This window comes from Streptomyces sp. NPDC031554 (assembly GCF_055580685.1).
The window spans coordinates 227,600-275,011 of the sequence record NZ_JBVIKX010000012.1; the positions used below are offsets into that span (position 1 = coordinate 227,600).

The following is a 47,412-nucleotide window of genomic DNA, read 5'->3' on the forward strand; positions in this document are numbered from 1 at the left end:
CCGGGCCCCCGTCGCCTTCCTGTTCCCCGGGCAGGGCGCCCAGTACCCCGGGATGGCGAAGGACCTGTACGACCACGAACCGGTGTTCGCCGCCGAGTTCGACGCGTGCGCCGGCCTGTTCGCCCCGCACCTCGGCGAGGACCTGCGCGCGCTGGTCCTCGCCCCGTCCGCCGACGACCCGGAGGCCGCGCGGCGGCTGGAGCGGACCGCGCTCACCCAGCCCGCCCTGTTCGCGGTGGAGTACGCCCTGGCCCGGCTGTGGACGTCCTGGGGCGTCAGGCCGCGGGCGATGGCCGGGCACAGCGTCGGCGAGTACGTCGCGGCCTGCCTGGCCGGGGTGTTCAGCCCGGCCGACGCGGCACGGCTGGTGACGTTCCGCGGCCGGCTGGTGCAGGACCTGGAGCCCGGCGCCATGCTCACCGTGTTCCTGCCCGAGGACGCGACCCGCGCCCTGCTGGACGACCGGCTGAGCGTGGCCGCCGTCAACTCGACGGAGCTGACGGTGGTCTCCGGTCCGACGCCGGCCGTCGACGCGCTGGAGGACGAGCTGAGGGCGCGGGGTGTCCCCTGCCGTCGGCTGCGCACCTCGCACGCCTTCCACTCGCCCTCCATGGACGGCGCCGTCGCCCCGCTGGCCGAGGAGGCGCGCACGGTCCGGCTGAGCCCCCCGGCCGTCCCCTTCCTCTCCAACGTGACCGGCACCTGGATCACCGACGAGCAGGCCACCGACCCGGAGTACTGGGGCCGCCACCTGCGCGCACCGGTGCGGTTCGCCGACACCCTGGCCGAACTGCTGGCCGACCCGGCCCTGGTGCTGATCGAGGCGGGTCCGGGGCGTACGCTCGGCGACCTCGCCCGCGGACACCGGGACTGGAGCGCCGACCGCACGCTGGTCACGTCGCTGCGCCACCCCGCGGACCGGCAGGACGACCGGGTGCACCTGCTGCGCGGGCTGGGCACCGCCTGGTGCGCGGGCGTGGAGGTCGACTGGGCCGCGGTCCGGGGTGCCGGGGCCGTCACGGACGACGCCGCGGACCCGCCGCGGCCGGCGGTGCGGCTGCCCGGGTATGCCTTCCAGCGGGAGCGCTACTGGGTGGAACCCGGTCCCGGCGTCCCCGGGCGGGGAGCCGGCCCGCAGGCCGGGCGGGCCCCGGTGCGCGGCGCCGCGGTCGACGACTGGCTCCTCGCCCCGGGCTGGCGGCGGCTGGCGCCGACGCCCGGTGTCCCCGCCGCCACGGCCCCCGGGACGCTGTGGGTGCTGCTGGGCGAGGAGACCGGACTGGGGCGGGCCCTCGCCGGGCTGCTGGAGCGGCGGGGGGCGTCGGTGGTCACCGTCCGTTCCGGCGGCGCCGGGTTCGCCGCCGCGGGCGAGGACCGCTTCACGCTCGACCCGGCACGCCGCGAGGACTGCGCCGCGCTGCTCAAGGCCCTGGACGCCCGCGCGCCGGAGGCGCTCCGCCTCGTCCACCTGTTCGGCCTCGCTCCGGAGAGCTCCCCCGTCCTGGACGCCGACCGGCTCCGCGCCGGCCGCGCGGCCGGCTTCGACTCGCTGCTGGCCCTCGCCCAGGGCCTCGACGAGGTGCGGCCGGCCGCACCGGTCACGGTGGACGTGGTCTGCCACGGCGTCCGGAGCGTCACCGGCGACGAGGAGCTGCGGCCGGAGCTGGCCACCCTGACCGGCGTGACCACGGTGATCCCGCAGGAGCTGCCCGGGGTCGCGGTCCGCACCCTCGACGTCTCCGGCACCGACCTCGCCGCGCCCCGGGACACCTCGGTGGCAGCGGTGTGCGACATGCTGACGCGCCCCGTCCGGGAACGCGACCTCGCTCTGCGCGGACGGCACTGGTGGGTACGGGACTTCACCCCCCTGACGCCGGCCGGTGCCGGTACGGGCGGTGGTGCGGACGGCGGTACGGGCGGCGGTGCGGTGCGGCTGCGGGACGGTGGCGGTTACCTGATCACCGGTGGTCTCGGCGGGATCGGGCTGGCCCTCGCCGAACATCTCGCGCGGTGCGTCGACGCACCGGTGCTCGGTCTGCTGGGCCGTTCGCCGCTGCCCGCCGAGGCGGAGTGGGACGGCTGGCTGGCCGCGCACGGCCCGGACGACCCGACGAGCGTCCGTGTCCGGCGGCTGCGCGGGCTGCGGGAGCTGGGCGCCCGCGTCCTGCCGCTCACCGCCGACGTGACCGACGCGGAGCAGACCGCCGAGGCGGTGCGGACGCTGCGGGAGGCGGCCGGCGCCCTGCACGGTGTGGTGCACGCCGCGGGCGTCCCGTCCACCGGGACGATGGCCCGCAAGTCCGCCGAGGACGCCGACCGGGTGCTGGCCGCCAAGACGCTGGGCACCCTGGTGCTCGACCGGGTGTGCGGCGACGAGCCGGACTTCCTGCTGCTGTGCTCGTCGGTCACGGGGGTGCTGGGCGGTCCGGGCCAGAGCGACTACTGCGCCGCCAACGCCTTCCTCGACGCCTACGCCGAGTGGCGCAACCGGCGCGGTGGCACCACGGCCGTCACCTCCGTCGCCTGGGACACCTGGAACGGGGTGGGCATGGCGGCCGGCCTGGCCGAGCGGCTCGGCGGCGGTGATCCCGCGGGCGGCACACCGACCGGGCACCCGCAGCTGCGCCTGCTGGAGAGCACCGGCCGGTCGGCCCACTACACCGCGACCTACAGCACGGCGGACACCTGGGTGGTCGACGACCACCGTCTGATGGGGCACGGCCTGGTGCCCGGCACCGCCTTCGTCGACCTGCTGCAGGCCGCGCTGGCGGAGCGGGCCGGGGAGCGCGTGACCGAGGTGCGGGACCTGCTCTTCATGCACCCGGTGATCGTTCCGGACGGGCAGTCCCGCACCGTGCACCTGATCGTCGAGGAGGACGCCGCGGACGGGCTCCCGGACGACGAAGGCGGTGCCGGGCTGCGGTTCGCCGTGCGCAGCCGGCACGGCGGCTCCTGGCGCGACCACGCCATCGGCCGGGTGACGTTCGCCGAACGCGGCCCCGAGACCGTACGCGACCTGGAGGAACTCCGTGTCCGCTGCGAGGCCGACGAGGTCCTGGACACCCCCGAGGCGCTGCGCGAGCGGATGCGGCTGGACGTCTACGAGCGGGGGAACGGGCCGCTGGAGTTCCGGTTCGGACCCCGCTGGCGCATGATGCGCACCCTGCACGTCGGACGTCGCCGGCTGCTGGCCACGCTCCGTCTCGACGACGCGTTCCTGGGCGACGTCGAGGAGTACCCGCTGCACCCGGCGCTCCTCGACATGGCCGGCGGCGCGTTCCGCGTCCACGCCACCGACCTGTACTACCTGCCGCTCACCTACCGCGCCGTCCGGGTGTACGACCGGCTGCCCGGCACGGTGGTGTGCAGCGTCGAGACCCACGACCCGGGCGACGGCGAGACCCTGTCCTGCGACATCGAGATGCTCGGCACCGACGGCCGGCTGCTGGTCGCCGTCACCGGTTTCGGCGTCAAGCGGATCAAGGACATGGACGCGCTGCTGGAGCAGGTGGCCCGGGACGCGCGGGAACCCGCGGCCGACCGGCCCCGGCAGGCCCGGTCGGCGCTGCTGGACTCGCTCGGTGACGGCATCGGCGAGGAGGAGGGCGTCGAGGTGTTCGCCCGCCTGCTCGACGCCCCGGTCCTCCCGGACCACGTGGTCGTCTCGGCGAGGGACTTCACCGCCCGGCGCGAGCTGTTCGCCGCGCTCACGCCCGAGCTGCTCGCCCGGGAGCTGGGGCAGCTCACCGCCCCGGCCGCGGCCCATCCGCGTCCCGCCCTGGACACGCCGTACGAGGCGCCGTCCACCGAGGACGAGCGGGCGGTGGCGCTGATCTGGCGGGAGATCCTCGGTCTGGAGGAGGTCGGGGTCCAGGACGACTTCTTCGCCCTGGGCGGGCACTCCCTGGCCGCCGTGCAGATCGGCACCCGGCTGCGGAGCCGGTTCGGGGTGGAGGTGGACCTCCGGGAGTTCTTCGCCTCGCCCACCGTCGTCCACACCGTCGCGTTGCTGGAGACGGCCCGGGAGCGGCAGGACGCGCCCCCGGACACGATCCGCCGGCTGGACCGCGCGGACACCGCCGACGACACGCCGGACGGCCTCGACGCGCCGGACGGTCTCGACGGTCTCGACGGTCTCGACGACCTGTCCGACCTCTCCGACCTGTCCGACGAAGAGGTGGAGGCCCGGCTGCGGGAACTGCTGGCCGAGGAGCAACGGGAACACGACGAGCAGGAGGGGGTCTGAGCATGAGCACCACCGTCCCGGAGGACCTCTCCCCCGAGGAGAGGCGCGCGCTGCTCGCCGAACGTCTGCGGGCCCGCAGGAAGCGGCAGGACCAGCAGCTCCGGCGGGCGAAGCCGAAGCGGCAGCGGTTCGCCGCGTCGTTCCCGCAGCGCCGCATGTGGTTCCTGGACCAGCTGACGCCCGGCACCCCGGCCAACAACGTGCCGGCCGCGGTGCGGCTGATCGGCCCGCTCGACATCGACCTGTGGCGGCGGGCCACCGACGAGGTCGCCCGCCGGCACGAGACCCTGCGCACGGTCTTCGAGGAGGCCGACGGGGAACCGGTCCAGGTCGTCACGGACGACCTGCGTCCGCGGATCACCGTGGTGGACTGCGCCCGTCTGCGGGGCGCGCCCGACGAGCGGGAACGGATCCGGGAGCTGGCGCAGGCGGAGTTCCGCCGCCCCTTCGACCTGAGCACCGGCCCCCTGACGCGGATGACGTTCCTGCGCCTGGCCCCGGACGAGCACGTCCTCGTCTACACCATCCACCACATCGCCGGTGACCTGTGGTCCACCTCGATCTTCTTCGGCGAACTGATCGGACTCTACGTCTCCTACGTCTCGGGCACCCCGGCCGACCTGCCCGAACTGCCCGTCCAGTACGCGGACTACGCGGCCTGGCAGCGGGAGCGGCTCGCCGCCGCGGCCTTCGACACCGACCTGGAGTACTGGAAGCAGGCCCTGGCCGGTGCCCCGGCCGCGCTGGAACTGCCCACCGACCGGCCGCGCCCCGCGGTGCAGTCCGAACGCGGCGCGTCCCGTCCGTTCCGACTGTCCGCCGAGGCGATGGACCGGGTGCGGGAGTTCGGCCGGGCCGAGGGCGCCACCCCCTTCATGACCGTACTGGCCGCCTTCCAGGTGCTGTTGCACCGCTGCAGCCGGGAGGAGGACCTCGTGGTCGGCGTGCCGGTCGCCAACCGGGGCCGCGCCGAGGTCGAGCCGCTGATCGGCTACTTCGTCAACATGCTGGCGCTGCGCACCGATCTGTCCGGCGCCCCCTCCTTCCGGCAGGTGCTCCAGCGGGTGCGCCGGGTGTGCCTGGACGGCTTCGCCCACCAGGAGCTGCCGTTCGAGCGCCTGGTGGAGGAGCTGAAGCCGCCGCGCGACCTGTCGCGCAGCCCGGTCTTCCAGGTCTCCTTCGTCTTCCAGAACGTCGAGATGCCCCGTACGGAAGCGGCCGGGCTGCGCGTGGAGTTCATGGAGGTGGAGACCTCCACCGCCCGCTTCGACCTGGAACTGCAGGTCTTCGAAAGGCCGGAGGGCCTCAGCGGCTGGTTCGAGTACAACACCGACCTGTTCGACGGGGCCACCGTCGAGAACATGGCACGTCATCTGGAGGTCCTCTTCGACCAGTTGCTCGCCCACCCGGACCGTCCCGTCGGCGAGGTGGCGATGCTGACCGACGCGGAGCTGCGGGAGCAGACGGACCGGCACCGCACCGGCCGCCGCGACTGGCCCGAACCCCTGGCCGCACACCGGCGGTTCGAGCGGCAGGCGGCGCGCACGCCCGGCGCCGAGGCGGTCCGCTGCGACGCGGAGGCGGTCGGCTACGGCGAGCTGGACCGGCGGGCCGGCCTGCTCGCCCGCCGGCTGGTGCGCCGGGGCGTCGGACGGGACGTGCTGGTGGGCATCTGCATGGAACGCTCCGTGGACATGGTGGTCGCGCTGCTGGCGGTGCTGAAGGCCGGCGGCGCGTACGTGCCGATCGATCCGGGGTTCCCCGCGGAACGCGTCGCGTTCATGATCGAGGACTCGGCCCTTCCCGTCCTGCTCACCCGCCGCCCGGAGGCCGGGAGACTGCCGCCGGTCGACGCCGCGGTGCTGTGCCTGGACGAGCCGGACGACGAGCCGGGGGCGGAGCCGGACGACGGGCCGGGGGCGGAGCCCGCCGGGCCGCCCGCGACCGGTCCCGACCTCGACGACCTGGCGTACGTGATCTACACCTCGGGCTCCACGGGCCGCCCCAAGGGGGTGCGGATCCCGCACCGGGCCCTGGGCAACTTCCTGCGGTCGATGGGGGAACGCCCGGGGTTCACGGCGGACGACACGCTGCTCGCGGTCACCACGTTCTCCTTCGACATCGCCATGCTGGAGCTGCTCCTGCCCTTGGTCGAGGGCGGCCGTACGGTGCTGGCGGACCGTGCCACCGCCTCCGACGGCGCCCGGCTGGCGGAGCTGATCGGCTCCTGCGGGGCGAACGTCGTCCAGGCCACCCCGTCCACCTGGCGGATGCTGCTGGACGCCGGCTGGCCGGGCGTGCCGGGGCTGCGGGTCCTGGCCGGCGGCGAGGCGCTGCCCGCCGACCTGGCCGAGCGGCTGCCGGCCCTCGGCATGGAGCTGTGGAACATGTACGGCCCCACCGAGACCACCATCTGGTCGGCGGTCGCCGAGGTGACACCGGGCAGCCCGGTCACCCTCGGCGAGCCGATCGCCAACACCGAGCTGTACGTCCTCGACGAGGCGCGGCGGCCGGTGCCCGCGGGGGTGCCGGGTGAGCTGTACATCGGCGGTGACGGGCTCGCCCGGGGTTACCTCGGCCGGCCCGAACTGACCCGGGAGCGGTTCGTGCCGCATCCGTTCGGCGACGGCGCCGGCGACCTGCTGTACCGCACCGGGGACCTGGTCCGCCGCCGTCACGACGGCGGACTGCAGTTCCTCGGCCGTATCGACCACCAGGTGAAGCTGCGGGGCTTCCGGATCGAGCTGGGCGAGATCGAGGCGACGCTGCTGCGGCACCCGTCGGTGCGCGAGGCGGTGGTGCGCGTCCGTGAGGACGTGCCCGGCGACCAGCGGCTGGTCGCCTACCTGGTGGCCGATCCCGCGGCCGGCGCCCCGGACCCGCGGGAGCTGCGGTCCGTCCTCGCCGAGCGGCTGCCCGGGTACATGGTCCCGGCGGCCTTCGTCGTCCTGGACGCGATGCCGCTGACCCCCAATGCCAAGATCGACCGCTCCGCGCTGCCCGCGCCCGACGGCGGCGGGCCGGGCGGGGCGGACCGGGTCGCACCGCGTGACGCCACGGAGAGGGCGCTCTGCGCCCTGTTCGCCGAGCTGACCGGCCACGACGAGGTGGGCGTCGAGGACGACTTCTTCGACCTGGGCGGCCACTCGCTGCTCGCGACCCGGCTCGTCTCGCGGATCCGGGCGGCCTTCGGCGCCGAGCTGGGGGTGCGCACCCTGTTCGAGGACCCGACCGTCGCGGGTCTGGCCCGTCACCTGTCCGGGAACCGGGACCCCTCCGACGCCCGGCCGGCCCTGACGCCCGTCGAGCGCCCCGAGGTGCTGCCGCTGTCCCACGCGCAGCGCAGACTGTGGTTCCTGCACCGCCTGGAGTGTCCGTCCGCGACCTACAACATCCCGGTCGCGCTGCGGCTGACGGGCCCCCTGGACGTCGCCGCCCTGCGGAGCGCGCTGGGTGACCTGGTGGCGCGGCACGAGGCGCTGCGCACCGTGTTCCCGGACACCGACGGCGTGCCGCGCCAGCTCGTCCTGCCCGCCGGGCAGGCCCGCCCGGCGCTGGAGGTCGCCGGGGCCGGGCCGGACTCCCTCGACGAGGCGCTGGCCGCCGCCGCCCGGCACCCGTTCGACCTGACCCGGGAGGTGCCGCTGCGCGCGCGGCTGTTCTCCGTCGGCCCCGAGGAACACGTCCTCTCGCTGACGGTGCATCACATCGCGGCCGACGGCTGGTCCATGGCGCCGCTCACCCGCGATCTGGCCGCCGCCTACACCGCCCGCCGCGACGGCCGGGAACCCGGCTGGACACCGCTGCCGGTGCAGTACGCCGACCACACGCTGTGGCAGGACCGGCTGCTGGGCGACAGGGACGACCCGGACAGCCTGTGGAACCGGCAGCTCGCCCACTGGCGGGAGGTCCTGGCCGGCCTGCCGGAACGGATCGCCCTGCCCACCGACCGGCCGCACCCCGCGGAGCCGACGTACCGGGGCGAGGTCGTCACCTTCCGCTGGGACGCCGGACTGCGCGAGGCCGTCGCGGGCCTCGCCCGGGCCTGCGGTGCCAGCGACTTCATGGTGGTGCAGGCCGCGCTGGCCGCCCTGTACCACCGGCTGGGCGCGGGCGACGACATCCCCCTGGGCACGGCCGTCGCGGGACGCACCGACACCGCCGCCGAGGACCTGGTCGGGCTGTTCACCAACTCGCTGCCGCTCAGGGTGGACGTCTCCGGCAGGCCCACCTTCCGGGAGCTGCTGGCCCGGGTGCGGGAGCGCAGCCTGGACGCCCACGCCCACCAGGACCTTCCCTTCGACGCCCTGGTGGACGCGCTGTCGCCGAGCCGCTCCGCCACGCATCCCCCGCTGTTCCAGACCATGGTGGCCTGGCAGAACACCCCGGACGCGGTGCTGGACCTGCCGGGGCTGGAGGTGCGGCCCGTCCCCGTCTTCACCGGCACCGCCCGGATGGACCTGTCCTTCCTGCTGGAGGACCGCCGCACCCCCGGCTCGGCCCCGGACGTGATCGACGGCTGCCTGGAGTACAACGCCGACGTCCACGACCGGCGAAGCGCCGAGAACCTGCTGCGCCGCCTGCGCACCCTGCTCACCGCGGTGACCGCGGACCCCGACCGGCGGATCGGCGACATCGACCTGCTCACCCCCGTGGAGCGTCACCGGGAGCTGGTCGAGCACAACGACACCGCCCGGCCGACGCCGCCGGGCGGTCTGCCGGAGCTGTTCGAGGCCCAGGCCGCGCGGACCCCGGACGCCGTCGCGGTGGCCGGCAGCGAGGGGCGGCTGACCTACGCCGAACTGGACGCCGCGGCCGGCCGGCTGGCCCGGCGGCTGGTGGAGCTGGGCGTGGGACCGGAGACCGGGGTCGCGCTGCGGATGGAGCGTTCGGCCGCCCTGGTGGTGGCGATCGTGGCGGTGGTCAAGGCGGGCGGGGCGTACGTCCCCCTGGACCCCCGCTACCCGCTGGACCGGCAGCGCCTGATCCTCGCGGAGACCGGCGCGCCGGTGCTGCTCACCGACGGCTCGGACGGCGAGCTGCCGGCCGGTGACGGCGTCCGGGTGCTGACCGTGAACCATCTCGACCACACCGGCGGGGACGGCGACGGGACCGTCGCGCGGGCGGCGGCCGACCCGGACCACCTGGCGTACGTGATGTACACCTCGGGCTCCACCGGTGCCCCGAAGGGCATCGAGGTCACCCAGCGCAACGTGATCGGCCTGGCCACCGACCGGCTGTGGGCGAACGGGCGCCACACCCGGGTGCTGATGCACTCGCCCACCGCCTTCGACGCCTCCACCTACGAGCTGTGGGTGCCGCTGCTGTCCGGCGGCCGGGTCGTGGTCGGACCGGCCGGCCCGCTCGACCTCGAGCTGCTGGTCGAAACCGTCGTCGAGCAGGGAGTGACCTCGGCGTTCTTCACCAGCACCCTGTTCAACCTGCTGGTGGAGCGCCACCCGCAGGCGCTGGCGGGCATGCGCGAGGTGCTCACCGGCGGTGAGGCGGCCTCGCCCCGCGCCGTCGCCAGGGCCCTGGAACTGTGCCCCGACACCGAGTTCCGCAACGGCTACGGCCCCACCGAGACCACCACGTTCGCGCTCACCCACGCCTTCCGGCTGTCGGAGGACGGGTCGGTGCCCATCGGCCGGCCGATGGACAACACCCGCGCCTACGTCCTGGACGAGAACCTGCGTCCGGTCCCGCCGGGAGTGCCGGGCGAGCTGTACCTGGCGGGCGAGGGACTGGCCCGCGGCTACCTGGGCCACCCGGCCCTGACCGCCCAGCGGTTCGTGGCCGATCCCTTCGGGCCCCCCGGGGAGCGGATGTACCGCACGGGCGACCTGGTCCGCCGGCTGCCCGAAGGCTGGATCGACTACCTGGGCCGTACCGACACCCAGGTCAAGATCCGCGGCTTCCGGATCGAGCCCGGTGAGGTCGAGTCGGCCCTGACCGCCCTGCCCGGGATCAGCGCCGCCGCCGTGACGGTGCACCGGCGCCCGGCCGGGGGCAGGGAGCTGGTCGGCTACGTGGTGCCCGCCCGGGGCGCGGCCCCCGATCCGGTCGCGGTCCGGGACCGGCTGGCCCGGCGGCTGCCGGCGTACATGGTCCCGGCGGCGGTGATGGTGCTGGACGCCCTTCCCATGACCGCCAACGAGAAGGTGGACCGCGAGGCCCTGCCCGAGCCGCGGTTCCCCGCCCGCACGGCCCCCTCCCGGCCCCCGGCCACGCCGGCGGAGCGGGCGCTGTGCGAGGCGTACGCCGCGGTGCTCGGTCTGCCCGAGGCCGGTGTGGACAGCGGCTTCTTCGACCTGGGCGGCGACAGCATCCAGGCGACCCAGCTGGTGGCACGGGCCCGGCACGCCGGACTGGTGATCACCGTCCGGGACGTCTTCGCCCACCAGACGGTGGAACAGCTGGCGGCGCAGGCCGACCGCGCCGGGGACGGCCGCGCGGTGACGGCCGTGCACGACACCGGCACCGGCGAGGTGCTGCCGACGCCGGTCGTGGAGCGGCAGCGCCTGCTGGGCGGCCCCGTGGACGCCTTCAGCATGGCCGCGGCCGTGACTCTGCCCGCCGACGTCCGGCCGGGGCCGCTGACCGCGGCGCTGCAGGCGGTGCTCGACCACCATGACATGCTGCGTTCGCGGCTGGTGGTGCGCGCCGACGGCACCTGGCGCCTGGAGGTCCGCGAGGCGGGCACCGTGCGGGCCCGGGAGTGCCTGCGCAGGGTCACCACCGCCGGCCTGACCGAGGCCGCTCGGGCGGAGCGGGAGGCGGCGGAGGCGGCGGCGGCACGGAAGCGGCTCGCGCCCGCGGACGGGGTGATGGTGCAGGCCCTGTGGTTCGACGACGGCGCGCGGCGGCCGGGCCGGCTGCTGCTGGTCGCCCACCACCTGGTGGTCGACGGCGTGTCCTGGCGGATCCTGCTCTCCGACCTGGAGGCGGCCTGGGCGGCGGCCGACGCCGGCCGGCCGGCCGCGCTGCCGGCCGGCGGCACCTCGATGCGGCGCTGGGCGCGGCTGCTGGCCGGCCGTGCCGCCTCCGGCACCCTGACCGCCGAACTCCCGCACTGGCAGGAGGTGCTCAGGGACGCCGTGCCCCTGGTGGACGGCGCACCGGACCCGGCACGGGACCTGGTGGCCCGGGCCGGCGAGCTGACCCGTATGCTGCCCGCCGAGGACACCCGGCCGCTGCTGGAGCGGACTCCGGCCGCGCTGGACGCCCGTGTCCAGGACGTCCTGCTGACCGCGCTCGGCACGGCGCTCACCGGGTGGCGCGGCCGCCGCACCGGGCGCGCGCCCGGTGCGGTCGTGGTGGACGTGGAGAGCCACGGACGCCACGAGGGCCTGGGCGCCGGGGTGGAGCTGTCCCGTACGGTCGGCTGGTTCACCAGCATCAGCCCGGTCCGGCTCGAACCGGCCGGCCCCGACCCGGCGGCGGACGTACGGCGTACCGGCCGGCGGCTGCGGGAGGCCCCGTACCACGGTCTGGGCTACGGCATGCTGCGCCACCTCGTCCCGGACGCCGCCCGTGCCCTGGCCGGACTGCCCGCGCCGCAGGCCGTGTTCAACTATCTGGGCCGGGTGCCCACCGCGGCGCCGGACACCGCCTGGGCGCCGCTGCCCGCGTCGGAGGTGCCCGACGTCGGCGGCGGTGACCCCGGTGCTCCCCTGCCGTACCCCCTGGAGATCAACGCCGTCGCCCAGGACGGCCCGGACGGTCCGGAGCTGGTGACGCGGTGGACCTGGGCGCCCGGCCTGCTGGACGGGGAAGCGGTCCGGGAGCTGGCCGAGGAGTGGCACACGGCGCTGCGGGACCTCACCGGGCACGCCCGGCGGACCGGGCCCCCCGCCGGACGGGAGGAGCCGGCCGGGAGGCGGGCGTCCGTCGAGGCGTCCGTCCACGGGCGCATCCCCACCGGAGCCGACCACGGCCGGGGCGTCCCGCTGTCCTTCGGGCAGCTGGAGTTCCTGCTCCAGCCGGTCGGTCCCGACCACCCGCACCACAACGCGGTGGCGGCCTGGCAGCTCACCGGCCCCCTGGACGAACCGGCGCTGCGCGCCTGCCTGGACGATCTGCTGCGGCGCCACGACGTCCTGCGCACCCGCTACGTCGACCGGGGCTCCCGCTCGCTGCAGTTCCTCCAGCCGGTGACCGCCTGGCCGGTGGAGGCGCACGACCTGCGCCACCTCGGTCCGGACGCCCGGGCGGAGCGGCTGCGCGAGCTGGTCGACGCCGAGATGAACCGCTCGTTCCGCATCGAGGACGGGCACCTCGTGCGCGCGCTGCTGTTCCGCCTGGCGGACGACGTCCACGTCCTGGCCCTCGACCTGCACCACATCGTCGTCGACCACTGGGGCTTCCAGGTCCTGGTGGAGGAGCTGAACGCGCTCTACCGGGCCCGGGTGCGCGGCGTGGCCCCCGACCTGCCCGAGGTCGAGGTCCAGCACCTGGACTACGCGGCCTGGGAGCGGGCGCTGCTCGCCGACGGCGCCTTCGACGAACACGTCGCCTACTGGCGCGACGAGCTGCGCGGCGCTCCCCGGAGACTGGACTTCCGGGCCCCCGCGCACCAGCGGGTCACCGCGCCCGAGGGCTTCACCAGCAGTTTCGTGCTGGACGCGGTGACCACCAAGGCGCTCAGGGAGACGGCCCGGCAGGAGGGCGTGACCACCTTCATGGTGCTGCTGGCGGCCTACCAGCTGCTGCTGTCCGCGTACTCGGGCAGTGACGACATCGTGCTGACCCACCCGCTGTCCGGCCGGGAGCGGCCCGAGACCCAGCGCATGGTCGGCCCGTTCGTCGCCATCCTCGCCGCCCGGTCGCGGATGAGGGACAACCCCGTCTTCCGCGACCTCCTCCACCGGGTCTACGAGGCGGAACTGGAGGCGTACGCCCACCAGAACGTCCCGCTGCGCGCCCTGATCGCCGACGGCGAGGTCGGCGACGGTCCGATGCCGATGCGCATCCTGTTCAACATGCTCGGCGTCAGGGGGGACCCCCTGGACCTGGAGGGGCTGACGGTCGAGCCGGCCAGAACGGGGGTGGGCGACGACGGCGTGCTGTCCGAGCTGATCACCGTGATGCGGCCGCACAACCTGGACCTGTACCTGATGATGCGCGAGGACGGGGACGAGATGCGGGGCATGTGGCTGTTCCGGCCCGAGTACGTGCGCCCCGAGGTGATGGGGGTGCTGGCCCACCAGTGGCCGGCCGCCGTCGACCTGGTCCTGCGCCGTCCGGACCTTCCGGTGGCCGAGCTGCGCGCCCTGCTTCTGGACATGGTCCTGCCCGCCGGCCCCGGCGAAGGGGACGGCCGCGCCGGGAAGGACGGGAATCCGTGAGCGGACCGTGGACGATCAGCCGCAGGCCCGGCCCGTACGCCCGCTGCCAGCTGTTCTGCTTCCCCTACGCGGGCGGCAGCGCCGCCGCCTACCAGGGGTGGCACGACCTCGCCCCGCGCGGTCTGCACGTGTGCGCCGTGGAGCTGCCGGGGCGCGGCATCCGGGTCCGGGAGCCCGCCCTCCAGGACTTCGGCGCCCTGCTGGACGGGCTGGCGGACCGGATCGAGCCGGCGCTGGAGGTGCCGTACGCGTTCTTCGGCCACAGCATGGGCGGCCTGATCGCCTACGAGCTGACCCGGCTGCTGCACCGGCGCGGCGCCCCCCTGCCCCGGCACCTGTTCGTCTCCGCGTCCGCCGCCCCCGGCACGGTCCACCGGCGCAGGTCGCTGCGGCACGCGAGCGACGAGGAGGTGCGGGCGGAACTGGCCGACCTGGGCGGCACTCCGCGCCGGCTGCTGGAGGAACGGGAGCTGATGGCCCTGGTGCTGCCGACGCTGCGCGCCGACTACGCGGTGCTGGAGGGATACCGGCACCGGCCCTCCGGCCCGCTCCGCACCCCGCTCACCGCCTTCGCCGGCCGCTCCGACACCGTCGTGCCGCCCGACGAGGTCCGCGAGTGGCGGCGGTTCACCGCCGGGCCGTTCCGGCACCGGCTGGTCGACGGCGGCCACTTCTACCTCGGTGACGCGGCCGGGGAGCTGCTCGCCGCCGTGGCGGAAGCGGTCGGTGCCGCCGACCCCCTCGACCCCGAGAGGTCCCCATCCCGAGCGACGGAGGTTCCATGAGCATCAGCACCGGCCCGGTGGCCCTGGTCACCGGCGGCACCCGCGGTATCGGCCGGGCGGTCTGCCTGCGGCTCGCGCGGGACGGCTACGACGTCGCCCTGTGCTACGCCTCGGACAGCGCGGCGGCGCGGACCCTGGAGAAGGAGGTCGGGGAACTGGGCCGGAAGGTGTACGCCCGGCGTGCCGACGTCAGCGACCCGGCAGCGGTCCGCACCCTGGTCGCCGGGGTGCGGGACGCCCTCGGGCCGGTCACCGCGCTGGTCACCTCCGCCGGCGTCCTGCACGACGCCCCGCTCGCCCTGATGGAGAACGACCAGTGGCAGGACGTCCTCCGGGTGCACCTGGACGGCGTCTACCACGTCTGCCACGCGGTCGTCGAGGAGATGACGCGGCAGCGGTACGGCGCGGTGGTCAACCTGTCGTCGGTGGCCGGCCTGCTGGGCAACGCCGGGCAGACCAACTACGCGGCCGCCAAGGCGGGCGTCATCGGCTTCACCAAGTCGTTGGCGCAGGAGGTCGGCCGGTACGGCATCCGCGCGAACGCGGTGGCCCCCGGCTACATCGCCACCGATCCGGTCCGGCGGCTTCCCGAGGACGTGCGGGAACGCGCCGTGGAGCGGGTGGCGCTGCGCCGTCTGGGCGAGCCGGAGGAAGTGGCGGACCTGGTCTCCTTCCTGCTCTCCGACCGCGCGGCCTACATCACCGGGAGCGTGTTCCGCATCGACGGCGGCTTCCACTGACCGCGCCGGCCTCCGGCCGCGCGTCCCGTCCCGCACACGTCGGGAGGCACCGCCTGGCCTGAACCGTCACCTCCCCCGAGGGAGTTCGGCAATACTCCGGGTATCCCCCGGCACAGCACATGCTCGAGAAGGAGACAGACCATGCCCGCTGCCGCAGCGTCCCGCCCGCAGCAGTTACCACCGCCCGCCCACCGGGCGGTCGTCACCATGTACGCGGGACTGGCGCTCACGCTGCTCGCCATCGTGATCGTCCCGCTCGTCGTGGCGCTCGGGACCGACCAGTACGCGGACCACATCCGGCACGCCTACCCCGACTACTCCACCGACGAGGTGAACCACTACCAGCTGATCATCCTGATCTACCTCGCCGTCAACGGCGTGATCGGCGCCCTGGCCTGGTTGTGGGTCATCCGGCAGACCAGGCTGCACAAACCCACGGTGCACCTCGCCGCGGCCGCTCTCTTCGCGGGGGGCCTGACGCTCGCCCTGATCAACATGTTCACCGAGGACAGCACCGGATACACGGCCCTCAGCACCCCTCTGGGCCTGGTCGGTTTCCTGCCCAGCGTCGCGGGACTCGCCGTCGTCGCCCTGCTGTGGCGGGCCCGTGCCGCCGGGTGGCCCGGCCGGTCGTAACCCCGCGCGCCGTGCCCCCGGCCGCCGCCCCGCCCGTGTGCACCCCCGACCGCGCGCCGGCGGGGCGGCTCCCGCGTGACCGCGGCTCCCTCAGCCGCCCCGGGCGGCGTCGAAGCCGGCGAGCAGCGCCTCGAGGGCGAAGTCGAAGCGCGACGCCGTACCGCGGCGCTCGTCGGCGCGGGCGGCGCGGGTGAGCAGGGGGTACTCGCCGGGGTCGAGGTCCGACAGCTTCGCCGTGCCGTCGGTGCCTCCGGGGACGCCGCTCTCCCCCGCCCGGGTCTGGATGGCGACGTGCCCGAGGACGAACCCGGTGAGGGAGTACACCACGTCGAGCGCCTGCCGCGGCCCGAACCCCGCCGCGTGCAGCGAGCCGAGGACGGTCTCCATGCTCCGCAGGTTCCGCGGCGTCATGGCGGGCCGGGACATGAGCAGGGGCACCAGGTGCGGATGCGCCCCGAACGCCTTCAGCAGCGACCGCGCGTAGTCGCGCAGCCCCTCGCGCCAGGTGGAGCCGTCGAGGTCCGGCAGCGGCGCCTCGTCGGCGACCTGCTCGACCACTCCGTCCAACAGCGCGCTCTTGCCGGGGATGTGGTGGTACAGGGCCATGGCCTCCACGCCGAGTTCGGCACCGAGCCGGCGCATCGACAGCGCCGCGAGGCCCTCCCGGTCCGCCAGGCGCACGGCGGCCCGGAGGATGTCCTGCCGCGAGATTCCCGCGTGCTGCCCGCGGCTCCGGCCGACTGTCATGGCTCCCCCTACCGGCTTGACGAGTTTTACGGCGTAAACATACCGTTGACCATCCGAGATTTACGGCGTAAAACTAAGGAGAGGTCGGCCCATGACCGTCCTGATCGTCGCCGAGTCCTGCTTCGGCAACACCCGCACCATCGCCCAGAGCATCGCGTCCGGCCTCGCCGAGCCCCTCGGGCCCGCCGCCGTCACCCTGGTCACCTCGCACGAGGCGCCCCGCGAGATCGGCGCGGACGTCACTCTGCTGCTGGTCGGCGCCCCCACCCACAACTACTCGCTGCCGAAACAGGGAACCCGTGCGCAGGCCGCCGCCAAGGGGGCGACCGAACAGGACGGCACCGGGGTCCGGGAGTGGATCGCCTCGGTCGCGCCGCGGCCCGGATTGCGCGTGGTGACGTTCGACACCTCCCTGGAGACGCGCTTCAGCCTGGGCTGCGCGTCCAAGACCGCGCACAAGGCACTGAAGAAGCGGGGCTTCCGGCTGGCCGAACGCGGCGAGAGCTTCCGCGTGACCGGTACGGCGGGCCCCCTGGTCGACGGCGAGGAGGCCCGCGCCCGCTCCTGGGGGAGCGGACTGGGGGCGTCGCTGCGCCCCTGAGGGGCCGGCGCCGGACGGGCCGACCGGCTCCGGGCGCCCCCCGGGCACCCCTCGCCCGCCTCGCCCTCCCCGTCGCCGGGGCGGGCGAGGCGGGACGTCGTTGGTTTTGAGCCACAAAAGACCGCCGCCCACCGAGCGATCTTCGAGTGAAAGGGCAGGTCAGAGGCCTGAGACTTAAATACATGGTATTTCAAACTCGGAATGCGCGTTACTTGAATCGTTGCACAAGTTGTTGCAAGCCCTCAGGGAGACTTGTAATCTCGGGCCCGCGCTTTCCGGAGACAGCGGCCTTCCCGCACCTCGGCTACCTCGGCGTCGGATCGCGCTCGGGATGACACTGAGCAGACGAAGACGGGGAACGTCCAATGAGTGCTGCCCACTTCGAGCCACCTCCGCCTGTGCCCGACCGGCGTGAACCGGGCGTCCCGCCCCGGAAGCGGGACCGGCGGCCGGCCCTCACCGAGGTCACCACCGTGCCGGTCGCACTGCTGCTGCCCGGGGACTCGCCCCGCCTGTCGGGCGAGTCCCTGGAGCACGCGCAGGTGCTCGCGGCCTCGGACCAGGAACTGCCGCCCATCATCGTGCACCGCCGGACCATGCGCGTCGTCGACGGGATGCACCGGCTCCGGGTGGCCGTCCTCCGCGGGCAGTCGGAGATCCGGGTCCGCTTCTTCGAGGGAGCCGCGGCCGACGCCTTCGTGCTGGCGGTGAAGTCGAACGTCGGCCACGGGCTGCCGCTGACACTGGCCGAACGGGTGAGCGCCGCCGAGCGCATCATCGCCTCCCACGCCCAGTGGTCCGACCGGGTCATCGCCTCGGTGACCGGGCTGTCGGCCACGACCGTGGGCGGACTGCGGCGCCGCGGGAGCGAGGCGGGCGCGGCTCCCCTCTCCCGCCTCGGCCGGGACGGCAGGGTTCGTCCGCTCAGCACGACGGAGGGACGCCGGACCGCGGGCAGGCTGATCGCCGCGTCGCCCGACGCGCCGTTGCGGGAGATAGCGAGGCAGGCGAACCTCTCGCTGGGAACCGTGCGCGACGTGCGCAACAGGGTCCTGGGGGGCGAGGACCCGGTACCCGCTCCCCGCCGGAGAGCGCCGGGGCAGCGGACGAGGCCGCCGGCGCGGAGTTCGGCGGCCCGCCCTCCCGGGGCGGCCGACGACGCGGAGGGGTCCTCCGCCCCGGGCCCGGACACGCCACCGGGCCCGCCGGTCGCGAAGGCCCAGGACGACGCGGCTCGGCCGGACCTGCCCACCCTGTTCAAGAACCTGTGCGGGGACCCGTCCCTGCGCTACACGGAGACGGGACGGCTGCTGCTGCGGATGCTGGAGACGCAGATCGCCGGTGTGCGGCGCTGGGGCGAGATCGCGGAGTCCGTCCCCACCCACCGCGCGGCGATGGTGTCCGCCGCGGCCGCGGAGTGCGCCAGCGCCTGGCAGCGGCTCGCGCAGGAGGTCTCGCAGCGATCGTCCGTCTGAACGGCGCGCCCCTCCCGCGGTACGCCTCGCGGGAGCCCGGCCGGCCGGAGGGGTGATGCGGCGCTGCTCGTCGAAGTCGGGGCCGCGGCCGGCGAACACGCGTCGGTGACGCCGTCCGGCCGCGTCTCGCCGTCCTCCCTCGAAACGCGGGCGGACGGCGACTTCGGCCGAACCGTCGGCTCGGCCCCCTCAGCCACTAGGCAGTTTCGTTTTGATCTGGCCGGATCAGGGAGCGGGGTCCGGTGCCGTGCCTCGCGAGGCGGAGGAGGGAGTCAGGGCGGAGCCCTGGCGACCGACGACGCGGCGGGGTGCGGGGCCCGCGAGCCCGGCCTGATCCGAACGAGAGGCCCTGGACGTGCTGTCCCGGGCCGCACGAGCCGGCTGACGGCACCGAGGACGAGGCCGTGCTCGTCAGCCGGCCCGGAGGCCGACCGCCAGCGTCAGTTCGAGGACCCGGTGCGGCGATGCGAGATCCGGAAACAGCTCCCGCAGCTGCGACATCCGGTAGCGGACGGTCTGGGGATGGACGAACAACGCCGCCGCCGCCTCCTCCCGCCTGCCCTGGTGCAGCAGCCACGCCCGCAACGTCTCCTCCAGCCGCCGCGCGGTCGCGGCGGGCAAGGCCCGCAGCGGTGCGAGGGCGCGGGCACGCAGGTCCGCGAACGCCTCCACGTCGGCGCTCAGCACCAGCTCGGGCAGGTGGTCCTCGGTGTCGCGGACATCACAGGAGAGGGAGCGCGCGCGGATCGCTCGTGCGTACGAGGCGGACGCACGGGTCCACGGCCGGGCCGGGCCGACCACCGCGGTGCGGTCGGTCAGCCGCCGCAAGAGGTGTGACCGGTCCGCGTCGGGGACGAGCAGCACACCGGTGGCGTCCGGCAGATCGTCGAGGACGAGGGTGCTCGGGTCGAGCGCGCGGTAGGCGGGCCGGGCCTGGGCGGCGGGCAGCAGGACCGCGGTCAGCGAGACCGGAGGCTGCCACCCGGCCCGTTGGGCGGAGGCCAGCAGCACGTCCGGGCTCGCGCCGGCGAGGAGGTCGCGGGCCAGGTGCTCCAGGTGGCGCTCGTGGGCCCTGCCCCGGGCGGCCAGTTCGTCGGCGTGGCCCGCGGCGCTCGCGGCGGAGAGCTCGTCGATGTAGGCGAAGGTCAGCTCGGCGAACTTGGCGACCTCGGCGGCGGGCAGACCCGCGGGGACGGCACCCGCCGCCAGGCATCGCCAGGCCACGCGGGCGCCGACGCGGTAGGCGCTGAGCAGGGCGTCCATCGAACGGCCGTCACGGACCTCGCCGCGGCCCAGCTCGTAGGCCGCGTCACCGCCGCCGCCGCCTGTGGCGTTCCCGCTCGCGAGGTCCAGGTAGTGCCCCAGGGCGGTGCGGACGGCTCGGCGGATGGTGGCGCCCATGTGGCCCGAAAGGGCGTTGGCGTAGGGAGGGACCTCGTCGATGATCGCCTGGACGACCTCGTCGGCGGTGGCCTTCAGCGCGGCCCGGAGCGCGGTGACCGTCGTCTCGTCCAGGGCCAGTTCGCTGGCCCTCCGGATAACATGGCTCACTTTTCATTCCCTGCGAACAATTCGGCCGACCAGATTTACGTCCTGCGGTCAGGACTTTACGCCTTGGGGCGCAGCAAGCTGGAGCCATGACGAGTACAGCCCTCCGCAGCAGGGCGTGGAAACTGCTGGAGATGGTCACGACGCCGTTGCTGCCGTCGGACTACCTCGACCTGGTCAGCCCGCTGCGTGCGGGCGCCGACCTGCGGGGGCGCATCGAGGCCGTGCACCCCGAGACGAGTGACGCCGCGACCGTCGTGATCAGGCCGGGACGGGGCTGGCGCGGCCACACGGCCGGTCAGTACGTGCGGATCGGGGTCGACGTCGACGGGGTGCGCCTGTGGCGTGCCTACTCCCTCACCTCGCCGACGGACCGCCAGGACGGCCGCGTCACGATCACCGTGAAGGCGATCCCGGACGGCAAGGTCAGCAACCACCTGGTCCGCAGGGCGAGACCGGGCACGCTGATCCAGCTCGACCAGCCGACCGGTGACTTCGTGCTGCCGCGGACCAAGCCCGCCAAGGTGCTCTACCTGACGGCCGGCAGCGGCATCACGCCCGTGATGGGCATGCTGCGCGACACCGAGTTCGACGACGTCGTCATGGTCCACTGCGCGCCACGGCCGCAGGACGTGATCTTCCGCGGCGAACTGCACGACCTGGTCGCGGACGAGAAGCTGCGGCTCACCGAGGTGCACACCGACACGGACGGCACGCTCGACATCGCCCGTCTCGGCGAACTCGTGCCCGACTGGGCCGAGCGCGAGACCTGGGCCTGCGGGCCCGCGGGCCTGCTCGACGCCGCCGAGGAGCACTGGGGCGAGCACGGTGTACGCGAGCGCCTGCACACCGAGCGCTTCCGCCCCAGCATCGTCGTCGCCGGCGACGGCGGCGGCGAGGTCACGTTCAGCACCACCGGCAGGACCGTCGACGCGGACGGCGCCACGCCGTTGCTGGACGTCGGCGAGGAGGCCGGCGTGCTCATGCCCTCCGGGTGCCGCATGGGCATCTGCTTCGGCTGCGTCACGCCGCTCAAGGCGGGCGCCGTCCGCGACCTGCGCACCGGCGAGATCACCGAGGCCGAGCCGGGCGTCCTCATCCAGACCTGCGTGTCCGCCGCGGCGGGCCCCTGCGACATCGAACGGTAGGAGCACCTTGACCGCCATCGACCCCACCGCCCACCTGACCGCGGAGCAGATCGAGGAGCTCGGTCGCGAGCTGGACGCGATCCGCGACGAGGTGATCGCCGACCGCGGCGAGAAGGACGCCGCCTATATCCGTAAGGTCATCTCGGCGCAGCGCAAGCTCGAGCTGGTCAGCAGGGGTGTGCTGCTCTTCTCCATCTTCCCGCCGGCGTGGGTGATCGGTACCGCCGGTCTGTCCGTGGCGAAGATCATGGACAACATGGAGATCGGCCACAACGTCCTGCACGGCCAGTGGGACTGGATGCGGGACCCGAAGATCCACTCCACCACCTGGGAGTGGGATCACGTCTCGCCGTCCGATCAGTGGAAGCACTCGCACAACGAGCTGCACCACACGTACACCAACGTGATCGGCAAGGACAACGACCTCGGCTACGGCATCATGCGCGTCGACGAGGACCAGAAGTGGCACCCGTTCCACCTCGGCCAGCCGCTGTGGAACTTCATCAACGCCTGCTTCTTCGAGTACGGCATCGCGGCGTACGACCTGGAGCTCGGCAAGAACCTGCACAAGCGCCGCCGCAAGAACCCGGAGTTCCGCGCGCGGGCCAGGGCCGTGGGCCGCAAGATCCGCAAGCAGGTGCTCAAGGACTACGTGATCCACCCCCTGCTGTCGGGCCCGTCGTTCCTCCCCACGCTCGCCGCCACCTTCACCGCGAACCTGGTCCGCAACATCTGGTCCCACTCGGTGATCATGTGCGGGCACTTCCCCGAGGGCGTGCAGGTCTTCGAGCGCCGGTCGATCAAGGGCGAGACGCGCGGCCAGTGGTACCTGCGCCAGATGATGGGCTCGGCGAACATCAGCGGCAGCAGGGCCATGCACTTCATGACCGGCAACCTGTCGCACCAGATCGAGCACCACCTGTTCCCGGACCTGCCGAGCAACCGGTACGCCGAGGTCGCGGTGAAGGTGCGCGCGCTGTTCGAGAAGTACGAGCTGGAGTACGTCACCGGGCCGCTGCCCAAGCAGGTGTTCTCCGCGTGGCACAAGGTCTTCCGGCTCTCGCTGCCGAACAGGAAGCCGAAGGTCGAGGCACCGGACCGCGAGCAGGAACTCGTCGCGGCCTGATTCCCGGTACGGGTTCGGATCCGGGGCAGCCCGGTGTCCGGCTGCGCCGCCCGGACGTGCGCCGGGGGCTCAGCAGGCGGCCCCCGGTACGGAAGCCGGCGCTCCCGCCGGAAGGTGACCGGACGGCCGTGGGGACGACGGGCCGCCGCGCCCGTGGTGGCCCCGGCGGAGCCCGGTGGGCTCCGCCGGGGCGGGCCGGATCGCTGCGGCCTTGTGTGCGTGTCGGGTGGATCAGCGGGTGTAGGTGGTCCGGTGCTCCCTCAGGGAGCCGCAGTTGGAGCCGGTCACCTGGACGTGGACGTTGGCGATGCTGCCGCCCCAGTCGACGCAGTGCCCCTTGCCGATGACGTAGGAGGGTCCGGCGTACGAGGTGTAGCGCCCGTAGTCGTCGTCGCCCTCGTTGGTGTCGGGGACGTAGATCCAGGAGGACATGTCCAGGGTGGTGCCGGGATTGGTGCGGATGGTGACGACGCAGTTGTTGCCGTTGGTCGCGTTGTAGGCGAGGTACACGGTGCCCAGCGAGCCGACGGCGGCGGAGTTCACCGTCTTGTAGCCGCTTCCGCAGACCTTCTGCGGTGTGGTGTTGGGTGTGGCTGACGCGGGCGCCGCCAGGGCGGTGGTGGCCCCGACCGACAGAGCGGCCAGTGCGGCTGCGCCCAGCATGGACCGAGTGAAGCGCATATTTCCCCCTTGTGTTCTTAGGAGTTGTTTGCTCCTGCCATGTGTGACGTGCGACACCTTCGGATGGTTGTGCCGGGGTTACTGGCATTTTCAGCCATGACCGACGTGGCGTTCGGCCGATTCGAGACGCAACCGACCCCGTTCGAGCACCGGTTGCCAGGTAGGGGTGGTAGGGGCTCCCGGCCGGTGCGTCAGCGGTCGAGCCGGGACCGGTGGGCTCCGCCGGCCGGGCCGGCCGGCCGATGCCGGCTCACTGTGCGGCTTCGACCGCGGGCAGCGCCGGGCCGTCGCGTCGTCCTGCCGTGAACCCGAACCCCCGAACCGGTCGAGCGTCACGGATGAGTTGAGCGGGGCGAGGCCCCGCTGCCGCCTTCATGACGGGCCGTGAGGTCGTCGTACGGAGGTGAGCCCCGTGAACACGGTCACCCACGGGTGCTCCCCCGATCCGTCACGGTCCGACGGGCTGACGTCCGGTGTCGCCGGGAGCGCCTGGGATCGAGGCACTCCGAACGGGCGGCGCGGAAGATCCGCCGGCAGGGGCAGGGACACGAGTACGCGGCCGCCCGGCTCCCCGCGCCCGGAGGTGCGGGACCGCGTCCCGGCGGCGACCCGACCCTCGGGCTGCGCGAGGCCCCGACCGCGGTCGGGGCCCGCGAGGTGCGCCACCGCGGCGCACCTCGTTCCTGCGGACGGCTCAGGTGACACCGCGCCGGGCCGCCGGGAGGCGCGCCGCTCTATTCCTTGCCGAAGGCGATCAGGGTGCCTTCGGCTCCGGGCACGAAGAGCCGGGCCTTGGAGGTGGCGATGCCGGGGACGACGAAACCGCGCCAGTCGTCCTCGGCGACGATGTTCGACATGGGCGGCGGCGCGGGGTGACGCCGGTACGACCAAGCGACCTGGCCGGTCTCCTGGTCGAGCGCGACCAGGCGTCCGTCGGCGTCCTCCACGTACACGTAGCCGTTGGCCACCAGGCGCACGGTGGCCGCGTTCACGGAACTGGTGTAGGTCCAGGCGGCCTCGTACGTGCTGGTGCTGAGCGCCCTGACCTCGCCGTGATGGGCGAGGTACACGCGGCCCGGGCCGAAGACCGGGGTGGCGTCCGCGGGCAGCTTTCGCACGGCCGCCCCGGTCTTGCGGTCGTAGGCGGTGACCGTCTCGTCGTCGCTGTCGCTGCTGCGCGTCCAGGCCGCGCCGGCGCCCAGCACGACGGGGTTGCCGTAGGCGCCCGAGACGTCGGGAACCTCGAAGCGGTGCAGTTCGGTGCCGGTCTTGAGGTCGAGGTGGTGCCAGGCGATGCCGTCGAAGCCGATCCACACGCCGGAGTCGTCGACGACGGTCGGGGCCCAGGAGTACTCCGACAGGGGGGCCGTCCACACCTGGGCGCCGGTGTCGGCGCGCAGCGCCAGCGCCGTGCCGCGGCCGTCCTGCAGGTAGAGCAGGCCGTCGTACCAGACGGGCGGGTACTGCATGGACGCCGAGTCGAGGGTCGTCGACCACTTCTGCCGTCCGGTGGCCGGGTCCCACGCGGCGATCGTGCCGCGCGACGTCTGCGTGTAGAGCAGGCCGCCCCCGTACGACACCCCGGCCTGAGGCTCGTTCTGCTCCAGGGAGACGGCCGGCCACAGGTCCTCGCCGGTGGCGGCCCGGATCCCGACGAGCATCATGCGCGGGCCGCCCTCGGTGCCGTCGTCCGCGTTGACGACGGCGTACACCTCGTCGCCGACCGCGACGGGCGCGGAGACGACGGTCCCGAAGTCCCGGGACCACAGCTTCTTGTACGGCGGGGCCGCCGTGGCCCCCGCGACGAGGCCGTCGGCCCGGCTGTCGGCGCGGTAGCCGAGCGTCGCGTCCGTCAGCTCGGCCGCGGTGGCGGTCCGCCCCGGCACCGGGTCCGCCGCACGCGGCGAGCCGGTGAACGTCAGCAGTGTGACGGCGGCGACGCAGACGACGCCAAGTCTCTTACCCGAACGGCGTGTTGTTGCCTTCAACGAGACACCCCCTGGTCGGAAGTCACCCGGTCGGGATGACCACGACCCACTACCCCCGTGGAAACGTCACATGCGTTCGGGACCCACCGGCGTTCCGGCCCTCCCGTCGCCTCCGGGCCGGACCCCACGACGAGGGGGAACACCCCCACGGAGCGGGACCCGCCCGCTCATGGCCTCCACCGGCCGGCCGGTGCGCGGACTCGTGCTCGTCCGCGTCCCGCGCGTTCCCCGGCCCCGCGTGCCTCCGACCGGGCCGCCCGGAAGGTCCGGCACCGGGAGCGGCGCAGCACACTAGATCCCCTGCCCGCCCCGGCCGAGGACGTGCTCCCGGCCGGGGACCGCGACTTCGTGTCCGAGCAGGTGCGGCGGCCCCGCGGTGATTCCCGCCTGTTCCACGGCCCGCCAGTAGGCGAGGGCCGTGGGGCCGTCGACCAGGCCCCGCACCAGAGGTACGTCGGCGCCCCGGGCGTGCAGCAGTGACTCCGTCCGGCAGGAGGCCAGCGTGCCGGGGAGTCCGTGCCGCGCCACCGCGTCGGAGGTCGCGACGAGGTCCGGCAGTCCGTCCGCCAGGGTGCGCCGGGTGGCGCCGACCGTGAGCAGGCCCCCGCCCAGGATCAGGACGTCCGCGTGGTCGCGCATGCGGGCGAGGGCTCGGGCGGTGTCGAAGCAGTGCGGGAAGCTGTCGTCCACGACGACGGTGCCGGGACGCAGCCGGTCGATGTCGACGAGGGCGCTGTGCCCGCTGACGGCCGCGACGATCAGGTCCGTCTCGTACACCGCGTCGGGCAGGCCGGGGTCCGAGACGTGGACGGTGACGTCCCCGGCCAGGCCGCGCCCGCGCAGCGTCCGCGCGAGATCGCGCAGCCGCGGACCGCTGCCCGGCACGTCGCACAGCACGAGTCGGGCGGGCGGCCGCTCGGCCAGCGTGAGCAGCAGCTGCAGCGAGGAGACGCCGATGGAGCCGAGCCCGACCACGGCCAGGTCCGTGCCGGCCAGGTCGCGGCCGGTGGCCGACAGCGCGGAGTGCACCGTGCGCACCACGGAGACGACCGTGGCCGCGTGCCCGGTGGTGATCGACGCGGGGGCGCGGGAGGCGCGCAGCACGTCGAAGCCGTAGCCGGTGAGTGAGGGGATCATGCCGGCCAGGGAGACGCAGCGGGCGCCCTGTGCCGACGCCGTCTCCACGGCGCGGACGGTGTGCCCGGCCAGGGAGCCGTCCCCGGCGAGTTCGTCGGCGAACAGGGGCAGGGCGACGAACCCGGACCGGCCCAGCGGGGTGACGGTCGTCTCCAGCAAGCGGGGGGCGCCGTCCGGGAACAGCAGGCGGCGGACGTCCTCGCGGGTCGTGCCGGTCTCCGGCAGGCCCGCGAGCCGGGCCAGATGGGCGGGCGCGGGCAGGTAGCCGACGAGGGCGGCGTCCAGGTCCTGCCCGCCGGGTGGCGTGGACCGCCGTACGGGCCGCGCCGCCCGGGAGACGAGCCGGTCCCGCAGCCCTTCGGTGAACGCGGCGAGCGCGGCGTCGTCGAAGGCCGCCGCCGCGCCGCGCACGGTGACCCGCAGCCGGTCGCCGTCCGGCCGCACGGCGAGGAAGACGTCCGTACCGGCGGCGGGCGGCGTGAAGTCGCTGTCCTCCTCCTCGTCCCACCGCACGGCCAGGGTGTCACCGCTGCGCGGGCCCAGCGTGCCGAAGTCGAGGAAGGTGAAGAAGAACTGGGACGTCGACGGCAGTCCGCCGGCGTCCCGCGGGACGATGTCCTCGTGGACGCGGGCGGCGACCGTCTCGTCGGCGACGTCGCGCACCCGCTGCGGGAAGTCGTCCCCTGGCGGGGCCTGGGCGCCGGGTCCGAAGGGGCGGACGGCGACGGCGGTGGCGAACGGCCCGAAGACGCGGTGGATGCCGGGCAGCGGGTGGTCGCGGCCGGACACCGCGAGCCCGATGACCAGGTCCTCCTGGCCGGTGAGGGCGGCGAGCGCCTGGTGGTAGGCGGCGAGCAGCGGCGCGTACAGGGTGGCGCCCGCCTCGGCCGCGACCTTCCGCAGGGCGCCCACGACGGTGGCGTCCAGGACGAAGCCGTCGGAGAGGAAGACGCCGGAGAGGAAGCCGTGGGTGCCGGACGAGCCGGGCCGTCCGCGTCCGGCGCCGTCGGCCGGCGGTCGCAGGACCGGCTTGGTGTAGGGCGCGCACAGGGCGGCCCGGCGCCGCCGCGCGTCGTCCCCCTCCGGCCCCGGGTTCTCGTCCTGCCCGGCGGTCCGTTCCGCGTGCTCGCGGAACGTGCCGCGCAGCTCGGGCAGTTCGGCCTCCGTGCCGCGGTTCAGGGCGTCGTGGACGGTGGTCAGCTCCTCCAGGAGCAGGGCGGCGCTGTAGCCGTCCCCGATCAGGTGGTGGGCGTGCGCGAGGAGCACGTGCTCCTGCGGGGTCACGGTGAGCACGCGCAGGCGCAGCAGGGGCCAGGCCCACGGTTCGAAGCGGCGACGCCGTTCGTCCTCGACGCGCCGCGCCAGTTCTCGGGGGCCCGACACGGTCTCGAAGTCGACCGGCAGCCGCAGCGAGGGGGGCAGCTCCTGCTGCACCGGCGGCCTCGCCCCGGCGGGGAAGACCGTGCGCAGCATGGGGTGCCGGGCCACGAGGGTGTCGACGGCCCGCTGGAAACGGTCCGGGTCGAGCGGGCCGGTCAGGCGCAGCCGGGCCAGCCAGGACGCCCCGGTGCCGGGGGCGATGGCCTCGGCGAGCAGGAAGCCGCGCTGGCCGGGGGTGACGGGGTAGGCGTCCGGGAACACCGGAGCGCTGTCGCCGGGGGTGCGCCCCCGCCCGCCGGCCGGGGCGGGCCGGCTGCTCTCCCCCGCCGGCTCGGCGTCCACGGCTTCGGCGTCCACGGCTTCGGCGAGCGCGGCCGGGGTGCGGTGCCGGTAGACGGCGGTGGGCCGGGGCAGTGGGCCGCCGCGCCGCCGGGCGAGCAGGTCGAAGACCTGGAGGGCCAGCAGGGAGTCGCCGCCGAGTTCGAAGAAGTCGTCGTGGCGGCCCACGCGGTCGACGCCGAGCACCTCGCACCAGATGCGGCGGAGCTCTTCCTCCGTGGCGCTCGCCCCGGACGAGCGCGCGCCGGCCTCGGGCAGGGTGCCCGGGGTTCGGGGCGTGCCCGGGGCCGGCGTCCGGGCGGTCCGCGCGAGCAGGGCCCGCCGGTCGGTCTTGCCGGTGCCGGTCAGGGGCAGCGCGTCCAGGAGGACGATCCGGGCGGGCACCATGTAGGACGGCAGGCGGTCCGCCAGACACCGCCGCAACGCCACCGCGTCCGCGCCCCGCCCCTCGTCCGGTGCCGCGGGCACGACGAAGGCCAGCAGTCGTCCGTCGTCGGCCAGCACGGCCGCCTGCGCGACGTCCGCACGGGCGCGCAGCACGGCCTCCACCTCCGCGGGCTCGACGCGGTGGCCCCGTATCTTGACCTGGTCGTCGATCCGGCCGACGAACCGCAGCGCGCCGTCGGGCAGCACCTCCACCCGGTCCCCGCTGCGGTACCAGCGGCGGCCGTCCCGCCACACGAACGCGGCGCGCGTCAGCTCGGGTTCGCCGAGGTAACCGGCGGACAGGCCGACGCCCCCGATCAGCAGTTCACCGGTGCCGCCCGGACCGGCCTGCTCGCCGCCGGGGCCGGCCACGAGCAGTTCCGTCCCGGCGACGGCGCGGCCGATGGGCAGCGCCGTGACGTCGTCGGCGGGGCGTTCGCCGACGACGTGGCAGGTGGCGTTGACGGTCGTCTCGGTCGGCCCGTAGAGGTTCACGATGCGCTGCTGCGGGCCGAACAGGTCGAACCAGCGGCGCACCCAGTCCGCCCACAGCACCTCCCCGCCGACGTGCACCAGGCGCAGCGCGGACAGGTCGGGCAGGACCGCACCGCGCCGCGGACGGTTCTCCGCCGCGGCCAGCAGCCGTTCCCACAGCGACGGCACCGAACTCCACACGGTGATCCGCGCCCGCTCCACGTGGTCGAGCAGCAGCTCCGGGTCGCGCACCAGGTCACGGTCGGCGGTCACCACCGTGGCGCCGGCCAGCAGCGGGGCGAGCAACTGGCGCACGGAGGCGTCGAAGCACGGGGAGGAGGTGTTCGCGAGCCGGTCGCCGGGGCCGTAGGCGAAGGTGGTGATGGCCCAGTCGAGGTAGTTCTCCATCGCCCGGAAGGTGACGGGGACGGCCTTGGGGCGGCCGGTGGAGCCGGAGGTGAAGATGACGTAGGCCGTCGCGTCGGAGTCCGCGACGGCCTCGTCGAGGGAGTCCTCCGGTGGACCGGCGACCGGTCCGGTGGCGGTGAGGGGTTCCGGGTCGGTGACGACGGGGACGGCTGTCGTGGTCGTGAGAGCCCGCGCGGCCGGGCGGGTGCGGTCGTCGTGCACGACGACGCGGACGCCGCAGCGGGTGGTCTGCTCCACCAGCCGGGCCGCCGGGTGCTCCGCGTCCAGCGGCACCCATCCGGCGCCCGCCCGCAGGATGCCGACCACGGCGATCACCGTGTCCGGGCCCGGGGAGGTGACCATGCCCACCAGGTCCCCCCGCCGCACGCCCTGCCGGCGCAGCCGGAGGGCGAGGCCGCGGCCGGCCGTGTCCAGGTCGCGGTAGGTCAGGGTCAGGCGGCCGTCGTCGACGGCGACGGCGTCGGGGGCGGTGCGGAACCGCTCCAGCAGGCGGCCGACGACGGTCGCCCGGTCAGCGGGGGCGGGCGGTGTCGCGGGGAGGCCGTTCCGTGCGCCCGGGGCACCGGCGGTGCCCGCGAGGGCGTGGAGTTCCCGTGCGAAGTCGGCCGCGTACCGGGTCGTCGTGGCGGGGGCGAGAAGGCGCTCGGGGGCGTTCCAGGACAGCCGGAGCAGCGGTCCGTCCTCCCAGACCAGCAGGCTGAGCCGGGTGGCGGCCGAGCCGGTGCCCGCGGCGGTCGGCCGCACCTCGACCGGGCAGTCCTCGTCCAGCGCTGCCGGGAAGCGGGCGAAGCTGAAGCTCGCCGGGCTCACCGCACGCGGTCCCGAGGCCTCGCCCGGCGTCATCCGGGCGAGGTCGAGGCTGCTCACGGTGGCGTGCCGCTCGCTCTCCAGCCAGGCCAGCCGTACGCGTTCGGCGAGACGGGGCAGCGGTTCGTCCGGGTCCGTGTCCAGCAGCACCGGCAGGGTGTCGGCGAGGGGGCCGACCATCCGGTCCAGCCCCGGCACCCGGGCGTCGCGGGCCGCGCGGGCGACGTCGACCGCGACGTCCCGGTGCCCGGTCCACCGGGCCAGGCAGCGGGCGTAGGCGGCGAGCAGGAGGTGGAACAGGGAGACGTTCCCGGCGGCGGCCCGGGCGCGCAGCACGGCGACGAGACCCTCGTCCAGGACGTCGTGCACGGCGACGAGGGGCCCGGGGCCGTCCTCGGCGTCGGGGCGGCCGTCGTGGGGCAGGGACAGGGGGGCGCGGTGCGCCAGACGGGCCGTCCAGTACGCGAGGTCGCCGGCGAGGACGGTGGGACGGCGGGTGTCGGTGGCGTAGGCGGCGAAGTCCGCGGCGGGCGGCAGCGCGGAGGGCCCGCGGCCGAGGGCGAGGTCGGTGTAGAGCGTCCACAGCTCCGTGCAGAGCACGTTGAGGCTGTAGCCGTCGGCGGCCACGTGGTGCACGACGAGGATCAGGTGGGCCGTCTCGGCGTCCTCGGTCACCAGCAGTGCCCGCAACGGGGGTTCGGCGGTGAGGTCCAGGGGCCGGTTGGCGAGTTCCGTCTCCAGCGCGTGGAGCGCCGCTCCGCCGCCGGGGCACGACCGCGTCTCGAACCACACCTCGGGTGCGGCACCCGGCGTCACGGTCTGGTGCGGCACCCCGCCGTCCCGCACGACGCGCACCCGCAGCATGCCGTGCCGTCCGGCCAGCGCGGTGAGGGCGCGGCGCAGCAGGGCCGGGTCGAGCGGCCCCCGGACGGTGTGCCGGACCCAGCCGCGGGCCGGGGTCCGCGGGTACAGCACGCTGCTGGTGTGCAGGGCCAGTTGGACGGGTGTCAGCGGGAACGGGACGCCTTCCGCGGCCGCCGGCGGAGCGGGCACGTCGCGGGGCGGTGCCGCCAGCGGAGCGGGCGTGTCGCGAGGTGGTGCCGCTGCCGGCTGGGGGCCGTCGTCGGCCGGCCGGGCGTCGAGGTGGGCGGCGAGTTCCCGCACCGTGCGGTACTCGAAGAACAGGGTGGCCGGAAGGGCTCGGCCCAGTGCGCGTTCGAGCCGCCGGACCAGGTCGACCGCCGCGAGCGAGTCGAGGCCGAGCGCGAGGAAGGCGCGGTCCTGGTCGACGGCTTCCAGGGGCAGGTGCAGGGCTTCGGCGAGGAGGCCCCGTATCAGGAGGCGGGTGCCGGGCGGGCCGCCGGGGGCGGCCGGGACCGCCGGGACCGCCGGGACGGCAGGGACCGCCGGGACGGCAGGGACCGCCGGGACGGCAGGGACCGCCGGGACGGCAGGGACCGCCGGGACGGCAGGGGCGACCGGGACGGCCGGGACGGCGGGGGCGCCGGTGGCCGGGGCCCGGTGGTGCTCGGCGGGACCTGCCGGTACGTGCGCCTCCGCCTGGACCTCGGTGTCCGTCCCCGCCGGGGCGCCGCTCGTCGTCGGGGGGTCCGCGTCCGTCAGGTCGGCGACGACCAGTTGGGCCGCGTCGACGGCGCAGGCCGCGCGCAGCGCGCGCAGCGCCTCGGCCGGGGACAGGGGGACGCCGCCGGCTCGCGGAGGGGTCCCGTCCCCGAGGGCGGAGGCGAGCCCGGTACGGGCGACGGGCCCGAGGTTGAGCGCCAGCCAGCGGCGCCCGGCGGCGCGTTCGGCCGCGGCGAAGGCGTCGAGGAACGCGTTGGCCGCCGCGTAGTCGCCGAGCGCGCCCGCGGCGCCGGGCAGTACCGAGGCCACCGAGGAGAGGGCCACGCACAGCCCGGGGCGGTGCCCGTGGCGGTCCAGGGCCCGGGCCAGCAGCCGTGTGCCGTGCACCTTGGCGGCCAGTGAACGGTCTGTGTCCTGCGGGCCGGTGCCGCGCAGCGACCCCGGCAGGACCACGCCCGCCGCGTGGAGGACGACGTCCGGTGCGGGAGTGCGCGCGAGGAGGGCGTCGAGCTGTCGCTCGTCGGTCACGTCGGCCTGCCGGTAGCACGCGTCGGCACCGGACTCGGCGAGTTCGGCGAGGAGTCCGGCCGGGGGCCGCGGGGAGCGGCCGGTGAGGACGAGCGTGGGGCGGCCGCGTCCGGCGAGGTCCCGGGCGAGTGCCGCGCCGAGGCCGCCCGCGCCGCCGGTGATGAGGTAGACGCCGTCGGCGGGCAGCGGGCCGTCCCCGTCCGGCACGGCGGTGGCGGGCAGGGGCGCGATGCCCCGCAGCAGCCGGTCGCCGTGCCGCCAGGCGGTCACGCGGGTGCCGCCGCCGGCGGCGGTCACTTCCGCGAGGACGGCGTCCAGCCACAGCTCGCGGGGGTCGCGGGAGGACAGGTCGGCGCAGACCAGCTCCGCGCCCTCGGTCTCCTGCGGGAAGGCCAGCGCGAGACCGGTGAGCAGGGCCTGCTCGGGGCGCGGCCGGGCCTCGCCGTCGGTGCCGGTGCGGTGGGCGTCCTCGGTGAGCACCAGCAGGCGCCGCGCGCCGGACCGGTCGAACTGCCGCACGGTGTCCCGGAAGCCGGCCGCCGCGGCCGGCCCCTCGGTGCCCTCCCCCGCCCGTCGTGCCAGGTGCACGACGGTGTGGACGCGGGTCGCGTCCGTGCGTGCCGTCGGCACCCCGCGCTCGGCCAGCCGTGCGGACAGCTCCCGCACCGCCTCGGCGTCGGGCCCGGTGACGAGGGTGACGGGGGCGGCGCCGACGGGCGGGGCGAGGGGGGCAGCCGTCCAGGTGACGTGGTGCAGCAGCCGCACGGCGTCGGGCCCGGGCCAGTAGGCGCGCCGTCGGAAGGGGTACGTGGGCAGCGGCACGCGGCGTCCCGTCGGCGCGAGCGCGGCGTGGTCGACGGCGACGCCGCGCGTCCACAACCGGGCGACGGTGCGCAGCAGTTCACGGCGTCCGCCGCCCTCCTGGCGGTGTCCGGCGGGCAGGGCGGACAGGACGGTCGCGGGGGCGCCGGGCCGGCCCGCGACGGCCCGGCGCAGGGCGGCCGGCAGGTCGGTGCCGGGCCCGATCTCGACGAAGGTGTCGTACCCGTCCTCGGCCAGCCGCCGTACTGCGGCGTCGAACCGGACGGGGCGCAGGGCGTGTTCGCGCCAGTGGGCGGCGTCGGGGGCGGGCGCCCAGTCGGCGGTGAGGGTGCTCAGCAGCGGTGTTCGGCCGGTGGTGGGCGTCAGAGCCTGTGCGGCGTCGTGCACCGCCCGGGCGGCCGGCTCCATCAGCGGGGAATGGAAGCCGTGCGAGACCCGCAGCCGGCGCGCGGTGACGCCCCGCGCGGCGAGCTCCGCCACGGCGTCCTCCACCGCCCGGACGGTGCCGGACAGCACCAGACGGCCGGGGGCGTTGCGGGCCGCGACGGCCAGGGCGCCGCCCGAAGCGGCGACCAGCGTCTCCACGGCGTCGTCCGCGCCGAGCACCGCGGCCATCGCGCCGCGCTCGGTCAGCTCGGCGATCGCACGTCCGCGTGCGGCGGCGAAGCGCACGGTGGCGGGCAGCGGCAGCAGGCCCGCGGCACAGGCCGCGGCCAGCTCCCCGACGCTGTGTCCGGCGACCGCGTCCGGTACGACGCCCCAGGAAGCCAGCTGGCGGGCGAGGGCGACCCCGTGGGCGACCAGGAGGGGCTGGGTGATCTCGGTGCGGGCCAGTTCGGCCGGATCGGCGCCGGGATCGGTGCACCAGTGGGTGAGGGTGCGGCCCCGCAGCGGGCCGAGCGCGGCGGACGCCTCGTCGAGGGTGTCCCGGAAGACGGGAGCGGTGGCGTGGAGCGCCGCGGCCATGCCCGGACGCTGGGTGCCCTGGCCGGGGAAGAGGAAGGCGAGGCGGGGACGGGTGCGGACGGTCCCGGTGGACACGTCCGTGCCCGTGGGCGGACCGTCCACCGCCCGGTCGCCGGCCGGGTCCGCGGCGAGGGCGGCCAGCCGGGCGCGCAGGTCGCCGCCCTCGTCGCAGACGAGGGCCAGCCGGTGCGGGTCGTCGTCCCGGGCCGTCCCGGCCGTCAGGCACAGGTCGGCCGTGGCGGTCCGGGGGCGGGCGTCCAGGTGGGCCGACAGGTCGCGGACGAGGGCGTGCAGCGCGGGCCGGGTGGCGGCGGACAGCGCCAGCAGGTGGGGGCCGTCTTCCGGCCGGGGCCCTCGCGGCGGACGCCCGGTGGCCTGCTGGAGGACGGCGTGCGCGTTGGTGCCGCCGAAGCCGAAGGCGTTGACGCCCGCCGTCAGCGGTCCCCCGGAGGGCGGCGCGGGCCAGTCGACGAGCCGGCCGGGCACGTGGAAACCCGCCGTGGCGACCAGCGCGGAAGGCGGGTCGGCGTGCAGCGAGGGCGGTACCTGACCGTGGCGCAGCGCCAGCACGACCTTGACGAGGCCGGGCAGCGCGGCGGCGTTGAGCAGGTGGCCGATGTTGGTCTTGGCGGAGCCCAGCAGCCGGGGCCGGGCGCCGGGCCGTGGCGGGAAGGCGTGGGCGAGGGACTTCAGCTCGACGGGGTCGCCGAGGGCGGTGCCGGTGCCGTGCGCCTCGACGTAGGTCACCTCGGCCGGGTCGATGCCGGCCGCGGTGTGGGCGGCGGTGATGACCTCGCGCTGGCGGGCGGGGTTGGGTGCCATCAGGCTCAGTGACGTGCCGTCGTTGTTGACGGCGGTGCCGCGCACCACGGCGAGCAGCTCGTCGCCGGCGCGCCGGGCGTCCTCCTCGCGCCGCAGCACGAGCACCGCGCCGCCCTCGCCCGGGGCGAACCCGTCGGCGTCGGCGGCGAACGCCCGGCTGCGGCCGGTGGGCGACAGGGCCTGCGCGGCGTGCAGCATCCGGTGCGCGGTCGGGGTGAGATGCAGGTTGGCGCCGCCGACCAGGGCGATGTCGCACTCGCCCGCCGCGAGACTGCGCCGGGCCAGGTGCAGGGCGACCAGGGCGGAGGAGCAGGCCGTGTCCACGACCAGGGCGGGGCCGTCGAGGTCGAAGTGCCGGGCGATGCGTGCGGCGAGGAGGTTGGGGAGGTTGCCGGTGAGCGCCGAGGGCGGCAGGTCCGTGCCGCTGTCCTCGGCGGCGCGGTCGAGCAGCTCCCGGTAGCCGCTGTCTCCGGTGGTCGTGAAGACGCCGACGCGGTGGGCGCGGCGGCGCGGGCCGGCGTACCCGGCCCGTTCCAGTGCCTCGTGCGCCAGCTCCAGGAGGAGGCGAGCCTGTGGGTCGAGGGTGCGGGCCTCTTCCTCGGACATCCCGAAGCGGTCCGCGTCGAAGGCGGCCGGGTCCTCGAGGAAGGCGCCCCGGCCGGCGGCCGGGAGCCCGGCGGCGTCCCAGCGGTGCGGGGGCACGGGGGTGACGAGGTCCCGCCCCTCGGCCAGCAGCCGCCAGTACGCCTCGGGCGTGGTCGCACCGGGGAACCGGCAGGCCAGACCGACGACGGCGAGAGCCTCGCGGGCCTGCCGGGCGGGACCGCCGCCCCGGGCCGGGTCGGGCGTGCCGTCCGGACCAGGGCCGTCACCGGCGTCCGTACGGCTGTCCGCCGGTGCCAGCAGGTGGTCGACGAGCCCGGCCACCGTGTCGGCACCGGCGCGCAGGGCGGCCGTCTCCAGCGGTGTGCCGAAGGCGTCCTCCAGCTTGGCCAGCACCTCCATGGCCTTCAACGAGGTGCCGCCCAGCGAGCGGAACGACGCATGCGGGTCCAGCGAATCCCCCTCCGTGCACAGGACTTCGGCCCACACCGCGCGCACCGCCTGCTCGACGGCCGCCCGCGACCGCGGTGTGCCGGCACCGTCCGGGACGCGCCGTCCGGTGGGAGCGGACGCGGGTCCGCCGGGTCCGCCGGTCGTCGGCCGCGCCGGCCGCGGGGCCGCACCGGGACCGCGAACGACGACACGGGGGTACCGGCCCGCCTCGAACCGCTCCCGCAGCACATGACGGCGCACCTTCCCGCTGGTGGTGCGCGGGAACTGCCCGGGCGGCAGGGCGACGACCCGCACGTCGTCGTGGAACAGCGCCTCGCCCACCCGGGCGGCGACCCGTTCCAGCACCTCGTCGGCCGTACGCGGCGGGCGGGCCCAGGAGACGAGGACCACCACGCGCTCGGCGCCGGTGTCCGGGTCCGTGGACCCCACGACCGCGGTCGTGCCGGGCGGCAGCCCGGGGGTGGCGGCGGCGACGTCCTCCAGATCGGCGGCGTGGTGCTTCAGCCCGTTCAGGAACAGCACGTCCTTGTACCGGCCGGTGACGCACAGCCGCCCGCCCCGCAGGAAGCCCATGTCCCCGGTGCGCAGCCAGCCCCCGTCGGTGAAGGCGGCGGCGGTGGCGTCGGGCAGACGGCGGTAACCGCGGGCCGTCTGGGGACCGCGCACCTGGATGTGCCCGACGCGCCGGTCACCGAGTTCACGACCGGCGTCGTCGACGATCCGGACGGCGCAGCCGGGCACGGGGTGTCCCAGGTCCATGAGTTCGACGGCGGACACGTCGGTGCCCGGGACGTCCACCGCGCGTCCGCGGCTGAGTGCCGCGCGGTCCAGCGCCAGCGGTACGGCGATCTCGTCCGGCGGCGGAAACGTCACGGCGAGGGTGGCCTCGGCCAGGCCGTACACCGGCTGGAGGGCCTGCGGCGCCAGTGCGGCGGGCCGGGTGCGGCGGGTGAACTCGCGCCAGACGGAAGCGGAGACGGGTTCGGCGCCCACGACGACCCGCCGGACCGCGGTGAGGTCGAATCGGGCCATGTCCTCGTCGGACAGACGCCGGGTCGCCAGCGCGAGCGCGAAGTTGGCGGCCGACAGGTGTGTGGCGCGGTGGGCGGTGGCCTTCTCGAACCAGATCCCGGGCCGCCGCGCGAACGTCAGCGGCCCGATCTTGACCTGCCGGGCACGGGCGGCGAGCGGCGCGAGATGCGTGCCGATCAGGCCCATGTCGTGGAAGTAGGGCATCCAGCTGAGCACCACGTCGTCGGGGCCCAGATCGGAAACGGTCACGATCTGACGCAGGTTGGCGGTCACCGCGGCATGGGTGAGTTCGACGCCCTTGGGCACACCGGTGCTGCCCGAGGAGAACTGCACGAAGGCCAGGGCATCGGGCTCGCACACGGTGGGCCCGCCCATGTCGTCGCCCTCGCGGACCTCCTCCAGCCGCAGTACCGCCGCTCCGGCGGGCAGGTGCCGTGCCATGTCCGCACCGGCCGCGTCCACGAACACCGGCGGCCGGTCCAGGTGTTCCCAGACGGGCAGGACCCTGCGGAGGTCGGCGGCGAGCGGCACCGGAACCAGGTCCGCGCCGATCAGGCCCCAGAACATGACCTGGAAGTCCTCGCTGCGGTCGGCGACCAGGGGGACGCACGTACCGGATCGGACCCCGGCCGCACGCAGCCCGCCGGCGACGCGCCGGGCGGCGGCCAGCAACTCCCGGTACGTCACCTCGACTTCGCTGCCGTCGCCGCGTACGTGCACCGTGACCTGTCCGGGCTGCTCGCGGGCGGCGTCCCGCAGGACGTTCCACAGGGTGTTGTCGCTCATGGTCCGTTCTCAAGTCGGGCCCTGGCACGGGCCGTCCGCCCGCCCTCACCGGCTCGCCGCCGGAGGGCTGTGGTGACGCGGTCCCTGCGGGCCAACTCGTCGGCCGCGTCCACCCTACAAGATCGAAAAGGCGCACGACGGGGACGATCGGCTCCACGGGTCCGCCCCGTGTCCCCCCTCGTCCCGTGTTCCCCCTCGCTCCGGGTCCGGTCGACGGGTTCGCCCCAGCCGGCGGGGGCCTGGTCGGTGGAGAACAGGACCCGGTGGTCGGAGCGCGTCGGCGACATCGTCCGGCTGACGCTCGACGCCCACGGGACGGACGGCGGCCCGGTGGTCGAGCTGCCGGTGGACCAGGTACGCGGGCTCGTCGCCGGCGCCCGGCGGGATCTGCGGGAATTCCTCGGCCTTGCCGGAACCTGGGCCGAACGCCGCCTGCCGGCACACGCTCCCGCCGTCACCGCCGCCCTCGCACGGGCCCTGGACCTGGCACCCGCACCCGCACCCGCACCCGCACCCGCACCATGACCGGTTTCCTGAGCGAGTGCGCCGCGCTCCTCGCCGTACCGGAGACCGGCCGCTGATTCCCCGGCTCGGCCGGTGGGCCCCCCGACCGCCGCGAAGGCCTCGGTAGAGTCGGGGCGATGACAGGAGACCGAGGCCGCCGGCCGAAGACCGACCAGGACGGCGTCGACGACCGGGCGTCGGACACCGACGTCCTGCCGGCCTCCTCACGGCAGGACTGGTGCTGGCATTGGATGCGCAGCTACACGCGGGACTCCGCACCGCTGGAATCGGAGGTCCTGCTGCTGCGCGGGCGCCTTGACGTCGGGGCCCTGCGGGACGCACTGGCCGACGTCGAGATGCGGCACGACGCCCTGCGACTGCACCTCGCCGGCGACGGGGCGACCGCCGGGGACGCCGCCTGGCCGGGTCAGCGGCTGCGGCCCACCCCGAGCGGCCTCCATGTCGTGACGGCCGGCCCGGGCCGGGAACGGGCCGAGGTGACGTACGCGCTCGGACGGCCACTCGACCTGACGGACCGTATGATCCGCACGACACTGGTGCGATCGGCCGACGGGGAGCACCTGCTGCTGGCGCAGTTCGACCACCTCGCCATCGACGCGACCGGCCACGACGTCTTCCGCCGGGATCTCGCCGCCGCCTATGCCGCACGGACCGGGTCGGGGCGCGGCGTCCCGGCCGACGGGCCGACACGGTTCAGCTACGTGGACATGATCCGCCAGGAGCGGTCCCCGCAGGCCCGCGCGGATCGCCGACGCCGGGCAGCCGACCTGGCGCGTGCTTTACGCGCGCACGGCGCGGAGGAGCCGATCCCCGCCCGGCCCGGAGCGGAGGTGTCCCTCCGGGCCCAGTACACCGGCATACCGCTGGTGCTGCCCGCCGACCGCACCAGGGCCCTGCTCCACTGGTGCCGTGAACGCCGAACCACACCGCACAACGCCCTGCTGGCCCTCCTGGCCCGCGGCGTGGCCGACGCGTACGGACGGGACCGGCTCGTGGCGACCGTCCTCATGCACGGCCGTACGACACCTGCGGCGCGTCAGGCGGTCGGCCTGCTGTGCAACGTGGTGCACCTACCGCTGGACATCGGCGACCGGGGCCTGTCCGGTCTGGCGCGACAGGTGGGCGAGAGGATGCTGGCCGCCTGGGACGAAGTCGACCTTCCGCTCAGCGCCGTGGTGGACGGCACGACCGCACGGACCGGCACCGAGGCGGTCTTCCGTACGGCCCTGTCGCACCTGGCGTTCGACATGACCGGTGGCACGGGCCGGCGGATCAGGGACGCCGGCGCGCCGATTCCGTTCGGTCCCGCGCTGTCGGCTCAGCACGTGACCTACGAGTCGCCGGCCCGGCAGCAGCGCTTCGCCGGCCGACGCCAGGCCCTGCAATGCTCCCGGACGCTCTACGCCACCGCGCGGACGACGGAGAGCGGAATCACCGGTTCCCTCGGGTTCGACGAGCGGTATCACGACCCCGATCGCGTCGCACGAGTGGCCGACGCGTTCCACGCGAGCATCGGCGCCCTCCCTGCGGGATGAACGATTCGGCCGCCCGTTCCGCCCCGTGAGCGGGGCGGATCCGACACCGTGTCGCCGGCGTGGTCGTCGCGCGCCCTCCGAGTCAGCAGCCCTCAGGTCTGCCACCCGTGCGGTCAGGCGGTCCGGGGACGGGCGCGGCGCCGGTCGGCGGTGCGGGCCCTCGCCGACGCCGCCGACGAGGGCCCGCAGGCGGGCTGCCGGAGCGGAGCTCGCGTGGACAGGCCCGCGGACGTGGGACCCGCTCGACCGCGCCGTGCGGTCGAGCGGGGTGCTCCGGGCGCCGGTCGGGCAGGCGGATCAGCGCAGTCCGGCGAAGAGATCGTTCTCGGGTACGGCCGCGCCGGTGGCGTCCTGGACACGGACGAAGGTCTCCGTGCCCATCAACTCGCCGAACCTCTCCTTGCCCATCCTGAGGAAGAAGATGTTCTCGCCCTGACTCGCGTGCGCGGCCAGGGCATCGAACTTCTGACCGCTGAACGCGGTGGTGTCCACCCACGTGGTGATCTCGTCGTCGGGGAGGCCGATCTCGGCCATCGCGGCGGTCTCGGCGGGATCGGGCTCCGGCATGTCCTCGTGGAACTCGCGCATGATCTCGCCGAACCGCTGCATCATCGAGCGGGGCATCGTGGTCCAGTACACCTTCGGTGTCAGCGCGGTCTTCTCGAGGGCCGCCATCGTGATGCGGTGGGCCTGGATGTGGTCGGGGTGTCCGTAGAAGCCGTTCTCGTCGTAGGTGACGACCACGTCAGGTCGGTAGTGCCGCATGAGTTCCGCGAGCCGGGCCGCGCCTTCCTCCACGGGGGTCTGCCAGAAGGATCCCGGCGCGTCGTTGCTCGGCCAGCCCATCATCCCGGAGTCGGCATAGTCCAACATCTCCAGATCGCTGATCTTCAGGACGTCACGGCTCGCCTCGAGTTCCTGACGGCGCATCAAGGCGACCGCCGCCGGGTCGTGCCCGGGGTCGCCCGGCTTGACGCCCCCCGGCCCGTCACCGCATCCGCCGTCGGTACACGTCACGAGAACCGTGCGGATGCCTTCCGCCGCGTACCGTGCGAGGACTCCTCCGGTTCCGGTGGCCTCGTCGTCGGGGTGGGCGTGTACTGCCATGAGCGTCAAGGGCCGGTCAGTCATGGAACATTCCTCCTGCGAAAACATGTCATGGTGCGAGTGCGCGACGCGCGGCGGACGTGCCGCGGTCCTGGGCCCGGCTCCGGGTGGGGCACGGACGACCTCGCGGTCCCCGTGGTCCCCACCCGTACGGCGCCGGTCCGTCCGTCGGTGCAACCGTGCCGACCCGACCGGCTGTTCCCGGTACGGCCGCTCGATCCTCCACGCGTCGGTGTCCGAGGACCGGAATCACGAGTCGCGTGAAGGGCGCGTGCCAGGGTGTGACGGCCGGGGTCTTTCGTTTGGATCGGGCCGGATCGGGGAGCGGGGTCCGGTGCCGTGCCTCGCAAGGCGGAGGAGGGAGTCGGGGCGGAGCCCTGGCGACCGACGACGACGCGCCGAGGTGCGGCACCGGGGCCCGCGAGCCCGGCGCCGGCGCAGGACCTGGCGGAGATGGTCGAGGCGCAGAACAACGGGATCTACGACGCCGAGCCCCGCGACCCGGGCTCCACCACCGCCACCGGGTTCCGCCGGTGGTGCCAGGACAACCTCGAGCGGGCCGCCCGGTCCTGACATCACGCCGACCGACGGTCCGCGTGACGCCCGACGCTTCGGACCGCAGGCCCGCTGTCCGGCGAACCCACCGTCACCCCTCACCCCGGTGGCCGGAGCCCCACCGTCTTGATTCCGTCCGGCGACGTCCTGTGAGCCCCGCGAGCCCTGACCGCCACCGATCCGGCGGCGGCCGGGGGGGCGACGTGACAGATGACGGCGGGCGCGGGCGCGGGGGCGGGGGCGGGGGCGGGGGCGCTACCAGTCCCGGCCTTCCGGCAGGTCACCGAGGCCGGGGGCGGACAGGTGCAGCACTTCGTAGCGCTCGGTCGCCTCCTCGTCCGGCGCGGAGGGGTCCGCCCACACCACGAACCGCAGCAGCTGCCAACGGCAGGGGTCGACCGCCAACGCGGCGGTGTGCACACCCTCATGGCGGGAAAGTCGTCGTAGCTGTTCGACTTCACGCTCGATCCATACGGACAGGCCCAGGCCGGTGCCGTCCGGGTCCGGGCCGGAAGGTATCGAGGTGAGGCGGCGTGAGGCCGCCCTGGGGGGTGTCGTGCGTGCTGGACCGGCATGGCAGGCGACACCGGCCCAGTGCTGGACGAGGGGGCGGCCGAAGTCCCGGATGATGTTCTGGAATCCTCCGCCACCGACGAGGAAGCGGTTCATCGCGCCGGTGTCATTCCACAGGTAGAAGGGGGCGTACTGGTTGACCGGCGAGCCGGCCACGCCGCGTTCCCGGATGACATAGGCCTTCAGGCCCAACCCGGCTCGTTCGTCGAGGACATGGCCGCCCTCGGACACCCGCTTGCGGATGACCTCCATGTCGTAGTCGGCCGGCAGGGTGATCTCGTACTGCTTCGCGTGCACGGGGGAGGCCGCCCTTCTTCACGGGTAGTCAGCGAACAGGCAGGCCGGTGAGGTACTCGGCCTCAGTGACGTGGGTTCCGCGGTCGGCTTCGGTGCCGTCCTCGGCGACTTCCTGGACGGCCAGATGCGTCATGAAGGTGGTGGGAGAGGCTCCGTGCCAATGCCACTCCCCCGGTGCGATGCGCACACTGTCACCGGCGCGAATGGTCTGCACTTGTCCGCCGCGGCACTGGACGAGCCCTGTTCCCTCGGTGACATGAAGGATCTGACCGAAGGGATGGCGATGCCATGCGGTGCGGGCGCCCGGTGCGAAACGAACGCTGTCGACCCGCAAGCGCGACGGTCCCTCAGGTGCGGCGATCTCATCGATCCATGCCGCGCCGGAGAACCATTCGGACGGTGCGACGACGGTGGGCTGTGGCGCGTGGGAGATGCGCATGGTCGGCAGGTTCCCTCTACTGGTGAGTGGCGGAGACATGCGCGGTGAGCAGATCCAGCACTCCGGTGACCGCCTGGTCGAACGGCTGCACGGAGTCGGCGGCTCGGGCCAGGACGTAACCGCCCTGCAGGACCGCGACGATGGTCGCGGCAACTGCCTGCGGGTTCAGTGCGGCGGCGAACTCACCGCGCTCGCGTCCCTCGGCCAGGACCTCGGCGAGGCGCTCACGCAGCCAGGTCAGAACCTCGTCGACCGGAGCCCGCAGCATCGGGTTGCCCATGATGTCCGGATCCTGCGTGAGGCCTCCGACGGGGCAGCCCTTGAGGACCTCTCGTTCCCTGCCCAGGTATGCGGTGACGCGCTCCACGGCGGTCCCGGATGCGGAGAACTGCGCTTCGGCCTTGGCACGCATCTCTTCGGCGGTGCGTTGGATCGCGGCGAGCGCCAAGTCCTGCTTTCCGGTGAAGTGGTGGTACATGCTGCCTTGCCCGACCCCGGCCCGCTGCTGGATCGCCTTCGGACTGGTGCCGGTGTAACCGCGTTCCCACAACAGTTCACGAGTGCTCTCGACAAGACGTTCCGCAGTGCTCATGCAAGCAGTGTACATACTAGTAGGTACACTGTCGTCCGAACGCGCGCCGCGCGCCGCCCGCATTCATGACCGACGTCAGGTTCCCCGTACGCCGCGGCGAGGGGCGGGAACCGGCCGGCCGAGATCGCCGCCTCCGCCTCCCGCGGCCGGCCCTTTCCGGACCCGCCGACCGGCGTGGCCGCCGCACCGGCGGCCCCTGTTCACCCGACCTGGAGGCCTGCCGGGCGGATCCGCCGCCTGGACGTCTTCATCACGGTCAGGAACCCGGTCCGAAACTCAGTAGAAGATCGTGCACTTCGTTCCGGTGTCGCCCGGAAGGTAGTCGAATTCCGTACACGCCTGGGCCTTCAGATCCTTGTCGTTCACCATCGGCGTGTACACGCTGACCCCGTCCCCGGGCATGACCGTGATGCTGTTCACGGCCACGGTCTGTCCGTCCTCCACGGTCCGCACATAGGCCCTGTCGCCGGGCTTCCCGTACCAGAGCTGCGCCCAGGCCGCCCTGCACTGTGCGCTGTAGCGCAGTCGGACGATGCGGCCGTCCAGGGTGACGTCGTCGATCGTCACGGCGTCGTCGACGCAGTGGGTCTCGACGGGGTCGAGGTCGTGACAGGAGGCGGCGAAGCAGGTCGCCGGAGCCCTCGCCGGTGTCCCCGCCGCCGCTTCCGGCGCGGCCTGTGCGGGGGTGGGAACGACTGAGGCGGCCGCCGCCGCCGTGATCAGTACGGCGACGGACGCCACCGCCGGGCTGCGTTTGCTCATCATGGCGGTTCCTTCCCGGTGAAGCGCGACGCGCGGGACGCCAACTCCCCGTGTTCCAGGACACACCCGTTGATCCGCGTGTGCAACCGGTCGGCCAGGGCGTGTCGTTGAATGTGCACGCGTCGCCTCCAGGCCGTGCGGGGGCGTCCTGACCACGTGGGCCGCGGTTCGGCGGACGGCCGGCGCCGATGATTGTCGGTGGTCGTGGCTAGGGTGGCGATCATGAGTCTGAGAGCAGTGATGATCACGGTGGATTGTGCGGAACCGCAGGAGCTGGCCCAGTGGTGGGCCACTGCGCTGGAAGGCGAGATCGCCCAGGACCACGGTGATTTCGTCATCGTGAAAGCGGAACCCCTGGCACTGGGTTTCCAGCGGGTGGCCGAAGAGCGGCGGGGCAAGAACCGTGTGCACGTCGACTTCGCCGCCGCGCCCGGCAAGGGCCTGGCGGGAGAGGTGGAGCGGCTGGTCGCTCTGGGTGCGAGCGTCGTCGGCGAGCACAGCGTTCCGGGCCTCACCTGGACCGTGCTGCAGGACCCGGCCGGCAACGAGTTCTGCGTCCACTGAGGAGCTTTGCCACCGTGCCGGTCACAGCCGTTCGTCGACGGCCGCGACCGGCACGGTCGTCCCGTGCCGGACGGCGAGCTCGTCGTACCTCCCGGCCACGGCTCGACGCCGGAGCGCCGCAGGTGTGCCTGCCGGAGACGGCCGGTGCCTGCGGGTCTCGCGTCGATGCCCGGCCACCACAGCCGGCCCGGCTCGGGGGGCGCTCCGCCGGGCAGGTGGCCGGTGTCCAGGCGGATCAGCGTGCCTTCGACGATCGGGGGGCGCCGGCCGTGCCCCGGGAGGAGCGGTGGGCCGGCCGGGGGCGCGGCCGGTCCCCGGAACGGGCCGGGGCGGTGCCGTGGAGCCGGGTGCGGGTGACGGTCCCGGTGTTCGGGACGCCCCGGGTGTCGGACCGTCCGAAGGCGAACCCACCACCGTGGCGGGGCGGGCGGCCCGGGACGGGTGGCCGCGGGGGCGGGACGGCTCCGCGCGGAACTCGGTCCGGTCCCCCGCCGGCGCCCGGTGACGGGAGGGCGTCCTCGCCGCCGCGTGCTCCACCGTGTCCAAGTCCCGCCGGTGTCGGCAACGCTCGTGATCCGTACGCCTACGGCCGGTCGGCCGGCGCGGCCAGGACGCGGGCGGCGCGGTCGCGGTGGGCGCGGAAGCGGCGCAGGTACGAGCGGGCCATGGGGCCCGGCGGGACCCCGCGGGCGAAGGCCCGCATGTTGCGCTCACCCGTGTTGTAGCCCAGGGCGAGGAGTTCGTCGCGGGTGTAGCGGCGCACGTGCCGCTCCGGAAGGGCGTGGTCGAGGTCCTTCAGGTGCAGCGCCGCCGCGCGGACGGCGAACGCGGGGTCGTCACGGAGGTCCCGCCACTCCTTCTCCAGGCCGTGCGCGCGGCGCACCCGCTCGAACGTCGCACGGTGCATGTTGGCCACGCCGAAGGACGCCCCCGGCTTCCACCACTGCCACAGCCGCTCCAGCAGCGGGTGGTGCGGCTTGTACGCCTCGTTGTGCAGGACGGTCATCACCAGCAGGGGCGACACCCCGGCCTCCCCGGCGCAGCGCACCACCTGCGGGGCGTAGTCGGCCGGGTCGTACCCACCGGGCCGCAGCGGCGGCTTCCGGGCGCCGCCGGGCTCCACCGGTCCGGCCTCCCGCTCGGACACCGTCGCTCGCTCCGCCATCCTCGGCCCGCCTCTTTCCTGCCGTCCGCCCCGCCCCTGCGGCAGGGCGGTCCCTGTGGAGTGCACGTGCCCCTGCGTCCCGGTCTCAATCCGGTCCGGAATGGCTGGAGTGCCGCGCCGCCGACCGGGAATCCGGTTGTCCGGGCCGTCGCCGCGGCCCTCGACCTTCGCCTTCACGGTCCAGTGGGAGATTCGGCGTGATAATCGACGACATACCGGCACCGCGCGCTCACGACGCCGCACCCGACGCGGCGGCACGCAAGCAGCGTCTGCGCCGCCGCCTGGAGCGGCTGATCGGTGTGGCAGCCACCGAAGGCAACGACCTGGTGCCCCTGCGCAACGGTGACGAGATCTTCCCCGCGATGCTCGGGGCGATCCGTGCGGCCGAGCACACCATCGACATGATGACCTTCGTGTACTGGCGCGGTCAGATCGCCCACGACTTCGCCGCCACCCTGGCCGACCGCGCCCGCGAGGGGGTGCGCGTACGGCTGCTGCTCGACGGCTTCGGCGCCAAGGAGATCGAGGGGCGGCTGCTGGACCTGATGAGCGAGGCGGGCGTCCAGGTGGCCTGGTTCCGCAAGCCCGCCTGGCTGTCGCCGTTCAAGCAGAACCACCGCTGCCACCGCAAGGCCCTCATCGTCGACGAGCACACCGCCTTCACCGGCGGCGTCGGCATCGCGGAGGAGTGGAGCGGCGACGCCCGCAACCCCGGCGAGTGGCGGGACACCCACGTCCAGGTGCGCGGTCCGGCCGTGGACGGCATCGCGGCCGCGTTCGCGCAGAACTGGGCGGAGTGCCACGACGAGCTCTTCGACGACCGCGACCGCTTCACGGCACACCCGCAGGCCGGCTCGTCCGTGGTACAGGTGGTGCGCGGCTCCGCGAGCATCGGCTGGCAGGACATGCAGACCCTCATCCGGGTCATGCTCGACTCCGCCGAGGAGCGCTTCCGGCTGGCCACCGCCTACTTCGCCCCGGACACCTACTTCATCGACCTGCTGTGCGAGACCGCGCGGCGCGGCGTGCGCGTGGAGATCCTGCTCCCCGGGCCCCACACCGACCAGCGGGCCTGCCAGCTCGCCGGCCAGCACCACTACACGCGGTTGCTGGAGGCCGGCGTGCACATCCGCCAGTACCAGCCGACCATGATGCACGCCAAGATCATCACCGTGGACTCGGTGGCGTCCCTCATCGGCTCCACGAACTTCAACCGCCGGTCCATGGACCACGACGAGGAGGTGATGCTCGCCGTCCTGGACGAGGAGTTCACCGCCGCGCTCGACCGCGACTACGACGCGGACCTGCGCGACAGCGTGGACATCGACCTCCGCAGGTGGAGACGGCGGGCGATGCTGCAGCGCGTCAAGGAGTCCGCGGTCCTCCCCATCCGACGCTTCCTGTGACGCTCCGCAGGAGTGCCCCCGCGGCCGGAAGGCGCGGGGGCACTCCCTTGTGTCCACCTGACACGGGTCGTGGTCCATCTGTCGCCGGTCGGTCCCGGGACGTGCGTGGGCCCCGGTGCCGTGGCGGCACCGGGGCTTGCGGGGGGGGTGCCTCTATGTCTTTCGTCAAGCGAGTCGGGGGCTTCTCGGCTGGTAGAAGGTTCCGTCGCGGAGCATGGCGAACAGGACGCTGATGC

At 74.6% G+C, this 47,412-nt stretch carries 24 protein-coding genes (1 of these 24 running past the window's edge); 13 read left to right on the forward strand and 11 right to left on the reverse strand.

Annotation, left to right across the window (positions count from 1 at the left end):
• The 5 genes from ACZ5FU_RS28180 to ACZ5FU_RS28200 all read left to right on the forward strand — a co-directional run.
• Positions 1 to 4,246, forward strand: partial view of a type I polyketide synthase gene (locus ACZ5FU_RS28180; protein WP_469047299.1) — the 3' portion only. Its footprint begins 1,559 nt before the window's first position; only the last 4,246 of its 5,805 coding nucleotides appear in the window; its start codon lies beyond the left edge, outside the window; its stop codon occupies positions 4,244 to 4,246.
• Between the two features lie 2 nt (positions 4,247 to 4,248).
• Positions 4,249 to 13,593 (forward strand): amino acid adenylation domain-containing protein, encoded by a 9,345-nt coding sequence (locus ACZ5FU_RS28185; protein ID WP_469047301.1) that lies wholly within the window; start codon positions 4,249 to 4,251, stop codon positions 13,591 to 13,593.
• Positions 13,590 to 14,378 carry a thioesterase II family protein gene (locus tag ACZ5FU_RS28190; RefSeq protein WP_469047302.1) on the forward strand — a complete coding sequence of 263 codons (789 nt, stop codon included), beginning with the start codon at positions 13,590 to 13,592 and terminating at the stop codon, positions 14,376 to 14,378. The genes ACZ5FU_RS28185 and ACZ5FU_RS28190 overlap by 4 nt, the downstream gene beginning before the upstream one ends.
• Positions 14,375 to 15,118, forward strand: coding sequence for a 3-oxoacyl-ACP reductase FabG (gene fabG, locus ACZ5FU_RS28195; protein WP_469047304.1), 744 nt, complete (start codon positions 14,375 to 14,377; stop codon positions 15,116 to 15,118). Before ACZ5FU_RS28190 ends, fabG begins: the two co-directional genes overlap by 4 nt.
• Before the next feature lie 141 nt (positions 15,119 to 15,259).
• Entirely contained in the window at positions 15,260 to 15,754 is a 495-nt protein-coding gene (locus ACZ5FU_RS28200; RefSeq protein ID WP_469047305.1) for a hypothetical protein, read from the forward strand.
• A gap of 90 nt (positions 15,755 to 15,844) precedes the next feature.
• Here ACZ5FU_RS28200 and ACZ5FU_RS28205 read toward each other — a convergent pair whose 3' ends face one another.
• Positions 15,845 to 16,501 carry a TetR/AcrR family transcriptional regulator gene (locus ACZ5FU_RS28205; RefSeq protein WP_469047307.1) on the reverse strand — a complete coding sequence of 219 codons (657 nt, stop codon included), beginning with the start codon at positions 16,499 to 16,501 and terminating at the stop codon, positions 15,845 to 15,847.
• A gap of 91 nt (positions 16,502 to 16,592) precedes the next feature.
• Here ACZ5FU_RS28205 and ACZ5FU_RS28210 point away from each other — a divergent pair, with 91 nt between their 5' ends.
• Both ACZ5FU_RS28210 and ACZ5FU_RS28215 read left to right on the forward strand, forming a co-directional pair.
• Positions 16,593 to 17,102, forward strand: coding sequence for a flavodoxin family protein (locus ACZ5FU_RS28210; protein ID WP_469047309.1), 510 nt, complete (start codon positions 16,593 to 16,595; stop codon positions 17,100 to 17,102).
• A gap of 365 nt (positions 17,103 to 17,467) precedes the next feature.
• Positions 17,468 to 18,577, forward strand: coding sequence for a ParB/RepB/Spo0J family partition protein (locus ACZ5FU_RS28215; protein WP_469047310.1), 1,110 nt, complete (start codon positions 17,468 to 17,470; stop codon positions 18,575 to 18,577).
• Positions 18,578 to 18,988: 411 nt separating this feature from the next.
• On the opposite strand, the gene ACZ5FU_RS28220 is transcribed toward ACZ5FU_RS28215, so the two are convergent.
• Positions 18,989 to 20,128, reverse strand: a complete 1,140-nt coding sequence (locus ACZ5FU_RS28220) for a PucR family transcriptional regulator (RefSeq protein WP_469047312.1) — start codon at positions 20,126 to 20,128, stop codon at positions 18,989 to 18,991.
• 86 nt (positions 20,129 to 20,214) lie between these two features.
• Between ACZ5FU_RS28220 and ACZ5FU_RS28225 the strand changes: the two genes are divergently transcribed.
• Positions 20,215 to 21,273, forward strand: a complete 1,059-nt coding sequence (locus ACZ5FU_RS28225; protein WP_468646328.1) for a ferredoxin reductase — start codon at positions 20,215 to 20,217, stop codon at positions 21,271 to 21,273.
• Positions 21,274 to 21,280: 7 nt separating this feature from the next.
• Positions 21,281 to 22,399 (forward strand): fatty acid desaturase family protein, encoded by a 1,119-nt coding sequence (locus tag ACZ5FU_RS28230; protein WP_469047313.1) that lies wholly within the window; start codon positions 21,281 to 21,283, stop codon positions 22,397 to 22,399.
• A gap of 231 nt (positions 22,400 to 22,630) precedes the next feature.
• On the opposite strand, the gene ACZ5FU_RS28235 is transcribed toward ACZ5FU_RS28230, so the two are convergent.
• The 3 genes from ACZ5FU_RS28235 to ACZ5FU_RS28245 all read right to left on the reverse strand — a co-directional run bounded on the left by ACZ5FU_RS28235 (position 22,631) and on the right by ACZ5FU_RS28245 (position 37,656).
• Positions 22,631 to 23,080, reverse strand: a complete 450-nt coding sequence (locus ACZ5FU_RS28235; RefSeq protein ID WP_451531041.1) for a spore-associated protein — start codon at positions 23,078 to 23,080, stop codon at positions 22,631 to 22,633.
• Positions 23,081 to 23,814: 734 nt separating this feature from the next.
• Positions 23,815 to 25,068 carry an outer membrane protein assembly factor BamB family protein gene (locus ACZ5FU_RS28240; RefSeq protein ID WP_451778632.1) on the reverse strand — a complete coding sequence of 418 codons (1,254 nt, stop codon included), beginning with the start codon at positions 25,066 to 25,068 and terminating at the stop codon, positions 23,815 to 23,817.
• Positions 25,069 to 25,359: 291 nt separating this feature from the next.
• Positions 25,360 to 37,656 carry an amino acid adenylation domain-containing protein gene (locus ACZ5FU_RS28245; protein WP_469047315.1) on the reverse strand — a complete coding sequence of 4,099 codons (12,297 nt, stop codon included), beginning with the start codon at positions 37,654 to 37,656 and terminating at the stop codon, positions 25,360 to 25,362.
• A 246-nt stretch (positions 37,657 to 37,902) separates the two neighbouring features.
• Between ACZ5FU_RS28245 and ACZ5FU_RS28250 the strand changes: the two genes are divergently transcribed.
• Both ACZ5FU_RS28250 and ACZ5FU_RS28255 read left to right on the forward strand, forming a co-directional pair.
• Positions 37,903 to 38,181, forward strand: coding sequence for a hypothetical protein (locus tag ACZ5FU_RS28250; RefSeq protein WP_469047316.1), 279 nt, complete (start codon positions 37,903 to 37,905; stop codon positions 38,179 to 38,181).
• A gap of 116 nt (positions 38,182 to 38,297) precedes the next feature.
• Positions 38,298 to 39,716 carry a condensation domain-containing protein gene (locus tag ACZ5FU_RS28255; RefSeq protein ID WP_469047318.1) on the forward strand — a complete coding sequence of 473 codons (1,419 nt, stop codon included), beginning with the start codon at positions 38,298 to 38,300 and terminating at the stop codon, positions 39,714 to 39,716.
• 297 nt (positions 39,717 to 40,013) lie between these two features.
• Here the strand turns inward: ACZ5FU_RS28255 and ACZ5FU_RS28260 are convergent, their stop codons facing one another.
• From ACZ5FU_RS28260 to ACZ5FU_RS28280, 5 genes are all read right to left on the reverse strand, one after another.
• On the reverse strand, positions 40,014 to 40,847 hold the full coding sequence (locus tag ACZ5FU_RS28260; RefSeq protein ID WP_451531046.1) for a PIG-L family deacetylase: 834 nt from the start codon (positions 40,845 to 40,847) through the stop codon (positions 40,014 to 40,016).
• Positions 40,848 to 41,633: 786 nt separating this feature from the next.
• Positions 41,634 to 42,248, reverse strand: a complete 615-nt coding sequence (locus ACZ5FU_RS28265; protein WP_451531047.1) for a DUF4865 family protein — start codon at positions 42,246 to 42,248, stop codon at positions 41,634 to 41,636.
• Between the two features lie 28 nt (positions 42,249 to 42,276).
• A complete protein-coding gene (locus tag ACZ5FU_RS28270) occupies positions 42,277 to 42,687 on the reverse strand; it encodes a (R)-mandelonitrile lyase (RefSeq protein ID WP_451531048.1) in 411 nt (136 codons plus the stop codon).
• 16 nt (positions 42,688 to 42,703) lie between these two features.
• Entirely contained in the window at positions 42,704 to 43,279 is a 576-nt protein-coding gene (locus tag ACZ5FU_RS28275) for a TetR/AcrR family transcriptional regulator (protein ID WP_451531049.1), read from the reverse strand.
• A 276-nt stretch (positions 43,280 to 43,555) separates the two neighbouring features.
• Positions 43,556 to 44,044 carry a YjfA family protein gene (locus ACZ5FU_RS28280; RefSeq protein ID WP_469047319.1) on the reverse strand — a complete coding sequence of 163 codons (489 nt, stop codon included), beginning with the start codon at positions 44,042 to 44,044 and terminating at the stop codon, positions 43,556 to 43,558.
• A gap of 219 nt (positions 44,045 to 44,263) precedes the next feature.
• On the opposite strand from ACZ5FU_RS28280, the gene ACZ5FU_RS28285 reads away from it, so the two are divergent.
• Positions 44,264 to 44,605 carry a VOC family protein gene (locus ACZ5FU_RS28285; RefSeq protein ID WP_451531051.1) on the forward strand — a complete coding sequence of 114 codons (342 nt, stop codon included), beginning with the start codon at positions 44,264 to 44,266 and terminating at the stop codon, positions 44,603 to 44,605.
• Between the two features lie 583 nt (positions 44,606 to 45,188).
• On the opposite strand, the gene ACZ5FU_RS28290 is transcribed toward ACZ5FU_RS28285, so the two are convergent.
• A complete protein-coding gene (locus ACZ5FU_RS28290) occupies positions 45,189 to 45,770 on the reverse strand; it encodes a lysozyme family protein (RefSeq protein WP_469047321.1) in 582 nt (193 codons plus the stop codon).
• A gap of 203 nt (positions 45,771 to 45,973) precedes the next feature.
• Here ACZ5FU_RS28290 and ACZ5FU_RS28295 point away from each other — a divergent pair, with 203 nt between their 5' ends.
• A complete protein-coding gene (locus tag ACZ5FU_RS28295; protein ID WP_468646370.1) occupies positions 45,974 to 47,176 on the forward strand; it encodes a phospholipase D-like domain-containing protein in 1,203 nt (400 codons plus the stop codon).
• Positions 47,177 to 47,412: the final 236 nt, after the last annotated feature.

Excerpts from the sequence above, each read along its gene's own strand:
- ACZ5FU_RS28185 (WP_469047301.1), top strand. The coding sequence starts at position 4,249 with ATGAGCACCACCGTCCCGGAGGACCTCTCCCCCGAGGAGAGGCGCGCG.
- fabG (WP_469047304.1), top strand. The coding sequence starts at position 14,375 with ATGAGCATCAGCACCGGCCCGGTGGCCCTGGTCACCGGCGGCACCCGC.
- ACZ5FU_RS28200 (WP_469047305.1), top strand. The coding sequence starts at position 15,260 with ATGCCCGCTGCCGCAGCGTCCCGCCCGCAGCAGTTACCACCGCCCGCC.
- ACZ5FU_RS28205 (WP_469047307.1), bottom strand. The coding sequence starts at position 16,501 with ATGACAGTCGGCCGGAGCCGCGGGCAGCACGCGGGAATCTCGCGGCAG.
- ACZ5FU_RS28210 (WP_469047309.1), top strand. The coding sequence starts at position 16,593 with ATGACCGTCCTGATCGTCGCCGAGTCCTGCTTCGGCAACACCCGCACC.
- ACZ5FU_RS28215 (WP_469047310.1), top strand. The coding sequence starts at position 17,468 with ATGAGTGCTGCCCACTTCGAGCCACCTCCGCCTGTGCCCGACCGGCGT.
- ACZ5FU_RS28225 (WP_468646328.1), top strand. The coding sequence starts at position 20,215 with ATGACGAGTACAGCCCTCCGCAGCAGGGCGTGGAAACTGCTGGAGATG.
- ACZ5FU_RS28235 (WP_451531041.1), bottom strand. The coding sequence starts at position 23,080 with ATGCGCTTCACTCGGTCCATGCTGGGCGCAGCCGCACTGGCCGCTCTG.
- ACZ5FU_RS28245 (WP_469047315.1), bottom strand. The coding sequence starts at position 37,656 with ATGAGCGACAACACCCTGTGGAACGTCCTGCGGGACGCCGCCCGCGAG.
- ACZ5FU_RS28255 (WP_469047318.1), top strand. The coding sequence starts at position 38,298 with ATGACAGGAGACCGAGGCCGCCGGCCGAAGACCGACCAGGACGGCGTC.
- ACZ5FU_RS28260 (WP_451531046.1), bottom strand. The coding sequence starts at position 40,847 with ATGACTGACCGGCCCTTGACGCTCATGGCAGTACACGCCCACCCCGAC.
- ACZ5FU_RS28270 (WP_451531048.1), bottom strand. The coding sequence starts at position 42,687 with ATGCGCATCTCCCACGCGCCACAGCCCACCGTCGTCGCACCGTCCGAA.
- ACZ5FU_RS28275 (WP_451531049.1), bottom strand. The coding sequence starts at position 43,279 with ATGAGCACTGCGGAACGTCTTGTCGAGAGCACTCGTGAACTGTTGTGG.
- ACZ5FU_RS28280 (WP_469047319.1), bottom strand. The coding sequence starts at position 44,044 with ATGATGAGCAAACGCAGCCCGGCGGTGGCGTCCGTCGCCGTACTGATC.
- ACZ5FU_RS28285 (WP_451531051.1), top strand. The coding sequence starts at position 44,264 with ATGAGTCTGAGAGCAGTGATGATCACGGTGGATTGTGCGGAACCGCAG.
- ACZ5FU_RS28290 (WP_469047321.1), bottom strand. The coding sequence starts at position 45,770 with ATGGCGGAGCGAGCGACGGTGTCCGAGCGGGAGGCCGGACCGGTGGAG.